General features: G+C 68.0%; 48 protein-coding genes (1 of these 48 cut by a window edge). 20 read left to right on the forward strand and 28 right to left on the reverse strand.

Annotated features, from left to right (window positions below; translation table 11 throughout):
* The 5 genes from BMZ25_RS17170 to BMZ25_RS17190 all read right to left on the reverse strand — a co-directional run.
* Window positions 1-236 carry the 5' portion of a DeoR/GlpR family DNA-binding transcription regulator gene (locus tag BMZ25_RS17170; RefSeq protein WP_092695875.1) on the reverse strand. 616 nt of this gene lie to the left of the window's left edge, so only the first 236 of its 852 coding nucleotides appear in the window; the start codon lies at window positions 234-236; its stop codon lies off the left edge, out of view.
* Window positions 237-360: 124 nt separating this feature from the next.
* Window positions 361-1323, reverse strand: coding sequence for a D-ribose ABC transporter substrate-binding protein (locus BMZ25_RS17175; RefSeq protein ID WP_218142564.1), 963 nt, complete (start codon window positions 1321-1323; stop codon window positions 361-363).
* Window positions 1324-1400: 77 nt separating this feature from the next.
* On the reverse strand, window positions 1401-2504 hold the full coding sequence (locus tag BMZ25_RS17180; RefSeq protein WP_092695877.1) for an ABC transporter permease: 1104 nt from the start codon (window positions 2502-2504) through the stop codon (window positions 1401-1403).
* A 25-nt stretch (window positions 2505-2529) separates the two neighbouring features.
* Complete coding sequence (locus tag BMZ25_RS17185; protein WP_092695878.1) at window positions 2530-4068, reverse strand: sugar ABC transporter ATP-binding protein; 1539 nt, start codon at window positions 4066-4068, stop codon at window positions 2530-2532.
* Window positions 4065-4715 carry a DUF2291 family protein gene (locus tag BMZ25_RS17190; protein ID WP_092695879.1) on the reverse strand — a complete coding sequence of 217 codons (651 nt, stop codon included), beginning with the start codon at window positions 4713-4715 and terminating at the stop codon, window positions 4065-4067. The genes BMZ25_RS17185 and BMZ25_RS17190 overlap by 4 nt, the downstream gene beginning before the upstream one ends.
* A 459-nt stretch (window positions 4716-5174) precedes the next feature.
* Here BMZ25_RS17190 and BMZ25_RS17195 point away from each other — a divergent pair, with 459 nt between their 5' ends.
* The 5 genes from BMZ25_RS17195 (at window position 5175) to BMZ25_RS17215 (ending at window position 11403) form a co-directional block, all read left to right on the forward strand.
* Window positions 5175-6140: a sugar-binding transcriptional regulator gene (locus BMZ25_RS17195; RefSeq protein ID WP_092695880.1), complete on the forward strand. Its 966-nt coding sequence runs from the start codon at window positions 5175-5177 to the stop codon at window positions 6138-6140.
* A 61-nt stretch (window positions 6141-6201) separates the two neighbouring features.
* Entirely contained in the window at window positions 6202-7851 is a 1650-nt protein-coding gene (locus BMZ25_RS17200) for an FGGY-family carbohydrate kinase (protein ID WP_092695881.1), read from the forward strand.
* Window positions 7848-9362, forward strand: coding sequence for a glycerol-3-phosphate dehydrogenase (locus BMZ25_RS17205; RefSeq protein WP_092695882.1), 1515 nt, complete (start codon window positions 7848-7850; stop codon window positions 9360-9362). Before BMZ25_RS17200 ends, BMZ25_RS17205 begins: the two co-directional genes overlap by 4 nt.
* Window positions 9362-10294 (forward strand): TIM barrel protein, encoded by a 933-nt coding sequence (locus BMZ25_RS17210; protein ID WP_092695883.1) that lies wholly within the window; start codon window positions 9362-9364, stop codon window positions 10292-10294. The genes BMZ25_RS17205 and BMZ25_RS17210 overlap by 1 nt, the downstream gene beginning before the upstream one ends.
* 140 nt (window positions 10295-10434) lie before the next feature.
* Window positions 10435-11403, forward strand: coding sequence for a sugar-binding transcriptional regulator (locus BMZ25_RS17215; RefSeq protein WP_218142565.1), 969 nt, complete (start codon window positions 10435-10437; stop codon window positions 11401-11403).
* Between the two features lie 16 nt (window positions 11404-11419).
* Here the strand turns inward: BMZ25_RS17215 and dhaL are convergent, their stop codons facing one another.
* The 4 genes from dhaL to BMZ25_RS17235 all read right to left on the reverse strand — a co-directional run bounded on the left by dhaL (window position 11420) and on the right by BMZ25_RS17235 (window position 16727).
* A complete protein-coding gene (gene dhaL / locus BMZ25_RS17220; protein WP_235859922.1) occupies window positions 11420-13216 on the reverse strand; it encodes a dihydroxyacetone kinase subunit DhaL in 1797 nt (598 codons plus the stop codon).
* Window positions 13217-13221: 5 nt separating this feature from the next.
* Window positions 13222-14214 carry an ABC transporter permease gene (locus tag BMZ25_RS17225; protein ID WP_218142566.1) on the reverse strand — a complete coding sequence of 331 codons (993 nt, stop codon included), beginning with the start codon at window positions 14212-14214 and terminating at the stop codon, window positions 13222-13224.
* A complete protein-coding gene (locus tag BMZ25_RS17230; protein ID WP_092695886.1) occupies window positions 14207-15697 on the reverse strand; it encodes a sugar ABC transporter ATP-binding protein in 1491 nt (496 codons plus the stop codon). Before BMZ25_RS17230 ends, BMZ25_RS17225 begins: the two co-directional genes overlap by 8 nt.
* Before the next feature lie 76 nt (window positions 15698-15773).
* Window positions 15774-16727: a substrate-binding domain-containing protein gene (locus BMZ25_RS17235; protein WP_092695887.1), complete on the reverse strand. Its 954-nt coding sequence runs from the start codon at window positions 16725-16727 to the stop codon at window positions 15774-15776.
* 554 nt (window positions 16728-17281) lie between these two features.
* Between BMZ25_RS17235 and BMZ25_RS17240 the strand changes: the two genes are divergently transcribed.
* The 5 genes from BMZ25_RS17240 to BMZ25_RS17260 all read left to right on the forward strand — a co-directional run bounded on the left by BMZ25_RS17240 (window position 17282) and on the right by BMZ25_RS17260 (window position 24736).
* The gene (locus BMZ25_RS17240) at window positions 17282-19462 is read left to right on the forward strand and encodes a glycoside hydrolase family 9 protein (RefSeq protein ID WP_177190510.1); all 2181 of its coding nucleotides are present in this window, start codon (window positions 17282-17284) and stop codon (window positions 19460-19462) included.
* A gap of 193 nt (window positions 19463-19655) precedes the next feature.
* Window positions 19656-21125, forward strand: a complete 1470-nt coding sequence (gene putP, locus BMZ25_RS17245; RefSeq protein WP_092695889.1) for a sodium/proline symporter PutP — start codon at window positions 19656-19658, stop codon at window positions 21123-21125.
* 170 nt (window positions 21126-21295) lie between these two features.
* Complete coding sequence (locus BMZ25_RS17250) at window positions 21296-22252, forward strand: TAXI family TRAP transporter solute-binding subunit (RefSeq protein WP_092695890.1); 957 nt, start codon at window positions 21296-21298, stop codon at window positions 22250-22252.
* Entirely contained in the window at window positions 22249-22713 is a 465-nt protein-coding gene (locus BMZ25_RS17255) for a DUF1850 domain-containing protein (protein WP_092695891.1), read from the forward strand. The genes BMZ25_RS17250 and BMZ25_RS17255 overlap by 4 nt, the downstream gene beginning before the upstream one ends.
* A gap of 10 nt (window positions 22714-22723) precedes the next feature.
* Window positions 22724-24736 carry a TRAP transporter permease gene (locus BMZ25_RS17260; RefSeq protein WP_092695892.1) on the forward strand — a complete coding sequence of 671 codons (2013 nt, stop codon included), beginning with the start codon at window positions 22724-22726 and terminating at the stop codon, window positions 24734-24736.
* 4 nt (window positions 24737-24740) lie between these two features.
* Here the strand turns inward: BMZ25_RS17260 and BMZ25_RS17265 are convergent, their stop codons facing one another.
* Window positions 24741-25880, reverse strand: a complete 1140-nt coding sequence (locus tag BMZ25_RS17265; protein WP_092695893.1) for an alpha-D-ribose 1-methylphosphonate 5-triphosphate diphosphatase — start codon at window positions 25878-25880, stop codon at window positions 24741-24743.
* Window positions 25881-25960: 80 nt separating this feature from the next.
* Between BMZ25_RS17265 and BMZ25_RS17270 the strand changes: the two genes are divergently transcribed.
* Window positions 25961-26650, forward strand: a complete 690-nt coding sequence (locus BMZ25_RS17270) for a DUF1045 domain-containing protein (RefSeq protein WP_092695894.1) — start codon at window positions 25961-25963, stop codon at window positions 26648-26650.
* On the opposite strand, the gene phnN is transcribed toward BMZ25_RS17270, so the two are convergent.
* The gene (gene phnN / locus BMZ25_RS17275) at window positions 26632-27177 is read right to left on the reverse strand and encodes a phosphonate metabolism protein/1,5-bisphosphokinase (PRPP-forming) PhnN (protein WP_092695895.1); all 546 of its coding nucleotides are present in this window, start codon (window positions 27175-27177) and stop codon (window positions 26632-26634) included. The genes BMZ25_RS17270 and phnN overlap by 19 nt on opposite strands.
* Before the next feature lie 139 nt (window positions 27178-27316).
* Here phnN and phnF point away from each other — a divergent pair, with 139 nt between their 5' ends.
* Window positions 27317-28027 carry a phosphonate metabolism transcriptional regulator PhnF gene (gene phnF, locus BMZ25_RS17280; RefSeq protein ID WP_092695896.1) on the forward strand — a complete coding sequence of 237 codons (711 nt, stop codon included), beginning with the start codon at window positions 27317-27319 and terminating at the stop codon, window positions 28025-28027.
* 12 nt (window positions 28028-28039) lie between these two features.
* Here phnF and BMZ25_RS17285 read toward each other — a convergent pair whose 3' ends face one another.
* Window positions 28040-29422 (reverse strand): enolase C-terminal domain-like protein, encoded by a 1383-nt coding sequence (locus tag BMZ25_RS17285; RefSeq protein WP_092695897.1) that lies wholly within the window; start codon window positions 29420-29422, stop codon window positions 28040-28042.
* Window positions 29423-29593: 171 nt separating this feature from the next.
* Here BMZ25_RS17285 and BMZ25_RS17290 point away from each other — a divergent pair, with 171 nt between their 5' ends.
* From BMZ25_RS17290 to BMZ25_RS17305, 4 genes are all read left to right on the forward strand, one after another.
* A complete protein-coding gene (locus BMZ25_RS17290) occupies window positions 29594-30634 on the forward strand; it encodes an AI-2E family transporter (protein WP_235859923.1) in 1041 nt (346 codons plus the stop codon).
* A 105-nt stretch (window positions 30635-30739) separates the two neighbouring features.
* A complete protein-coding gene (gene ald, locus BMZ25_RS17295) occupies window positions 30740-31861 on the forward strand; it encodes an alanine dehydrogenase (RefSeq protein WP_092695898.1) in 1122 nt (373 codons plus the stop codon).
* A gap of 206 nt (window positions 31862-32067) precedes the next feature.
* Window positions 32068-33069 (forward strand): hypothetical protein, encoded by a 1002-nt coding sequence (locus tag BMZ25_RS17300; protein WP_092695899.1) that lies wholly within the window; start codon window positions 32068-32070, stop codon window positions 33067-33069.
* Between the two features lie 196 nt (window positions 33070-33265).
* The gene (locus BMZ25_RS17305; RefSeq protein ID WP_235859924.1) at window positions 33266-34873 is read left to right on the forward strand and encodes an OpgD/OpgG family glucan biosynthesis protein; all 1608 of its coding nucleotides are present in this window, start codon (window positions 33266-33268) and stop codon (window positions 34871-34873) included.
* A gap of 6 nt (window positions 34874-34879) precedes the next feature.
* On the opposite strand, the gene BMZ25_RS17310 is transcribed toward BMZ25_RS17305, so the two are convergent.
* From BMZ25_RS17310 to BMZ25_RS17335, 6 genes are all read right to left on the reverse strand, one after another.
* The gene (locus BMZ25_RS17310) at window positions 34880-36190 is read right to left on the reverse strand and encodes an arylsulfotransferase family protein (RefSeq protein ID WP_092695901.1); all 1311 of its coding nucleotides are present in this window, start codon (window positions 36188-36190) and stop codon (window positions 34880-34882) included.
* Window positions 36187-37674: a sulfotransferase gene (locus BMZ25_RS17315; protein ID WP_092695902.1), complete on the reverse strand. Its 1488-nt coding sequence runs from the start codon at window positions 37672-37674 to the stop codon at window positions 36187-36189. Before BMZ25_RS17315 ends, BMZ25_RS17310 begins: the two co-directional genes overlap by 4 nt.
* Window positions 37671-37925, reverse strand: a complete 255-nt coding sequence (locus BMZ25_RS17320) for a hypothetical protein (protein ID WP_235859925.1) — start codon at window positions 37923-37925, stop codon at window positions 37671-37673. Before BMZ25_RS17320 ends, BMZ25_RS17315 begins: the two co-directional genes overlap by 4 nt.
* A gap of 189 nt (window positions 37926-38114) precedes the next feature.
* Complete coding sequence (locus BMZ25_RS17325; protein WP_092695903.1) at window positions 38115-38795, reverse strand: aminotransferase class IV family protein; 681 nt, start codon at window positions 38793-38795, stop codon at window positions 38115-38117.
* Window positions 38708-39835: an aminodeoxychorismate synthase component I gene (locus tag BMZ25_RS17330; protein ID WP_092695904.1), complete on the reverse strand. Its 1128-nt coding sequence runs from the start codon at window positions 39833-39835 to the stop codon at window positions 38708-38710. Before BMZ25_RS17330 ends, BMZ25_RS17325 begins: the two co-directional genes overlap by 88 nt.
* Before the next feature lie 139 nt (window positions 39836-39974).
* Entirely contained in the window at window positions 39975-40673 is a 699-nt protein-coding gene (locus BMZ25_RS17335) for a glutathione S-transferase (protein ID WP_092695905.1), read from the reverse strand.
* A gap of 148 nt (window positions 40674-40821) precedes the next feature.
* On the opposite strand from BMZ25_RS17335, the gene BMZ25_RS17340 reads away from it, so the two are divergent.
* Window positions 40822-42099 carry an MFS transporter gene (locus BMZ25_RS17340; RefSeq protein WP_092695906.1) on the forward strand — a complete coding sequence of 426 codons (1278 nt, stop codon included), beginning with the start codon at window positions 40822-40824 and terminating at the stop codon, window positions 42097-42099.
* 13 nt (window positions 42100-42112) lie between these two features.
* Here the strand turns inward: BMZ25_RS17340 and BMZ25_RS17345 are convergent, their stop codons facing one another.
* Both BMZ25_RS17345 and BMZ25_RS17350 read right to left on the reverse strand, forming a co-directional pair.
* Entirely contained in the window at window positions 42113-43594 is a 1482-nt protein-coding gene (locus BMZ25_RS17345; protein WP_235859926.1) for an inorganic phosphate transporter, read from the reverse strand.
* Window positions 43595-43620: 26 nt separating this feature from the next.
* The gene (locus BMZ25_RS17350; RefSeq protein WP_092695908.1) at window positions 43621-44112 is read right to left on the reverse strand and encodes an NUDIX hydrolase; all 492 of its coding nucleotides are present in this window, start codon (window positions 44110-44112) and stop codon (window positions 43621-43623) included.
* A gap of 268 nt (window positions 44113-44380) precedes the next feature.
* Here BMZ25_RS17350 and otsB point away from each other — a divergent pair, with 268 nt between their 5' ends.
* Together otsB and BMZ25_RS17360 are read left to right on the forward strand one after the other, a co-directional pair.
* Window positions 44381-45196, forward strand: a complete 816-nt coding sequence (gene otsB / locus BMZ25_RS17355) for a trehalose-phosphatase (protein ID WP_177190511.1) — start codon at window positions 44381-44383, stop codon at window positions 45194-45196.
* Window positions 45181-46569: an alpha,alpha-trehalose-phosphate synthase (UDP-forming) gene (locus BMZ25_RS17360; RefSeq protein WP_092695910.1), complete on the forward strand. Its 1389-nt coding sequence runs from the start codon at window positions 45181-45183 to the stop codon at window positions 46567-46569. The genes otsB and BMZ25_RS17360 overlap by 16 nt, the downstream gene beginning before the upstream one ends.
* 9 nt (window positions 46570-46578) lie before the next feature.
* On the opposite strand, the gene BMZ25_RS17365 is transcribed toward BMZ25_RS17360, so the two are convergent.
* From BMZ25_RS17365 to BMZ25_RS17400, 8 genes are all read right to left on the reverse strand, one after another.
* Window positions 46579-47319, reverse strand: coding sequence for a Crp/Fnr family transcriptional regulator (locus BMZ25_RS17365; protein WP_177190512.1), 741 nt, complete (start codon window positions 47317-47319; stop codon window positions 46579-46581).
* Window positions 47320-47726: 407 nt separating this feature from the next.
* Window positions 47727-49040 carry a sensor histidine kinase gene (locus tag BMZ25_RS17370; protein ID WP_177190513.1) on the reverse strand — a complete coding sequence of 438 codons (1314 nt, stop codon included), beginning with the start codon at window positions 49038-49040 and terminating at the stop codon, window positions 47727-47729.
* A gap of 267 nt (window positions 49041-49307) precedes the next feature.
* Window positions 49308-49958 carry a 3-oxo-tetronate 4-phosphate decarboxylase gene (gene otnC / locus BMZ25_RS17375; protein WP_092695913.1) on the reverse strand — a complete coding sequence of 217 codons (651 nt, stop codon included), beginning with the start codon at window positions 49956-49958 and terminating at the stop codon, window positions 49308-49310.
* Window positions 49955-51208, reverse strand: coding sequence for a 3-oxo-tetronate kinase (gene otnK, locus BMZ25_RS17380; RefSeq protein WP_092695914.1), 1254 nt, complete (start codon window positions 51206-51208; stop codon window positions 49955-49957). Before otnK ends, otnC begins: the two co-directional genes overlap by 4 nt.
* Window positions 51209-51241: 33 nt before the next feature.
* The gene (locus BMZ25_RS17385) at window positions 51242-52741 is read right to left on the reverse strand and encodes a tripartite tricarboxylate transporter permease (protein ID WP_092695915.1); all 1500 of its coding nucleotides are present in this window, start codon (window positions 52739-52741) and stop codon (window positions 51242-51244) included.
* 33 nt (window positions 52742-52774) lie between these two features.
* Window positions 52775-53269, reverse strand: a complete 495-nt coding sequence (locus tag BMZ25_RS17390) for a tripartite tricarboxylate transporter TctB family protein (RefSeq protein ID WP_092695916.1) — start codon at window positions 53267-53269, stop codon at window positions 52775-52777.
* Window positions 53270-53367: 98 nt separating this feature from the next.
* Window positions 53368-54327 (reverse strand): Bug family tripartite tricarboxylate transporter substrate binding protein, encoded by a 960-nt coding sequence (locus tag BMZ25_RS17395; RefSeq protein ID WP_092695917.1) that lies wholly within the window; start codon window positions 54325-54327, stop codon window positions 53368-53370.
* 81 nt (window positions 54328-54408) lie between these two features.
* On the reverse strand, window positions 54409-55809 hold the full coding sequence (locus tag BMZ25_RS17400) for an NAD(P)H-dependent oxidoreductase (RefSeq protein ID WP_092695918.1): 1401 nt from the start codon (window positions 55807-55809) through the stop codon (window positions 54409-54411).
* Between the two features lie 229 nt (window positions 55810-56038).
* On the opposite strand from BMZ25_RS17400, the gene BMZ25_RS17405 reads away from it, so the two are divergent.
* The gene (locus BMZ25_RS17405) at window positions 56039-56662 is read left to right on the forward strand and encodes a GntR family transcriptional regulator (protein WP_235859927.1); all 624 of its coding nucleotides are present in this window, start codon (window positions 56039-56041) and stop codon (window positions 56660-56662) included.
* Window positions 56663-57064 lie beyond the last annotated feature (402 nt).

Here is a 57064-nt window from a genome sequence, read left to right on the forward strand (position 1 = left end):
CGTGACTTGCGCAGAAGGCCGCGGCTGACCAGCTCGTCCAGGTCGCGGTGCACCGTCATCAGGCTGATGCCAAAGCGTTCGGTGAGATCCTCGATCCGCATAGAGCCCTCGGCCATCACCGCCTCGGTGATCTGCTTGCGGCGGGCTAGCTGCCGGGCCTGCCGGCTGTCGCCGGGCACGGGTTCCTCCATCAGCCGTTCGACGGCGGGATCGGGGAACTGCCTTGCCTCGGTCATTGTCGGTGCCGTCTCCGGTTGGGCCGCTTTCGTGCGGGGCCGGTCCTTCGGGGAAGGCCGCGGCGCGCGGCGCTCGCCGAAGGGCCGATGCGGGGCGCCCGCGACGAGGCGCCCCGCGACAATGTTACGACTGTCCGTCCATGACGAAAGGCGCGGAATACTGATCGACGTTGTCGGGCGTGATCAGGCTGCAGTCAAACAGTTGCTTCTCGGCATCCGCGCCGGTCTCGCCGGTCTGGATGAAGTTGTCGGCCTGGCGCACAGCCTCTTCCGAGAACACCGCGACGGGCTGGAGCACCGAATAGGCCAGCTCGCCGGCCTTGATCGCGTCCACCGCGTCGGGCGACCCGTCGAAGCCGCCGACGACCACGTCGCCCAGCTTGCCGGCTTCCTTCAGCGCCGCGATCGCGCCGAGCGCCATCTCGTCGTTGCCGCTGATGATGCCGTCGACATCGGGGTTCGCCTGCAGCATCGACTGGGTCTTGTTGTAGCCCTGGGTGCGGTCCCAGTTGGCCACGTCCTCGGCCGCCTTGGTCAGGTCGGGATACTGGCTCAGCACCGTCTCGTAGCCGTTCGAGCGGGTCTGCGCGTTGTTGTCCGACGGCGCGCCGAACAGTTCGAGGTAGGAGCCTTCGCTGCCCATCTCCTCGGCCCAGTACTGCGCGCCGAGCGCGGCGCCCTGGGCGTTGTTCGACACGAGCTGTGCCTTGGCGAGGCCGGATTCGTTGATCTCGGCGTTGACGAGGATCACCGGGATGTCGGCGTTGATCGCCTTGCGCACCGCGCCGATCGAGCCTTCGGCGTCGGCGGGGTCGAGGATGATCGCCGCCGCCTGGTTGGTGATGGCGGTGTCGATCAGGTTGCTTTCGGTGTTGGTGTCGCCCTTGTGCGCCGAGACGTTGGCGCTGTAGCCGAGCTCTTCGGCGGTGGCCTTGGCGACCTCGCCCTCGGTGAACCAGTAGGGGTTCGAGGGATCGTTGACGATGATCGTCATCAGACCCTTGTCCTGTGCCAGCGCGCTGCCGGCGAACAGCGAGGTGGCGGCGACAGACGCGGTGAGCGCCATGAGTGTTCTTCTGGTGACCATTGGTGTCCTCCCTTTTGGGTCAGTCAGATGAAGGGAACCGGCGGCGGTGACCTCCGCCGCCGGCCTCGCGGAGTGCGTCAGGCCTGCTTGGCCTTCGGCGTGGAAGAGGGCGGCGTGCCCGTCGTCTTGGGCGAGGACCGCTTGCGGCCGCCGTACTGGATCGAGTTCAGCAGCACGGCCAGCACGATGACGGCGCCGGTGAACACGGTCTGCCAGTAGGACGAGACGCCGATGATGACGAGACCGTCCGACAGGAAGCCGATCACGAACGCGCCCAGCAGCGTGCCGCGCACGTTGCCGCGGCCGCCGGTCAGGGCGGCGCCGCCGATCACGACCGCGGCGATCGCCGTCAGCTCGTAGGTCTGGCCGGCGGTTGGGCCCGCCGAGGTCAGCTGCGACGACAGGACGAGGCCGGCGATGGCCGAGCAGACGCCCGACATCACGTAGACCAGCACCGTCACCCGCTTGACCGGCACACCCGACAGCTCGGCCGCGCGGGCGTTGCCGCCGGTGGAATAGATCCAGCGGCCGAGCGCGGTGCGGTTCAGCATCAGCATCGCCAGGATGGCCACCACCGCCAGGACGATGACGCCGATCGGCACGTTGAAGATTCGGTTGAACCCGAGCCAGTCGAAGCCGGTATTGCCCAGCTCCTCGCGCCCGCCGAGGTTGTTGTAGGTCAGGCCGTTGGTCATCAGCAGCGCCACGCCGCGCGCGACGTAGAGCAGGCCCAGCGTGGCGACGAAGGCCGGCACCTTGAAATAGGCCACGAGCACGCCGTTGATGATCCCGACGAAGGCGCCCGTCGCGCAGGCCAGGATCGCCACCACCCAGACAGGCGGATAAAGCGTGACGCCGAACATCTGCAGCTCGACCCCCTGCATCAGCGCGCCGGCCACGACACCCGAAAGCGCCAGGGTCGAACCGACGGACAGGTCGATGCCGCCGGTCAGGATCACCAGCAGCATGCCGATCGCCAGCAGCCCGAAGATGGCCACGTGGCTGGACATGATGAGAAGGTTGTTCACCGTGAAGTAGAACGGCGACAGCATCGAGAAGACGATGATGATCGCGATCAGCGCGAAGAAGGCCCGGCCTTCGAGCAGCAGCCGCCCGAGGTCGAAGCCGTCGCCGAACAGGCCGCCGCGCGATCCGCTGTTATCTTGGGTGGTATCGGCCATGTGAAGTCTCCGATTCTCGTTCTGCTCAGGCCGCGACGGCCTCGCCCGAGGCCGCCATGATCTGTTCCTTGGTGGCATCCGGCCCGAATTCGGCGGCGATGCGGCCCCGCGCCATCACGATGATGCGGTGCGCGACGCTGAGACATTCGCCGACTTCGGAGGTGGAATAGAGGACGGCCAGGCCGTCGCGGGCGCCCTCGGCCAGAAGGCCGAAGACCTCGGCCTTGGCGCCGACGTCGATGCCGCGGCTGGGTTCGTCCAGCATCACGACCTTGGGCTTCGTCGCCAGCATCTTGCCGATCACGACCTTCTGCTGGTTGCCGCCCGACAGCGACCCGATCGCCGCGCCGCCACCGTCGGTCTTGATGTGCACGTCGCGGATCGAGTCCTGCACGATCCCGCTTTCGCGCCGGTTCGAGGTGAACAGCCCGCGGGTGAACTCGGAGATCGAGGCGAGCGACAGGTTCTGGCCCACCGACATCGTCTGCACCAGCCCGTCGCGCTGCCGGTCCTCGGGCACGAGGACGAGCCCGCGGGCGATGCGCTCGGAGATCCGCAGGCGGGTGACGTCCTCGCCCAGCAGGGTGACGCTGCCGCCGTTCGATCGCAGGCGCCCGGCGACACATTCCATCATCTCGGTGCGGCCGGCGCCCATCAGGCCGTAGATGCACACGATCTCGCCCGCGCGCACGTCGATCGACACGCCGTCCACGGCCAGCCGGTCCTTGCCCGATGCATCCGGCACGTCGAGATCGCGGATCGACAGGGCGACCTCGCCTATGCCGTGGCCCTCGGGCGGGGAGCCGAGATCGAAGTTCTCGCCCACCATGTTGCGGACGATCCATTCCAGGTCGATCTGGTCGCGCGGGGCGTTCGCGGTCATCGCGCCGTCGCGCAGCACGACCGCATGGTCGGTGATCTGCAGCGCCTCTTCGAGGTGGTGCGAGATATAGACGATCGCCACGCCGCGCGCCTTGAGGTCGCGGATCACCTTGAACAGCACCTCGACCTCCGAGGCGGACAGCGCCGAGGTTGGCTCGTCCATGATCAGGATGCGCGAGTTCACCGACAGGGCGCGGGCGATCTCGACCACCTGCTGCTGGCCGAGGCGCAGATCCTCGACCGGCGTGCGCGGGTCGATGTCCTCTTCGAGCTCTTCCATCAGGGCGCGCGACTGGCGCTCTTCCTCGGCGTAGTCGACGCCGCGGGGGCCGGTGATCTCGCGCCCCATGAAGATGTTGTCGCGCACCGAGAGGTTCGGCGCGAGGCTCAGCTCCTGGTGGATGATCGAGATGCCGCGGTCGCGGGCGTCGGTGGAAGAGTGGAAGACCACCGGCGCGCCATCGAGCACGATCTCGCCCGAGCTGGGCGTGATGACGCCCGAGAGGATCTTCATCAGCGTCGACTTGCCGGCGCCGTTCTCGCCGAAGAGCGTCGTCACCTGTCCGTAATGCACATCGAAATTCACGCCCTTGAGCGCGTGGACGTTGCCGAAGGACTTGGCGACGTTGCGCGCCGACAGGACGACGTCGCCGATCGCGGGGGTTCCGTCGTCGCGGGTCATTGCACGCTCATCTCCACCGGCGTGATGAGCCAGTTGTTCGGATTGATCAGCTTGAAGACGCCGGTGACCGTGACCGACTTGCCCGACAGGTTCGCGGTGTCGATATCGGCCAGCACCTGCTCCTTCATCTCGGTGTTCAGGGCGGCGCCGGCGTTCTGATACTCGATCTGGTTGCGGAACTGCCCGAACTCGATGTCGCCGGGCGCGTCGCGCAGGTCGGTGCCGTTGATCGCGGGGCCGGTCTGCACGCGGATCGTCAGCTCTTCGGGCACGTTCGGCACGTCGAAGGTGTAGACGCCGGATTTCGCGTCCTGCGCGGTGCCGGTGAAGGTGACGGGCATGATCGGGCCGATACCGCCGGGGGTGCCGTACTCTTCGCCGGCGGCGGCCTTGTCCTCGGCGATGGCGGCGGCGAGCTGTTCGGCGGGCACGGCGCGGTCGCGGATGCCGGCCTGGATTTCGGGGAAACGCTCCTCTCCGAAGCTTTCGGCGTTGAAACCCTGATCCTGGCTGGCCTGCTCTGACCCGATCTCGACGACCGTGGTGTCGAGCGCCATCGCTACCACCAGGACGACGGCGGCGGCCGAGGCGATCAGCGTGCCCTTGCCTGGTCCGCCGCGCCGGGATGCGGTTGCCTGCGACGTCATGAAGTCACCTCCGGGCTTAAGTCTTGGCCGGCCCGCGCGGTGCGGCGGCCCTCGTGCATGGGGAAGCAGGGGCGAGACGCCGGCCGGGGCCAGTGCGTGTCGGGGCAGGGCGCGCAGCCGGTGCGTCGCATGTCCGTCTCCTCCCTCTGGCGCGACGGGTGCGGACCCTCCATCCGCGACCGTCGCCGGTGTGTCTGCGATCCGGTCCGTTAATGTTAGGACCGTGTTATCGACAGTGTTAAGCTTGTTATCAAACGGTGCGTTCTGTCAATACGTTGCCGCGCGAGAGCCGAAGGTATTTTCCGCAATCTTATCAATATAACCAGAAAACAAATAGTTACGTAATTCTCACAGTTTCGCCGCGCTGCAGAAGAAGTGTGATAAGCTTGACAATGTGCCGCGGGTAGAAATTAATTGCGAAGAACGCGATTTCTTTCATCAGGGTCGGGAGGAGCCGACATGGCGGATGGCACTGTGCGCGCCGAGGGGGACGACAGCCTCGCCATTCGTGCGGCGTGGCTACACTATGCTGGCGGGCTGACGCAGGCGCAGGTCGCCGATCGGCTGAACGTCTCGGCCGCCAAGGCCCACCGGCTGATCGCGGCGGCCAACCGCAGCGGTGCGGTCAAGGTGACCGTCGTGGGCGAGGTCGCCGAGTGCGCCGAGCTCGGATCCGAACTGTCGGCGCGCTTCGCGCTCGGCACCTGCGAGGTCGTGCCCGATCTGGGCGAGCCCGGCCTGCCGCTGCGGGCGCTCGGTGCCGCGGGCGCGAACTTCCTCAAGCGCGAGATCGACGCGGCGCCCGACGGCGTCATCGGCCTGGGACACGGCCGCACGCTGGGCGCCTCGGTCGAGGCGATGGCGCCGTTCGACGCACGCGGGCTGCGCTTCGTGTCGCTGATGGGCGGGCTGGCGCGGAACCTCGCGGCGAACCCGCACGACGTGATGCACCGCATGGCGCAGAAGACCCGCGCTGCGGCTTATGTCATCCCGATCCCGTTCTTCGCCGCCTCGGCCGCCGACCGCGAGGTTCTGCTGTCGCAGCCAGGCGTCAGCGACGTGTTCGACCTGGCCGCCTCGGCCGACCTGATGGCGGTTGGGATCGGCACCACGAAACCCGACGCGCAGCTTGTCGAGTCGGGCATGATCGGGCGGGCCGAGATCGCCGAAATCCAGGAGCGCGGCGGCGTGGGCGAGGTGCTGGGCCACTTCTTCGCGCCCGACGGCGCCCCGATCGAGACGGGACTGACCGCACGCACCGTGTCGCTGGAGCGCCGCCGCCTGGCGGGCCGCCGGATCGTCGCCATCGCCGGCGGACCCGAGAAGGTGCACGCGATTCGCGCCGTGCTTCACGGCGGCTACGTGGGTGGGCTGGTCACCGATGAACGCACGGCCCGGTCGCTGCTGGAGGAAAGCGGCGGCTGATCGGCCGAACCGGGGAGGAACGAAATGCAGATCATGCCGGACGACACAGGCGGGGCACTCCGTGGCTGAGCGCACCGACATCCTGATCGGGATCGACGCGGGCACGTCCGTGGTCAAGGCCGTGGCCTTCGACCTGGACGGGCGGCAACTGGCTGAGGCGTCGGTCCTGAACCGCTACGACACCGGCGCCGACGGTGCCGCGACACAGAGCCTGTCGCAGACCTGGGCCGATTGCGCGGCGGCGCTGCGCAAGCTGGGCGAGTCGGTCGAGGGGCTGGCGGTCCGAACGGCCGGCGTCGCGGTGACCGGGCAGGGCGACGGCACCTGGCTGGTGGGCGCGGACGACGTGCCCGCGGGCGACGCCTGGATCTGGCTCGACGCGCGGGCTGCGCCGGCGGTGCGCCGGCTGAACGCCGCCCCGTCCGAGCGGGCACGGTTCGAGGCGACGGGGACCGGTCTCAACACCTGCCAGCAGGGCGTGCAGCTGGCCCACATGGACGCGACCTGTCCCGAGCTTCTGGACCGGGCCGAGGTCGCGCTGCATTGCAAGGACTGGCTCTATCTCAAGCTCACGGGCGTGCGGGCGACCGACCCATCTGAGTCGAGCTTTACCTTCGGGGATTTCCGCACGCGGGCCTACGACGACACGGTGATCGACGCGCTGGGGCTGGAACATCGCCGGCACCTTCTGCCGCAGATCGTCGACGGCAGCCAGGTGACGCACCCGCTGAGCGACGCGGCAGCGGCCGAGACCGGCCTGACCGCCGGCACGCCTGTGAGCCTCGGCTATGTCGACATGGTGATGACGGCGCTCGGGGCGGGGGTGCATACCGGCGATCCCGGTGCCGCGTGCTCGACCGTGGGCTCCACCGGCGTGCACATGCGGGCGGTGGGGCAGGACGACGTCCTGCTGAACGACGCCGGCACGGGATATGTGATTGCGCTCCCGGTGCCGGGGCTGGTGACGCAGGTCCAGACCAACATGGCGGCGACGCTGAACATCGACTGGCTGTTACGGGTGGGCGGCGATCTTCTGGCCGAGTTCGGCGTCGAGACCTCCCATTCGGACCTCGTCCGCCGCATCGACGGCTGGATGGCGCAGAGCCGTCCCGGCGCGCTGCTCTACCATCCCTACATCTCGGATGCGGGAGAGCGGGGGCCGTTCGTCGAGGCCGACGCCCGCGCCGACTTTATCGGCCTGTCCAGCGCGCACCGCTATCCCGATCTCGTCCGCGCTGTGGTCGAGGGGCTGGGGATGGCCGCGCGGGACTGCTACGCCGCGATGGGCGAGATGCCGGGCGAGGTTCGGCTCACCGGCGGAGCGGCCCGGTCGCGGGCGCTGCGCGGGGTGATCTCGGCGGCGACGGGGGCGCGGGTGCGCGTGTCCTCCCGCGAAGAGGCCGGCGCGGCGGGGGCTGCGATGATGGCGGCGGTCGCCATCGGCGCCTACGACAGCATGGAAGACTGCATCGCCGCCTGGGTCACGCCCCTACTGGGCGAGGCCGAAGCGCCAGAGCCGCAACTGATCGACACCTATGACAGCCTGTACCCGGCGTTCCGCACCGCCCGCGAGGCGCTCGTCCCGGTCTGGGGCGAACTGGCCCGCCACCGCGGCTCGGGCGCGACGACGGATCCCGAAACCCATGCCGGAGAGGAGTCCACCGGACGGACGCTCGAGGCCACAGACGCATCGCGAAGGAGCGCCACATGAGTGACGACAAGGAGACGGTCGATCTGTTCGTGATCGGCGGTGGCATCAACGGCGCTGGCATCGCCCGCGACGCGGCCGGCCGCGGCCTGTCGGTGGTGTTGTGCGAGAAGGACGATCTGGCCGAGGGCACCTCGTCGCGCTCGGGCAAGCTGGTGCATGGCGGGCTGCGCTATCTCGAATACTACGAGTTCCGGTTGGTCCGCGAGGCGCTGATCGAGCGCGAGGTGCTGATGAACGCCGCGCCGCACATCATCTGGCCGCTGCGCTTCGTTCTGCCCCATTCGCCGGACGACCGGCCCGCGTGGCTCGTGCGGCTGGGGCTGTTCCTCTACGACCATCTGGGCGGGCGGAAGAAGCTGCCGGGCACGCGCACGCTGGATCTGCGCCGCGATCCCGAGGGGGCGCCGCTGCTGGACAAGTACACGCGCGGCTTCGAATACTCGGATTGCTGGGTGGACGACGCCCGGCTGGTGGTGCTGAACGCCGTCGACGCGGCCGAGCGGGGCGCGACGGTTCTGACGCGCTCGCCCTGCGCCTCGGCCCGGCGCGAGGACGGCGCCTGGACGGTGACGACGAAGGACCGCCTGACCGGCGAAGAGCGGACGTTCCGCGCGAAGGCGCTGGTGAACGCGGCCGGGCCGTGGGTGTCGGACGTCATCACGCGGGTGGCGGGCGCCAATTCCAGCCGCAACGTGCGGCTGGTGAAGGGCAGCCACATCATCGTGCCGAAGTTCTGGGAGGGGCCGAACAGCTATCTCGTCCAGAACCACGACAAGCGGGTGATCTTCATCAACCCCTACGAGGGCGACAAGGCCCTGATCGGCACCACCGACATCGCCCACGAGGGCGAGGCGAACGACGTCCACATCGACGATTCCGAGATCGAGTACCTGCTCAATGCCGTGAACCGCTACTTCAAGGAGAAGCTGCGCCCCGAGGACATCCTCGAGACGTTCTCGGGCGTGCGGGCGCTGTTCGACGACGGGCAGGGCAACCCCTCGGCGGTGACGCGCGACTACGTGTTCGACCTCGAGGACCGCGACGGGGCACCTCTGCTGAACGTGTTCGGCGGCAAGATCACCACCTTCCGCGAGCTGTCCGAGCACGGGTTGCAGAAGCTCGGCCACTACTTCCCGACGATGGGACGCGACTGGACCCACGACGCGGCGCTGCCGGGCGGCGAGATCAAGAACGCCGATTACGACCTGTTCCGCGAGCAGATGAAGGCCGACTACCCGTGGATGCCGCGGGCGCTGCGCCAGCATTACGGCCGCTGCTACGGCGCGCGGATCGCCATGCTCGTGGGCGACGCCACCTCGGTCGAGGGGCTGGGGCGCCACTTCGGCGGCCAGCTCTACGAGGCCGAGGTGCGCTATCTCGTGGAACACGAATGGGCGCGCACCGCCGAGGACGTTCTCTGGCGGCGCACCAAGCACCGGCTGGACCTGTCCGAGGCCGAGAAGGCCGACTTCGCCGCCTGGTTCGACGCGCAGCAACGGAAAGCCGCCTGATGCCCCTGACACTGTCGCTGAACACCAATCCTCTGGTGAACCGCTTTGCCGAGCCGGCGGACCTGATCGAGACGACGGCGCGGGAACTGCGGCTGCGTGATCTGCAACTGACGCACGAGTTCATCAATCCCTCCTGGCCCGCACCGGTTCTCCGCCGCCTCACGCGCGAGATGGACCGCGCCTGTCATCGGACCGGGGTGCGCTGCACCTCGGGGATGACCGGGCCCTACGGGCGGCTCAACCATTTCGGTCATCCTGACCCGGATGTGCGCCGCTATTACGTCGACTGGTTCAAGACCTTCGCGGACATCTTCGGCGATCTGGGCGGCCGGAGCATCGGCACCCAGTTCGCCATCTTCACCTACCGCGACTTCAACGATCCGGCGCGGCGCGAAGAACTGATCCGTATCGCCATCGATCACTGGGCCGAGGTCGCCGAGCATGCGAAGGCGGCGGGGCTGGACTACGTGTTCTGGGAGCCGATGAGCATCGGGCGCGAGTTCGGCGAGACGATCGCGGCCTGCATGGCCCTTCAGGACCGGCTGAGCGCGGCGGACATGGCGGTGCCGATGTGGATGATGGCCGACATCGACCACGGCGACGTCACCAGCGAGAACCCCGACGACTTCGACCCCTACGCCTGGGCGCGGGCGGTGCCGAAGGTCTCGCCCATCATCCACATCAAGCAGTCGCTGATGGACAAGGGCGGCCACCGGCCCTTCACCGCCGAGTTCAACGCCCGCGGTCGCATCCAGCCTGAGCCGCTGCTCGAGGCGTTCGCCGAAGGCGGGGCCGAGGACAACGAGATCTGCCTGGAGCTGTCGTTCAAGGAGCGCGAGCCGAACGACCGCGAGGTGATCCCGCAGATTGCCGAAAGCGTCGCGTTCTGGGCGCCGCATATCGATACCGGGGCGGCCGACCTGAAGATCTGAGCCGCGCTCATCTCGAAACCGCTTGAGGTGCGGGCGGCCCCGGCGCCATCCTCGTGTAATCTTTGAATTACCTCCATTCGGGCGCGTGGCCTGTTGGGACAAGATGGGATATGCGGGCCCGACATCCGGGCGACAGGGTCATGACCGAAATGCAGCAGCCAGACCACGATTCCTCGGGCTCTCTCGACGAACGGGCGCGCGTGGGCTGGTACTACTTCGTGGCCGGTCTCACCCAGAAGGACATCGCGGACCGGCTTGGCATCACAAGGCTGAAGGTGAACAAGATCATCGGCCAGATCCGCGCCGAGGGGCTGGTGACGGTCGAGCTGGACATGCCGCTGCTGGAATGCCGCGTCATGGCCGAGGAGATCGCCTCGCGCTATGGCCTGCGGGACGTGACGGTGGTGCCGGATGTCGACGATTTCATCACGCAGAAACGGGTGATCGGCGAGGCCGCCGGCGCGATGGCGAGCCCGCTGATCAAGGGCCGCGACGTGGGCATCGGGATCGGCTCGGGGCGGACGCTGTCCTATGTCGCGCGCCGGCTGACGACGCGGCCGTCCGCGGGCAGCTGGGTGGTCGGCCTGATCGGCGGGATCACCCGGATGACGGGGTCGAACTCGTTCGACGTGGCCACCGACACCGCGCGGCGTCTGGGGGTCGAGTGCCACTATCTCACCGCGCCGATCTTCTGCGCTTCGGCCGCGGCGCGCGAGGCGCTGCTGCTGAACGAAGAGGTCACGGACGTCCTGGCGCGGACCGAGATCGCCGATATCGCGATGGTCAGCTGTTCGTCGTCCGAGGAACAGAGCTCGCTGACGCAGGTGCGGGTGATCAAGGACAACCTCGACGAGATCACCGCCGCCGGGGCGGTGGGCGAGATCCTGGGCTGCTTCATCGACGCCGACGGGCGGCCCGTGGATCACTTCATCAACGAGACGGTGATCGCGCTGCCGCCCGACAAGCTGCGGATCAAGCCTGATGCGATCCTGGTTTCGGGCGGGCTGATCAAGTTGCCGGTGATCCGCGCGATCCTGCGGGGCCGCTACATCAATCGGCTGGTCACGAACGAATCCGTCGCGCGGGGGCTGTTGGACGGGCCGGCCTGACCGGCCCGTCGCAGGCTCAGGACAGGGCGTCCTTCGCCGCGTCGTACATCGCGCAGAGGATGACGTGGGTCGAGGCCGCGCCGGGATCGATATGCCCGACCGAGCGTGCGCCCAGCTTGGCGGACCGTCCGCGGCGGCTTTCGATCTCCTTGGTGGCGTTCATCCCGCGCTCGGCGCCCTCGCAGGCCGCCGCGAGGCAGGCCAGCACGTCGCCGTCCTTGCCGAGCGCGGCGCGCGCGGCCTCGGCGCCGGGCACCCAGGCATCGACCATGGTCTTGTCGCCCGGCTCGGCCCGGCCGCGTTCGCGCACGCCCTGCGCCGCCGCCTCGACCCAGGCGACCACGGCCGCGGCATCGAGGTTCAGGCGGTTGCCGACGGCGGTGCCCGCCCTGAGGAACGCCGTGGCGTAGAGCGGCCCGGACGAGGCGCCGACGGCGTCGAGGAACGCCTTGGCCATCCGCTTGCACGAGGTCTCGACCGTCTCGTCTGCGGGGCTCTGTTCCAGGGCCTTGCGCACCGCTTTCCAGCCGATGTCCATCGTGACGCCATGGTCGCCGTCGCCGATCACGCCGTCGAGCTCGGACAGCCGGTCTGCGTCCGCGCTGATGCGCTCGCCGGCGCGGATCATCATGCTGCGGAAGATCGCCGGCGTGACCGGGCCATCGGTGGCCAGATCCTCGCGCCGGACCTCGGTCTCGTCGCGGGCGGCGTGCTGTACGGTGGTGCGGGTGGCGGTCGTCGCGGCGGGCCGGGCCTGCGCGACGGTGCCCACGGTCAGCGCCGGGGTCCGGCAGGGCATGTCGAGCAGCGCCTTGCGATCATCGTCGAGCTTCAGCAGCGTGACCGAGGCGCCCGCCATCTCCAGCGAGGTGGCGTATTCGCCGACCCAGGAATGATGGATCTTCACGCCGCGCTCGCCCAGGATCTGCGCCACGCGGCGGTGCAGGATGTAGAGCTCCAGCAGTCCCGTCGCGCCCAGCCCGTTGACCAGAACCGCGACCTCGCTGCCCTCGGGCAGGTCCATCTCGGCGAGGATGGGCTCCATCAGCTCGTCGGTGATATGGTCGGCCTCGGCCAGCTTGCCGCGGCGCATGCCCGGCTCGCCATGCAGGCCCATGCCGATTTCCATTTCGTCGTGGCCGATCTCGAAATTGGGCTTGCCGGTCTGCGGCATCGAGCAGGCCGACAGGGCGACGCCCATCGACTTGGTGTTGGACAGCGCCGCGGACGCCGCCTCGGTCACGCCGGCCAGGTCGCGGCCTGCCTCGGCCGCGGCACCGGCGATCTTGAAGACGAAGAAGTCGCCCGCGATGCCCCTCCGTTCATCGGCGCGGTCGCTGGGCGCCGAGGCGACGTCGTCGGCAACGGCGACCGACTTGGCGGGGATGCCGAGACCTGCACATTCCTCGGCCGCCATGTCGAAGTTCAGCACGTCGCCGGTGTAATTGCCGTAGAGGAACACCACGCCCGCGCCGCCATCGGCGGCCTTCGCGGCGTCGAGGATCTGCTCGGGGCTGGGCGAGGCGAAGACGTTGCCCACGGCCGCCGCGTCGGCCAGCCCACGCCCGACATATCCGGCGAAGGCGGGCTCGTGGCCCGAACCGCCGCCGATCACGATGCCAACCTTGCCGTCGCGCGGGCCGTCGACGGCGACCACGGCGCGGCCGCTGTCGCCCTCGACCCGCAGAAGATGGGGATGGGCCGAGATCATTCCCTCGATGGCCTGCGAGATGATGTCCTCGGGGGCGTTGATCAGCTTCTTGGTGCGCACGTTCGACTGGTCCGTCATGTCGTCTGTCTTTCTGTCAAGCATGTCCCTCAGCCCTCGCGGCGCAGCCAGCGGCGCGAGATCGCGTCGAACGAGATCGCGATGACCACGATCGCGCCGCTCACGATGCCCTGCCAGTACGGGGAGACGCCGAAGAGGACGATGATGTTCTCGATGATGCCGATGATCGCGGCGCCGAAGATCGCGCCGAGGATGCTGCCGACGCCGCCGGTGGTCGCCACGCCGCCGATCACCGCCGCTGCGATGGGGCCCAGCACCCAGGTGTCGCCGATCGAGGGCTGCGCGGTGCCCAGCCGGGCCACCAGCAACAGCCCCGCGAGCGCCGACAGCGTGCCCGCCATGACGAAGACCAGGACGCGGATCGTGTCGACCTTGATGCCCAGCATGCGGGCGGCGTCGCGGTTGTTGCCGATGGCGTACATGTAGCGGCCGAACGGCGTCTTCATCGTCAGGAACACGGCAAAGGCCAGCACCACGAGCATCACCACGAAGGGCATCGGAAAGCCGAACAGGGTGCCGCGGCCTAGGAACTGCATCTCGCGCGGGATGTCAGTGATCGCCACGCCCCGCGTCAGCACCAGGATCGCGCCGCCGTAGATGCCGGCCGTACCGATTGTCAGCACCAGCGAGTGCAGGCCGAGCGACGTGACGAGCAGCCCGTTCACCAGCCCCAGAGTCGCCCCCATGCACAGCGCCAGCGCCATCGACAGCCACGGGTCGAGCCCGGCATTGACCATCAGCATCCCCGCAATGATGCCGGACAGGCCGCCGATGGTGCCCAGAGACAGGTCCAGTTCCCCGAGGATCATCAGCGACGCCTGGCCGATGGTGACCAGCGCCACGAAGGCGAGGCCGCGGGCAACGACGCTCATGTTGTAGGCGGTCAGGAAGTAGGGCGACAGGATCGCCGATATCGCGAAGATTGCGATGAGGACGGCCAGCACGCCCATGACGGGGTTCTTGGCCCAGGCGAGCAGCGGATTGTGCTTGGCCCTTTGCGCGGTCTCCTGCATGTCAGACATGCTCGGCCTCCGTTCCGAAAATGGCGCCGACCAGGCTCTCTTGGTCCGTGGTGGCGGTGTCGAATTCGCCGGTCACCCGGCCAGAATGCATGGTGATGATCCGCGAGGCGCACTTGCGCAGCTCGTCCATCTCGGACGACACCAGCAGGATGCCGATCCCCTTTTCGGCGAGGCCCTTCATGATCTCGTAGATCTGTGCCTTGGTGCGGACATCGATCCCCTTGGTCGGCTCGTCGAAGATCAGCACCTTCGGCTCCATCGCCATCGCGCGGCCGATGATCGTCTTCTGCTGGTTGCCGCCCGACAGGTTCGAGATCTTCGTGTCCGTCGAGGCGGTGCGGATGTCGTAGTCGTCGACGATGCGGTCGACCTCGCGCCGCTCGCGCCGCGCGTTGATCCCGAGCGGCGAGTTGGTCAGGTCGAAGATCGACAGGCCGATGTTCTCGCGGACCGAGAGCTGTGGGAAGATGCCGTGATGCTTGCGCTCTTCCGAGAGATAGAGCATCCCGTTCTTCACGCTCTTCGTCGTGTCGCCGAGCCGCCAGGGGGCGCCGTTCACCCGGACGGTGCCGCGATGCGCCTTGCGGAAGCCGAAGATCGTCTGCATCAGCTCGGACCGGCCCGAGCCCACGAGGCCGGCAAAGCCCAGGATCTCGCCACGATGAAGGGTGAAGTCCACATCCTCGAACCGGGGCCCGCTCAGGCCCTCGACCTCGATCAGCGGTTCGGCGGGCGCGGTGGCGGGGCGGAACTGGTCGCCCAGCTCGAGCTTCTGGCCCGACATGGCGCGGATCAGGCCGTCCTCGTCGGTGTCAGACAGGTGCCCCGCCTCGACCTTCTTGCCGTTCCGCAGGACGGTGTAGTCGTCGCCGATGTCGAACACCTCGTCCATCTTGTGCGAGATGAACACGACGCCGACGCCCCGGTCGTGAAAGCCGCGGATGACCTTGAACACGCGGTCGACCTCGACGGGGGTGAGCGACGAGGTCGGCTCGTCCAGGATCAGGACCTTCATGTCCTTGTTGGTCGAGGCGCGGGCGATCTGCAGAAGCTGCTGGTCGGGGACCGAGATCGTCTGCACCAAGTCGCCGGGCCGGGCCTCGATGCCGAAGCGGTCGAGGTATTCCTGCGCCTCGCGTTCCAGCGCGGCGCGGCGCACGATGCCCCGGTGGCCGGATTTGTGGAACGGCATCAGCAGGTTCTCGGCCACGCTCATGTGCGGAAAGAGGCTGAGTTCCTGCGGCACGTAGGCGATGTAGCGGAACAGGTCGGGCTTTTCGGCCGGGTCCTCGCCGTCGATGCGGATCGTCCCGCGCGAGGGGCGGTCGGTTCCGGTGACCAGCTTGACCAGCGTGGACTTCCCCGCGCCGTTCTCGCCGACGAGAACGTGGGTGCGTCCGAGTTCGACATCCAGGTCGAGCCCGTCCAGCGCGGTGACGCCCGGAAAGTCGCGGCCGAGACCGCGTGTTTCGAGATAGGCCATGGATCGGCTCCAGGTCGAACGTGTGACGGTTTGCGGGCCGGGCAGGCGGCCCGGCCCGCGCTATCGGGTTGCCCCGTCAGCCGTCGACGTTGTCCTGGGTGATGAAGGCGTTGCCGGTATCGATATAGGTCGGCACCGGGGCACCGGTCGCCTGCTGCCACAGCAGCATCACCGACCAGTAGCCCTGAAGCTCGGGCTGCGAGGCGGACGAGCTGTCGGCGACGCCGTCGCGGATCAGGTCGAGCATCTCGTTGAGGTTGTCGAGCCCGACAAGTTGCACTTCGCCTTCCTTGCCGGCCTCGACGATGGCCTGGCCGATCCCGACCGGGCCGGCGGCGTCCGACGCGACCCAGCCGTCGAGTTCGGGGTTGGCCTGCATGATCGCGGCGGCCTGCTTCTGGGCGGTCTGGATGTCGTCGTTGTCGATGCCTTCGGCGACGACCTCGATGCCGTCGTGCTCGGCAAAGACCTCGCGGTGGCACTCGGCGCGGATCGAGTGGTTCGGCGCCGAGGGCACGCCCATCATGATCGCGACCTGGCCCTCACCGTCGAGCAGTTCGACGAGGCGGCGCGAGGCGATCTTGGCCTGCTCGCAGAAGTCCGAGCCGATATAGGGGATGTCCATCCCCTCGGGCGGGACGCTGTCAAACAGGGTCAGCGGAATTTCCTGATATTGCGCATCCTCGAGCGAGGCGCGGTTGCCGGCCGGGTCGAGCAGGTCGATGGCGATGCCGTCGGGGCGGGTCGCGATCGAGCTTTCGAGGATCTGGTTCTGCTGGACGACGTCGGCGGATTGCGGCGCGGAATAGTCGATCTGCACCGACGAGCCGGACTGCGCCTCGATCGCGGCGGCGGCCATCTGGGCGCCGTCGTTCACCTTGTCGAACCAGGGGTGGACGACCTTCGGAATGATGACGAAGCGATAGCTGTCTTTCTTCTGCGTGCCCGCGTCATCCTGAGCGACGGCCGGAACGGCCGCGGTGGCGACGAGCAGCGCCGAGGCGACGGTGCTCTGAACGAATCGCAACATGCGATGTCCTCCCTAGAAATGTGTGCGCGGGGCGCGTGCCCCGCGTCTCCTCCGGAAGCTCCCGTGAGGCGGAAGCTGCGCGGAACATACAGGTGTATTTTCGTTTTTACAACGGTATTACTTTACGTGCCGTCGCCTACGCCGTTACGCCCGGTTTCGCCGCGGCGCTGCGCATTGCGGCGCTCGCGTGACGCGCAAGTGGCCATGGCGTCTTGAAAAAAGGCACTTTCACACGTTGACGCAGCGTCGGCGCCACATCGGCAAGAAGCCGCACAATCCACAGTTGATCGAAGGGCGTGTCGCCGCCATAGTCCTTCGGCACCCGCCCGCGGACAGCCCAAAGAGCCGTTTCGACATGAACGCAACCCGCCTTGTTCGTTCGATCCATCCTGCGACCGGGAGCCGCGTTCCCGACAGGACGGACGGGCCGGGACCGACGGGCAACGCGAGCCGGAACGCCCCGCCGCATTGGGCGGAATGAAAGGTCGCGGTGCGAGGGATGACGCGCGCGGCACACCTTCTATGGAACTGGAAAGCCCATGTCTGATACGGCAATGACCACAACGAGCGCCGGCACCGGGGATGTGTCGGTCACTCGCACCGAGGCCTGGAATGGCGGCTTCGTGCACGAGTTCGACTTTACCGCGGCGACGACGGCGGACGACTGGACGATCGTGATCTCGCTCGACGCCGAGATCACGAACATCTGGGGCGTGACGATCGACGCGCGTGTCGGCGATCTCTACACCCTGTCGGGATCGAGCTGGCAGGACTCGCTCGATGCCGGGCAGACCGCCGCCTTCGGGTTCCAGGGCGCGGGCGAGCCAGAGTTCGAGATTGTCAGCATCAACGGCGCCGAGCCCGGGACGTCGGCCGAGCCGGAGGCGCCTGCGACCGAGGACGACACCACGCAGGACACTTCGGGCGACGACGGCACGACCGACGAGACCTCCGATCCCGTCGTCGAAGAGCCGGCTGTGACCGGTACGCCCGAGACCGAAGAGGCGGACACGGCGCCGCGCCCGACGCTCGACTACCGGGTGAGCGCGACGTGGAACGGCGGCTACAACGCCGCGCTGACCGTCAAGAACGAAACGCGCGAGGCCATGGACACCTGGTCGCTGATCGTCAGCGCAGACGACCTGGACGTGCGGAACGCCTGGGGCATGACCGTGACCGATCTCGGCGACGGCACCTTCGAGCTGACCGGCGCGGGATACGGCGCGTCGCTGCATCCGGGCCAGAGCGTCGACATCGGTTTCACCGGGGCGGGGATGCCGCCCGAAGATCTGGACGTCGTGTCGGACGATGCGCCTTCGGACGGGGACGACGGCACGACCGAACCGCCCACGGACGACGGCACGACCGACCCGGCGCCCGGCGCGTTCGGCGGGGCCGAGTATGCCGAGGCGCTCGATCTGTCGATGGACTTCTACTATGCCCAGTATTCCGGCGAATTGCCCGACGACCATCCGGTCGCGTGGCGCGGCGACAGCGCGTTGCAGGACGGTGCCGACGTGGGCCGCGACCTGACAGGTGGGTTCTACGACGCGGGTGACCACGTGAAATTCGGGTTGCCGCAGGCCTATACCGCCACGACCCTCGCCTGGGGCGCGATCGACTTCCGCGACGGTTACGATGCGGCGGGCAGCTATGACGATCTGGTCGCCCACGTTGATTGGGTCAGCGACTATCTCCTGCGCTGCTACGACGACAACGGCACGGCGGACCTGTCGGACGACGTGTTCTACGGCCAGGTCGGCAACGGCCAGCTCGACCATGCCTATTGGGGCGCGCCCGAGGACATGACGATGGAGCGGCCGGCCTACGCCATCACCGCCGACACGCCGGGCACCGAGGTGACGGCGCAGACCGCCGCCGCGCTCGCCGCCAGCTCGATGGTGCTGGGCGAGGCCGGGCAGGGCGCGCGCGCGGACCAGCTGCTGGCCAATGCCGAAAAGCTGTTCGCCTTCTCCGAGGCCTACCAGGGCACCTATACCGACGCGATCCCGGATGCGGGCAGTTTCTACGCCTCCCATTCGGGGTATGACGGCGAACTGGCCTGGGCGGCGACATGGCTCTACGAGGCGACGGGAGAGGCGGTCTACCTGCAGAAGGCCGAAAGCTATTACAGCGCTGACAACATCTACTGGGCGATGAGCTGGGACGATCAGTCGATGGGCACGGCGCTGCAACTGGCGAAGGCGACCGGCGATCAGCGATATTTCGACGACCTCGACGCGCATTTCGATCACTGGGAATACAGCGTCGCGCGGACACCGGGCACCGACACCAATGAGGGCCTCGCCTGGCTCGACCAGTGGGGGTCCAACCGCTATGCCGCCAATACGGCGTTCCTGGCGATGGATTATGCCGAGCTGCTGGACGAGCGCGGGGAAAGCGACAAGGCCCAGGCGCTGCGCGAATTCGCATCCGACCAGATCGACTACATGCTGGGCGACAATCCCGACGCCTTCAGCTATCTCGTCGGCTTCGGCGACGACTTCCCGTTGCAGCCGCACCATCGCGCCGCCTCGGGAACCGACCATGTCGGGGAATCCGGCCCGAACGAGCATGTGCTCGACGGGGCGCTGGTCGGCGGACCGGACCGGAACGGCGACTACACCGACCTGCGCAGCGATTACGTCGCCAACGAGGTGGCCATCGACTACAACGCTGGCTTCTCGGGCGCGCTGGCCGGCCTGATCGAACAGGATCAGTTCCTGCTGTCTTGAAGCCACACAATCGGTGTATGCCGGAGGGGCGTCCGTTCACGCGGGCGCCCTTTTTCGTGGGCGCGCGGGACAGGTTTCACGGCTCTGCCGCAGGAATCCCGACGAAAAAACGGTCAATCCGCATGTGGCGCCTATTTCGTAGGCTCACCTCGACGTGACAAGGTGACTCAAATTGCAAGCATAAGGACTTATCATGCAGATCGGCATCTGGATCAGTCTCATACTCTATTTCGTGCTGATGCTCGGCATCGGCTTCTATGCCTGGCGCAAGTCGACGTCGAATGCCGAGGAATACGTTCTCGGCGGGCGGCAATTGCCGCCGGCGGTCGCGGCGCTTTCGGCGGGCGCCTCGGACATGAGCGGGTGGCTCCTGCTGGGCCTTCCCGGCGCGCTCTACGCCACCGGACTTGTCGAGGCCTGGATCGGCATCGGCCTTTTCGTCGGCGCGTTCCTGAACTGGATCATCGTCGCGCCGCGGCTGCGCGAGCAGACCGAGCGTTATGACAACAGCCTGACGATCCCCAGCTTCCTGGCCAACCGCTTTCCCACGCAGGCGCTGACCCTGCGGATGGTGTCTGCGGTCATCATCGTGGTGTTCTTCGCCGTCTACACGGCCTCGGGCCTCGTCGCCGGCGGCAAGCTGTTCACCAGCGCGTTCGAGGGCAACTACCAGGTCGGCGTCTGGCTGACGCTGGGGATCGTGCTGACATATACCGTGGTCGGCGGGTTCCTGGCGGTCAGCCTGACCGACTTCGTGCAGGGCTGCATCATGATGCTGGCGCTGATCATCATGCCGATCATCATCCTCGGTGGCGGCGGCGGGTTCGACCAGGCCTCGCAGACGCTGAACGAGGTCGACACCAACTTCCTCTCGCTGACCGAGGGGCTGACCTTCATCGGCTTCCTGTCGGCGGTGACCTGGGGGCTCGGCTATTTCGGCCAGCCGCACATCATCGTCCGCTTCATGGCGGTGAAAAGCGTCAAGGCCGTGGCGACGGCGCGGAACATCGGCATGACGTGGATGGCGATCTCGCTGATCGGCGCGGTCGGCGTGGGCGTGTTCGGCCGGGCCTACGTGGTGCGCAACGACATGACGATCGACGATCCCGAGACGATCTTCATCGTCCTGTCCGAGCTTCTGTTCCATCCGCTCGTGACCGGCTTCCTCTTCGCTGCGCTGCTCGCGGCGATCATGAGCACGGTGTCGAGCCAGCTGCTCGTCTCCTCGTCGTCGCTGACCGAGGATTTCTACCGCCTGTTCCTGCGTCGCAGCGCCAGCGACCGCGAGGTCGTGAACATCGGACGCCTCGCCGTCCTGCTCGTGGGGATCGCCGCGGCGATCATCGCGCGCGATCCCGAAAGCCAGGTGCTTGGGCTGGTGGCGAACGCCTGGGCCGGGTTCGGTGCCGCGTTCGGGCCGCTCATCATCCTGTCACTCACATGGCAGAGGATGACGGGGATCGGCGCGGTCGCGGGGCTCGTGACCGGGGCCGTGACGGTGATCGTGTGGATCCAGCTTGGCTGGAACGGCAGCTTCCTGGGCGGTCCGGGCGTGTACGAGATCATCCCCGGCTTCCTCTTCGCGTTGCTCGCAATCGTCGGCGTGAGCCTTGCGACAGAGGCGCGCGGCGAATTTCGGCCCTTGCAGGACCGCACGACCTGAGATCACGCATATCGCGTCAGGGGCGGCGACTGCGCCCCGGGGGGTCGGCCATTGTGCCGGCCCTTCGCGTATCCGGCCGGCGGCTAGGCGTTGACATTCCGTGTCCGCTTCTGCGTCCATGTGGTCACCCCCGGCGATGACGCGACCGGGGGAAACTTGGGAGGATACATATGAAACGGTTCACCGCGACTGTCGCGGCGGTTCTGGCCATTGGCTCGGGCGCCGCCGCTCAGGATCTTTCGATCGCCACGGGCGGCACGGGGGGCACCTACTATCCCTATGGCGGCGGCCTGGCCGAGCTGATCGGCCAACACGTCGAGGGCGCATCGGCCACGGCCGAGGTGACGGGCGCCTCGGTCGAGAACATGGCGCTGATCGCGCAGCAGCAGAGCGACCTGGCGATCGGTCTGGCCGATACCGTCTATGCCGCCGTCAACGGCACGGTGGATCCGTTCACCGACCGGCCCGTCGATGCCCGTGCGCTGGCCTCGATCTACCCGAACGCGGTGCATATCGTGACGCTCGCCGACAGCGGCATCGAAAGCCTGTCGGACCTGTCGGGCAAGCGGGTCTCGGTCGGGGCGCCCGGATCGGGCACCGAGGTCAACGCCGAACAGGTGCTGACCGCGAACGGCATCACCTATGACGACATCGACGAACAGCGCCTGAACTTCAACGAGACCGCCGATGCGCTCCGCGACGGTGACATCGATGCCGGGTTCTGGAGCGTCGGTCCGCCGACCAGCTCGATCATCAACCTCGCCGCGACTCGCGACATCTCGATCGTGCCGCTCACCGAGGAAGAGATCGCCGCCGCTACCGAGAAGGAGCCGGTCTTTGCCGCCTACGAGATCAGCGGCGGGCTCTACGAGGGCATCGACGAGCCGGTGCAGACGATCTCGATCCCGAATGTGCTGGTGGTCAACGCGGCGATGGACGAAGAGCTCGCCTACCAGATCACCAAGGCGATGTTCGACCACGTGGACGAGCTGATCGCGGTGCACCCCGCGGCCAACGACACCACGGTCGAGTTCTCGCTCGGGTCGACGCCGATCCCGCTGCATCCCGGCGCGATCCGGTATTACGAAGAGGCCGGCGCAGAGGTGCCGGACGATCTGCGGCCTTGAGCCGGCAGATCGCGGGGCGGCTGGCGACGGCCGCCCTGACGTGCCTTCTGTGGCCGAGCGCCCTGCACGCGGCAACGCTGGAAGTGCAGGCGCCCGACCGCACGCTTCTGTCGGTCGAGGTCGTCGAGGGCGAGGAATGGTGCCTGAAATGGCACCACTCCGTCACCGGCGGCCGCGTGGCCGACTGCTTCGTCAATACGGGCGGACACATGGTTCTCGAGAAATCGTATCTGCATGACTTCGCGGCCGGCCTGGGCGAGGTCCAGGGGCGGGGCACGCTGGTCCCGGCCGAGGGCCGCGGCTACTGGATCACCGGCATCGACGAGCGGATCGCCGGAGACACCCTGGTGCTGCGCGTCGGCCGTCGGTCGGTCGGCCATCATCTGACGATCGGCGGCGCCGATCACCGGCTGAGCGAACAGGCGGCGGGCGAGCGCGTCACGCTTCGCCTGAAACCCTGACGGCCGCCCGATGTCCGACACGCAGGAATCCGCACGAGAGACCGCCGATCCGACAGGCGCCCCGTCGCAGGGACGCACGATCGCCTGGGTGATCGCCGCCGTCGGCGTCGCCCTGTCGCTGTTCCAGCTCTACGGCGCGGGGATCGAGCCGCTGGGGCTGTTCTACCAGCGCTCGATCCACCTCGCCTTCGTCATGGCGCTGACCTTCCTGATGTATCCCGCCTTCGGACAGCGCGGGCGGGGGGCGGTCGGCTGGATCATCGACGGCGCCTTCCTTGTCGGCGCGATCACCAGCGGCGCCTACATCGTCTGGAACCTCGATGCGATCTTCTCTCGTGCCGGATTCTGGAGCGAGACGGATGTCTGGATGGGCATCCTCACCACCGTCACGCTGCTCGAGGCCAGCCGGCGGGCCATCGGGCTGCCGATGACGATCATCGGCCTCGTGGCGATCCTTTATGGCTTTGCCGGACCGCGTGGCGAGCTGCCGTGGCTGGGCGAGTGGCTGCCCGGCATCCTCTCGCACCGCGGCAACACGCTCGACCGGCTGATCGGGCAGCTCTACCTGGGGCAGGAGGGGATCTACGGCCTGCCGCTGGGGGTCGCCTCGACCTACATCTTCGTCTTCGTGCTGTTCGGCGCGTTTCTCGAGGTGACGGGCGCGGGCAAGTTCTTCATCGACCTCGCCTACGCGGCAACGGGGCGCAAGCCGGGCGGTCCGGCCAAGGCGGCGGTGCTGGCCTCGGCCGGCATGGGCTCGATCTCGGGGTCGGCCATCGCCAACGTCGTGACCACCGGCGCCTTCACGATCCCGCTGATGAAGCGGCTGGGATACCGCCCCGCGCAGGCCGGCGGGATCGAGGCCGCCGCCTCGACGGGCGGGCAGATCACGCCGCCGCTGATGGGCGCGGGGGCCTTCCTGATCTCGGAATACACGCGGCTGCCCTATATCGACATCGTGCTCGTCTCGATCTTTCCGGCGTTCCTGTATCTCGGGACCGTCTACCTGTTCGTGCACATCGTCGCGCTCAAGCGCGGCATGCAGGGCGGCGCGACCGAGGACCTGCCGACGGTGCGGGGCACGCTGATGTCCGGCTGGCAGTTCCTGCTGCCGCTGGTGATCCTCGTCGGACTTCTGCTGCAGAACCTCTCGCCCATGCGTGTCGGCTTCTGGGCGATCCTGTCGGTGCTGGGCGTCGCCGCGCTGCGCCGCGGGGTGGAGTTGTTCGTGCTCGACCCGCGCCGGGGGCAGGGCCTGACCCTGGCACGCCTCCGCGACGAAGTGGTCGCGGGGCTGCGGCTGGTGTGGACGGCGCTCGCGCTCGGGGCACGGAACGCGGTCGCTGTGTCCATGGCCTGTGCCATCGCCGGGGTGATCGTCGGGGTCGTCGGTCTGACGGGGCTGGGGCTGAAATTCTCGTCGATGATGATCGCCTTCTCGGGCGGCAATCTGGTGCTGGCGCTGATCCTGGTGCTGATCGCCAGTCTGATCCTCGGGCTCGGGCTGCCGGTGACGGCGTCCTACATCGTGCTGATCGTGCTGGTTGGACCGGCGCTGAGCGACGAGTTCGGCGTGCCGCTGTTGATCGCGCACCTCGTGGTGTTCTGGTACTCGCAGGACAGCAACGTGACGCCGCCCATCGCGCTGGCGGGGTTCGCGGGGGCGGCCATCGCGGGCTCCAAGCCGCTGGAGACGAGCGTGCAGGCGTGGAAGTTCGCCAAGGGCCTCTACCTGATCCCGGTGTTCATGGTCTACAATCCCGAGATCATCCTGGGCGGCCCCTGGGCCTATGTCATCTGGAGCGGGCTGATCGCTATTCTTGCGCTGGCGGCCTTCGCGGCAGCGCTCGAAGGGTATCTCTTCACGCCGATGGACACCGTCTCGCGGCTGCTGGTGGTTCCCGCGACGATCGCCGTATTCCACCCCGCCTTCGCCATCGAGGCGTCCGGCGCGGTGGCGCTGTGCGCGCTGCTGGGGGTGAACTGGCTGAGATCCCGGTCGCAGGCCGCCACGACGGCCTGAGGCGTCAGGCGACGCGACGGCCGCGCACCCAGGTCTCGCGCACCATCGGCGTGCCCGCCCACCGCGACACCCGGATCAGGTCGGCCCGCGCGCCGGCCTCGATCCGGCCGCGATCGGGCAGGTTGGCGGCGTCCGCGGGCGCGCGGGTCACGGTGGCGATGCCGCGCGGAAGGTCGTCCCAGAGATCGCCCAGCATCACCGCGGCCATCAGCAGGGCGGCCGGCACGTAATCGGACGACACGATATCCAGCAGCCCGTCCGCTGCCAGCTCCGACGCGGCGACGTTGCCGGAATGCGATCCGCCCCGCACGAGGTTCGGCGCCCCCATCATCACCGCGATGCCGTGGGTCCGCAGCGCCTCGGCCGCCTCGCGCGTGGTGGGAAACTCGGCCAGACGCACGCCGCGCTCGGCGGATTGATCGGCCTGTTCGGGCGTGGTGTCGTCGTGGCTGGCCAGGATCGCGCCCAGCCGCCGCGCCTCGGCCACGGCGACGTCCTCGTGCGTGGCACCGAAACGCTCGCGCACCGACCGCAGCTGCGCGACGTGTTCGGTGAACTGGTCCTCGGTCATGCCGTTCTTCGACATCGCGTAGGTCTTGAGCTTCGACAGATCGCGGAACTGCCGCTGGCCGGGCGTGTGATCCATCAGGCTGACCAGTCCGACCCGGTCCCCGGCCGAGAAGGACGCAAGCTCGTCCACCAGCGTCTCTGAACAGATCTCGGCCCGCAGGTGCAGGAAGTGGCTGATCCGCAGCCCGTGCGCGTCGCGCATCTGCACCAGCTCTGTCGCCAGATCGCGGGCATAGGCCTTTTCGTGGCGCTGGCCGCCGGGGATCGAGCCCACCCGCAGGGCATCGAACACCGTGGTGATGCCGACCGAGGCAAGCTCGGCGTCATGGGCGACGATGGCGTTGGCGTGGGGCCAGTCGACCTTGGGACGCGGCTGGATGTGCCGTTCGAGGTTGTCGGTGTGCAGCTCGATCAGCCCCGGCATCACCAGGTCGCCGCCGCAATCCACGGTGCCCGCAGGTGCCGCGCTGCCCTCGGCGATGTCGGCGATCCGTCCGTCGCGGAGCGTAACGGCGCCGCGCAACATGCGGTCCGGCAGGACGAGATTGGCGTTGGCGAGGATGGCTTCGGACATCACTGCCCTCCTTGTGTTTGGCGGGGCGAGAGTCGAGGTTCGGGTGGAACCATTGGCAGCCGGACGGTACGCACGCCCCCATGACTGACTGGACCCGTTTCGCCGTGTTCGTTGCCCCGTCTCCGGGGCCGTTCGCAGATTTTACCGCGCGCTGGCTGGGATGGGATCCCGCCGAGGGCACCGAGCGGCCGCATCCCGATCTGCCGGGCCTGCCACGGCCCGCCGAGGAGGTGACCGAGACGCCGCGCAAATACGGTTTCCACGGCACGATCCGCGCGCCCTTCCGGCCGGCCGAGGGATTGGACCTGCCCGCGATCGACGCGCAGCTCGAAGAGATGGCGCGCCGCATCCCGCCCGCCGAGATCCCGGCACTGCGGATGGGGCGGCTCGGCCGGTTCCTGGCGCTGGTGCCCCACGGCGACAGCACTCCGCTGGACGAGATGGCCGCCGCGGTGGTGCGCGAGACCAACGCGCTGCGCGCGCCGCTGACGAAGGAAGAGATCGCGCGCCGCAATCCCGACCAGTTGGACGAGACCCGGCGCGCGCTGCTCGACGCGTGGGGCTATCCTCACGTGATGGAGGCGTTCCGCTTTCACATGACGCTGACCGGGCCGCTGCACCGCGAAGAGCTGTTCAGCGTCGAGACCGCGCTGGCGCCCGCCTTGATGCCAGCGGTGCCGCGTCCCTTCCGCGTCGACCACCTGTGTCTCTTCGGCGAGGCGTCGGACGGGCGGTTCCACCTGCTGCATCGCTACGCCCTCGCCGGCTGAAGCGCGGCGAGAAGGCGCTCGGCACCGTCCTCGACGCCGCCATCGTTGACGATCCGGCGGACCGGCACGCCATCGGGCATCGTCAGGTCGGATCGGTCCAGCCTTGCGCCGATCTCGGCGGCGGATTCGCGGCCCCGCGCGGCAAGCCGCTCCGCCCGCAGCGCGTCGGGCGCGGTGACGTGCAGCACGACGAGGCCCGGAAACTGCCGGCCCGCCGTGGCGAGGATCCTGCGGGAGGCGTTGAACAGCACAGTCCGCCCCGCGCCCAGGTCATCGCGGATCGTGGCGGGGATGCCGTAGCGCAGCCCGTGCGCCTCCCACCAGAGCGCGAAGTCACCGGCGGCGCGGCGGCGGGCGAACTCGGCCTCGCTCACCCCCTCGTGCGGCTCGCCGGTGGCGCCGGATGGGCGGGTGATGACGCGCCGGACGATGACCAGATCGGGACGCCGCCGACGGGCCGCCGCCATCAGCGTGTCCTTTCCGGCGCCCGAGGGGCCCGCCACGGCAAAGAGGTGTCCGGGGCTCATTCTCCGCCTGCCCGGCGGGATCCGGCGTCTTCCTGAAGGGTTGTAAGGACTTTATTCATTGTCCCGCGTCCTAAAGAATCTATACAACTAGACAAATCAATACGCCGCCCACCCACACTCTGCAAGACCTGCAAAGCCGATGACCCGCACTGCCGTCTGGACCACCATCGCACAGACCCTGACCGCCGAGATCGCCGGCGGCCAGTACCGGCCGGGCGACCGGTTGCCGACCGAGGCGGACCTCGCGCTGCGGTTCGGCGTCAACCGCCATACCGTCCGCCGGGCGCTGTCCGAACTGCAGGGGCAGGGGCTGACCCATGCGCGGCGCGGGGCCGGGGTGTTCGTGTCGGCCCGCCCGACGGAGTATCCGCTGGGGCGCCGGGTGCGCTTTCACCAGACGTTGCGGGCGGCGGGACAGATGCCCGACAAGCGCATCCTGCGGCGCGAGACCCGGCGCCCCAACGCGGGCGAGCAGCAGCTTCTTGAACTGGAGGACGGGGACGAGGTGCATGTCTACGAGGGGCTCTCGTCGGCCGACGGCGTGCCGATCGCCCTGTTCCGCAGCGTCTTTCCGGCGGGGCGCCTGCCGGGGCTGCTGGACCGGCTGGACGCGACGGGATCCGTGACCGAGGCGCTCGCCGCCGAGGGGATCGCGGACTACACGCGCGCCTCGACCCGTGTGACGGCCAAGCTCGCGACGGCGACGCAGGCGGGATTGTTGCGGATCTCGCCGGGTGACCCGGTGCTGCGGACCGACAGCGTGAACGTCGATCCCGAGGGCCGGCCGATCGAGATCGGCCGCACCTGGTTCGCGGCGGATCGGGTCAGCCTGACCGTCGCGCCGGACTGACCGACCGCGGGATCAGTCGGCTTTCGCCGCCAGCGACACGGGCCGGTTGGCGCGGGTGTCGATGTGATCGCTCTGGCCGAAACCCGGCTGGGCCAGCGCGCGGATGTCGACGCCGCCGTCCGAGATCGCCAGCGCGGGACGTTCCCCCTGCACGCGGTAGAGACCGGGAAACCGGGTGCAGGCGTCGGAAATCTCGGCCGCCGGTGCACCCTGCATGCCGCCGGCGAAGTGGTGCCCGTTCCGCTCGACATCCGCCACGCCGACGGCGGCCGCCATGGTCGTGTCCTGTTGCCAGCACAGACCCGGCTGACATGTCAGGTCCTCGCCCGACAGCAGGCCGCCCGCTTCGCGGGTGCGGGCGTAGTTCAGAAGCGCGCGCAGGACGCCCTTGCAGCTCTTGATCGAGGTTCCGGCCCAGCCGTTCGCGCGGGCCTCCTCCAGAGCGTCGTCCGAGTCGTCGCTCTCGTCGATCACGAGGGGCAGGTCGTAGGCCCCGGCGTGCGTCTCGCGCGCGGTCTGCCGGTCGAAGGGCTGTTCGACAAAGGCGGTGGCCTCGCGCAGCCGGTGCAGGGCAGCGTCGCCCTTCAGCCCGGCGAGGAAGGCCGTGAAGGCGTCCGGGGCGTATTGCTCGTTCGCGTCGAGCGTGACGCGGTAGGTGCCCAGCGTGTCGATGAGGCCGGCAATGTCGCGCAGGCGCGCGAGGTCACGGTCGGGGTCGCCCTTCAGCTTGATCTTGAACGCCTTGAGACCATTCCGCGCGATCACCTCCTCGACCGAGACGGGAAGCCCGTCTTCCGGCCCGCCGGTCACGTCCGCCGTGAACAGGGGCGCGTCGAAGCCGATCGTGTGGCGCAACTCGATGCGGCCGGGCTCGACCACGCCTCCCAGATGGTGGCGCAGGGCGTCGGCCGCGATGTCGGGCGGGGCCAGGTCGGCCATGCCGAAGAGGTCGCCCTTCGCGGCTTCGGCAAAGGTCCGGCCGGCCGCGCGGCAGGCGGCGTCGATCAGCGCCATCTCGATCAGCGCGGGACCGAAGCCGGCGGCAAGGGCCGGCGTGCCGGCGGGCAGGGCGCCGGGCACCGCCTGCCGCAGCCCGCGCGACAGGGCGGCAACGGTGCCGGATTGCCCGCCGGCCAGACGCGCCGCTTCGATCACCGTGCGGCGCAGGGTGTCGATCGTGTCGTCGTTGGTCTGGTCGTGCCGCTTGTCGAACCAGCGCGGCACCATGAGCTGCGCCGACACGCCGCGAATCTCGGACGATCCGACGACCGCGGTGACCTCGGCATAGGCTTCGGCGGTGCGCCGCACCTCCGTGCTGCCGAACTGAAAGGGCAGCCGCATCTCGACCGGACGTTCGCTGACCTGCACGGACTCGATCCGAAGCTCCACGGGCATTCTCCTCGCCTTGTTACCTTGTGGTAGGTTGTGGCAGAGGAGGAAGGCTGTCAATGCGCCGGGTGATGGAAGTGCGGCGCGGGGCCGTGTAAACAGGCACGCGGCCCAACCCGTAGCAAGGGGATCAAAGATGCCGAGCCGACAGAGAGCCGCGACACTCCGGGCGCGTCGATGATGCGCCTGTCGACCGTCACCTACGGCACGCTTCTGGCGATCATGCTGGGCTGGCTCTTGTGGATCGGGAAGGATCTGCTGGTGCCGGTCATCGCGGCGGTGGTATCTCTCTACGTCCTGTCGGCGGCGGCGACCTTCCTGGGCAGCTTCACGGTGCTGCGGAGGGCGCCGGAATGGCTGTTGCGTGTCATGGTCCTTCTGGCGTTCACGCTGGCGCTGGCGCTGATCTTCGTTCTCATCATCACCAATTTCGCCCGCGTCGCGGCCGCGCTGCCGGGGTACGAGCGCAATCTCGACGTGCTGGTCGGGCAGGTGGCGCAGATGTTCGGCATCGAGGACGAACCGAACTGGGAGATCGTCCGCGACGCGACGCTGGGTCGGTTCGACGCCATGCGCTTCATCGCGCCTCTGGTCAACTCGATCCGCAATTTCGGTGTGACGCTGTTTCTCATCGTGCTCTACGCGTCGTTCTTCTTCGCCGAGCGGCTGCATTTTGCCAAGAAGCTGGGGATTGCGCTTGGCGGCTCCCAACAGGGCGAGCAGGCGGTCGCGCTGATCAACCGGATCAACGTCCGGGTCAGCGACTATCTCCTCGTGAAGACCTTCGTGAACGTCGTCCTCGGCTTGCTGTCCTATGCGCTGATGTGGGCGATCGGGATCGAGTTTGCCCCGTTCTGGGCGGTGTTGATCGCCTTTCTCAATTACATCCCGTATTTCGGCTCGCTCATCGGCGTCGTCTTTCCCGTCGTGCTGAGCCTGGTGCAGTCGGGTTCGATCGGGTTCGCCGTGCTGGCGCTGGTTCTGCTGACCACCGCGCAGGTCTATGTCGGCGCGGTCCTGGAACCACGGCTGATGGGACGGCGCTTTAACCTCAGTCCCGTGGTCGTGCTTCTTGCGCTGGCGTTCTGGGGCGGGCTTTGGGGCATCGCCGGGGCGATCCTGGCGGTCCCGCTGACCGCAAGCCTCATCATCGTGCTGGCCGAGATCGACGAGACCCGGCCCGCGGCGGTGATGCTGTCGGCCAGCGGCGAGGTCTGAGGCCGCCGCGACAGGGCTCGTAACCGGACGCAAACTCGGACACGATGACCGTGCAGGGGCCGACTCCGTCGGCCGGAGGAGACTGTGACAGGAAAGGACCAGAGAATGCGGATCGGCGTTCCGAAGGAGATCAAGAACCACGAATACCGGGTCGGCCTGACCCCCGAAAGCATCGCGGAATGTGTCCGTCACGGCCACGAGGTGATGGTCCAGAGCGGCGCGGGCGCAGGGATCGGCGCGAGCGACGCGGACTACGTCACCGCGGGCGGCGCCATCGCCGACACCGCCGAAGAGGTCTTTGCCGGCGCGGAGATGATCGTGAAGGTGAAGGAGCCTCAGGCGGACGAGCGCAAGTTGCTGCGCGAGGGGCAGATCCTGTTCACCTACCTGCACCTCGCCCCCGATCCGCAGCAGGCGAAGGACCTTATGGCCTCGGGCGCGATCTGTATCGCCTACGAGACTGTGACCGCGCCGGGCGGCGGGCTGCCGCTGCTCAAGCCCATGAGCCAGGTCGCGGGCCGCCTGTCGGTGCAGGCGGGCGCGACGGCGCTGGAGACGCCGCGCGGGGGGCGGGGCATGCTGCTGGGTGGCGTGCCCGGCGTGACGCCAGCGCACGTGACGGTGATCGGCGGCGGCGTCGTGGGGTTCAATGCCGCGCAGATGGCCGTCGGCCTGGGCGCGCGGACCACGATCCTGGATCGCAACCCCGACGTGCTGGAGCGGTTGTCGCACCATTTCGAATCCCGCGCCGGGACACGCTTTGCAAGCGCCATGAACTTGGAGGACGAGATCGAACGCGCGGATCTGGTTATCGGTGCCGTGCTGGTGCCGGGGGCCGCCGCGCCGAAACTCGTGCAGAAGCGGCACCTCGCTACAATGAAGCCCGGGGCGGTGCTGGTCGACGTGGCGATCGACCAAGGCGGCTGCTTCGAGACATCGCAGGCGACGACCCACGATGATCCGACCTACACCGTCGAGGGGATCGTGCATTACTGCGTGGCCAATATGCCCGGCGCGGTCGCGCGGACCAGCACCTATGCGCTGAACAACGTGACCCTGCCGCATGTGCTGGCGATCTCGGACGCCGGGTGGCGGGCGGCGCTGCGCGACAACCCGCATCTCCGGGCCGGGCTCAACGTCGCCGACGGCAAGCTGACCCACGCCGCCGTCGCCGCCTCTGTCGAGGGGCCCACTGCCGAGCCCGAGGCGATCCTGGGCGCGGCCTGACCGGCCAACAGCTGCCCGCACGACCGGCAGGGCGGTGCCCGGATGCCGGATCGTGCGGCATCCGGGTCGGCGGGGCTTCACGATTTTCGGGCACGGCGTGACACGCGGCGGTTGCAGGCATAGGTGGCGCCGTGCGGATCGGTCCGGCGTTGCCCCAGCGGGCCGGCCGGTCCCGGACCCGCCGAGCCACCGCACGGAGTGTCGCCATGACCGCCCTCGCGACCGTCGCATACGCGCCGCTTCTGGCCGCGGCGCTGGCCGGTGTCGGCGTGCCCGAAGGCACGGCGCAGGACCTCGTGCACAACGTCGCGGCGTCCGATCCCACGGCGCCGGTCACCATTGGCGTGCTGCCCGAGGCGGCCCTGTCGCGGGGCGAGGCGCTGCTGGCCGCGCAGCCGGCGCTGCCGCCGTTCCTTGGAAGCGGGGGCGGGCGCTTCGAGGCCGAGGCGGTGTCGGGATCGGGACGCTTCCAGTTCAGCTCCCGCCACGAATGGCCGATCTGGGTACGCGCCGAGGGCGAGTGGTCATCGGGCGAGACCTCGGGCAGCCGCTCGTTCCACACCGAGATCGGCGGGCATTTCTACCGTCAGAAGAACCTCAGGATCGGCGGCATGATACAGTCGGACCGCCGCGCGGGCACGCGCGACTCGGTCCGGCTGAAGCGAGAGGACTGGATGGCCGGGCCCTATGTCGTGATGAAGCACGGCGGCCAACCTCTTGTATTCTCGGGCTCTCTCCTGTTGGGTACGGGGCGGATCAGCGCCGGGGCCAGCGGGACGGCGCAGAGTTATTCCGCGTTCCGCTCGATCCTGACGCTGGGCGTGACGGGCTCGGTCCAGCTGCCGGGGATGACGCTGTTGCCGCATCTGAAGTTCGGCCATCTCAGCGGCTACTCCCCGGTCTACAGCGCCCCCGCCCAAGCGTCCGAAGCGATCAGCGTGATCAAGTCCGAGGTCGGTCTGGATTTCTCGCGTCCGATCGGCGCCGCGGACCGCGGGCTCGAACTCGTCGGCGGCCTCACCGGGCATCTGTCTCGTGCCGAACGCGATCGAGAGCTCGAGGATTTGTCCTATGGCCGGGTCGACCTGGGCCTGCGCCATTCCGACAGCGCGGGCAGCGAGACGCGGATCAGCACCTTCGTCGACGGGCTGGGCGGCGACCGGCAGAGCAATGTCGGTATCGGGCTCTACCTAGATCAGAAATTCTGAGCGTCACCTGCGCCGGCGACCGGTGCCGCTTTTTCAGGCGGCTGCGACGGTGCATCGGCGTAAAACCGTTCGCTTTGCCCGCCTGTTTGGCGGGCGCTTGCCAAAGCGGCCGGTCGCACGGGCGCGTGATTTGTTCCCGGCGGCGCAGGGGCCATCCTCCCGCGCGTGGAGACATACAATGCGAACGAGGTTTGCCGTGACCGAGATCAGTCCCAGCCGCCGGGCGTTCCTGGGTGCCGCGCTGTCGACGGGCGCCTTCTACCTGCTGCCCGAGGCCGCCCGCGCGCAGGCGGAGACGCCGATGGAGATGGCCGGAGAGGCGCATCCCTTTTCCTTCGACCGCCTGATCGAGGACGCCCGCACGCTGTCGACCCATCAGTTCATCCCGATGAAGCCGCGCGAGCCCGATATCCTCGAGCGGATCGACTATGACCGGCACAACCAGATCCAGTACCGCGAGAACGCGACACTGTGGAGCGCGAACGACACCGCGCCGCCGGTACGGTTCTTCTTCCCCGGCCGTTATTTCAAGGAGCCGGTGCATATCTACGCGGTGTCCGACGGCATGGCGCGGGAGATTCCGTTCTCGCCCGACCTGTTCCGCTTTCCCGAAGATCACCCCGCCCGCCAGCTGAGCGACACGCGCGGATTCGCCGGGTTCCGTGTCATGGATCAGGAGATGGACGCCGACTGGCTGGCGTTCCTCGGAGCGTCGTATTTCCGCACCGCCGGTTACAGTGGGCAGTTCGGCCTGTCGGCGCGGGGCCTTGCTCTGGACACCGCGGTTCCGGGTGGGCCGGAGGAGTTTCCGCGCTTCACCCGGTTCTGGCTGGAGCCCGGAGAGGGCAGCGATCTCGTGTCGTACGCGCTTCTGGAAAGCCCCCGCGCCACTGGCGCCTACCGGATCGCCTCGCGCCGGGAGGATGGCGTGATCCAGGACATTGAGGCGAAGGTCTTCCTGCGCGGTGACGTCGAGCGTCTGGGTGTGGCGCCGCTGACCTCGATGTTCTGGTTCGGCAAGCACAACGACGACGTCGCTCCCGACTGGCGGCCCGAGGTGCACGATTCCGACGGACTGGAGGTGCATACCGGGAACGGCGAGCGGATATGGCGCCCGTTGAACAACCCGCCTCGGATCATGACCAACGCCTTCGGCGTCAGCGGGGCGCGCGGTTTCGGTCTGATGCAGCGCGAGCGCGATTTCGATCAGTATCTGGACGACGGCGTCTTCTACGAAAAACGCGCGAGCGCATGGGTCGAGCCGGCCGAGGATTGGGGCGACGGCGAGGTCATGCTGATCGAGCTGCCGACCGACGACGAGATCCACGACAACATCGTCGCCTTCTGGCGGCCCGACAAGCCCGCCACGGCAGGATCCGAGCACGACATCCGCTATCGGCTGCACTGGGTGCGCGACAACCCGGTGCCTCCGGTGGCCGCGCGGTTTCTGGCCACCCGGATCGGGGCCGGCGGCATTCCCGGCCAGCCGCGGCCCGAAGGCGTGGTGAAGATCGTCTGCGATTTCGAGAACCGCGGGCTCGAGGACCTGGCGCGCGACGATGGGGTCAAGGTGAACGTCGAGGCCTCGCGCGGGGAGACCGTCAACACTGCCGCCTATCCCGTCGTCGACGCGGACTACTGGCGTGCGATGTTCGACCTCGACTTCTCGGAGATCCCCGAGGACGACGACGCCCCGATCGACCTGCGGATGTTTGTCTCGCACGAGAACGACGCCAAGACCGAGACGTGGATCATGCAGCTCTTTCCGTCGCAATTGCGGCGGTTGCTGGAGTCGCGCGCCTGACGGGCCTCAGTCGCCCGAGGCGTCCGCGATCTCCTCGGCCTGCTCGCAGGTCGGCGGGCCGTTGCGGAAGAAGTCCGCGGGCACGTTGCGCGCCTCGGTGATGATGAGGTTCTGCGTTTCGTCCCACGGCATGTGCCGCTCCCACACCAGCCGGCCCTCGGGATCGACCTCGAGCGCGCGTCCGTGCTCGGCCTCTGTCAGAAGGATGTTGCCGTTGGGCAGGAACTGGTGCTTGCCGCGCCGCCAAGTGTAGAACGGCAGCGCCTCGCTGCCCGCGAAATCGACGCTCAGGCTGTCGTCTGCGGGGTCGATGCGGCGGATCAGCGACCGCCCGGTATCGGTGCCGTTGTCGAACACGGTGATCGTGCCGTCAGGCTGAAAATCGGGATCGTGCTGCTTGATCCAGGGCCCGTGATGCCACCATTTCAGCGCACCGCTCTCGGGATCGACAACCGCGACGAGGTTCAGCTCGCGCAGGCTGATCAGCACGTCTCCGGCCTCGAACATGGGGAAGGCGTCGGCCATCTCGGCGCGCAGCGGTTCGGCGTCGTTGGGGTGGAAGGGGTCCGCGAGGTATGTCATCTCTTCGTCGGCATCCTCGGGCGTGCGCGTTCGGATGTCGAAATAGGCGCGCTGTTCGCCGTCGCGGGCGGGGATGATGTCGTCGGTAAGCGACAGGGTCCGCAGCTCGTCCCCCGTCTCGGCGTCGATCCAGGCAATCTCGTCGCCCTTCCATGTCAGCAGCTGCCCGGTTCCGTCACGGGTGATCGCGTGGTGATAGCTGCCGTTCGTCACCCACATCGGCGCCCCGCAGGCATCGACGCGGGCGATCGCATTGCCGGCATCGAAGGTCACGGCGAGAGAGCCGTCCTCGAACACCTCCATCCCGTGCAGCATGACGTTCTGCGGCTGGCGGTCGGGGTCGAACTGGCCATAGCGGATGGGCCAGCGGTGTATCTCCTGACCCGCGTCGTCGAACAGCCGCACCACGTGCACCGACTCGTCCTGCCGCTCGCTCAGGCCCGTCACGAGCGTATAGCCTGACGCCGAGGCGTCCTCGATCCGGACGGCGAATCCCCGGTCCGGATCGGGGGGCGTGTCGTTGTCGTCGGGCCTGACCAGGTGGCGCGTCGGTTCGAGCGCGAAGTCGTTCTTCCAGTTCTTCGACAGGTCCGTCAGCGTCCGGTGCGCCAGCCCGATCTGCGGCGCGGGAAACCAGCCGCGCCATGCCGCGAAAGTGCCGTAGACGGTCGCGATGACCACCAGCGAAACGAGGAAGGCCGCCGGGGCCAGCAGGTCGGAGAAGCGTCTGTTCATGAAGCGGTGGCGTCCTTCAGCACCGGGGTGTGGCCGATGGCGCGGCGGCGCAGCTCGGCATAGACGTCGTCGGCCCGCGTCATCAGCGTGGCGGGCACGTCCGAGGGTTCGGGCACCGGCCGCGGGGCGCGCAGGGTGCCGGCCATTCCCGTCAGCGGCCGGGAATCGTCCATCCCGAGCTTATCGGCCAGAAGCGCGAGGTGACGGTCGGGCGCGCGGCACAGCGCGTCGTGATCGACGAAAACCGCGTTCGGCGGCGCGGTGGCCAGGACGTGTTCGTAGGCGTCGACCCAGTAGCGCAGCCAGAACTCGGGCGTGTCCGCGCCGCTCTGGTCATGGGGGCCGCCGGGAAAGGCGATGGGCTTGAGCGCCTCGCCGAACTCGAAATGCCCGATCCCCTGCATGTATTGCCGCGCGAAGGGTTCGCGCGCATGCAGATCGGCAAAGCGGCGGTGCTGGCGCAGCAGGGACTCCGTCTGCGACCAGGGATCACGCACCGGGATCAGCAACGTGGCGTCGGGGAACAGCGTGTGCAGCAGCGGCAGCCGCGCGATGTTGGCGTTGTTCTTCGAGACATAGCGTGTCGCGCCGGGGCGGCTGGCGACGATCTTGGCCATGTGCGTGCGGAAGAACGACTCGAACGCCTCATCGCGCTCGTCGGCGCTCCACGGCTGGATGGTGCAGCCCGCGTAATGACCGGGCCAGAAGGTCATCCACAGCATCTCCTCGAACGCCTCGGGGCTGTCGATGCCAACGTCGATCCCGTCCCCGTGGGCGCGCTCGGCACGCGTGCCGCTCTTGCGGAACACGCGCGAGAAGCCGCCCCAGAGCAGCGGGGCGAGGGTGAAGGGCATGTGCCGGTAGGTGGCCGAGGCGAAGTCCGGCGCGCCGGACAGCGTCTCCAGCAGGATCGTCGTCCCGGCTCGCGGCAGCGAGGTGATGAAGACCGGGCGGGCCGCTGCGTCGGTGTCGATGCGGCGGCGGTAGAGCCGTGTCTCGACCTCTCCGAGCCGCCGCTGCCGGTCGGGAGAGGCGAAGGCGTAGTTGTGCAGCGCCTTGTCGAGCGGGTCGTAGGGCACCTCTTCGCGGTCGCCGGTCTCGGCCGCCCGCGTGCGGCGCGACAGCACCAGCCAGAGCGCCACGGCCACCACGCAAGAGCCCAGGATGAATGGCCAGCCGAGCGCCGTGTCCATCGCCGCGCCGAGGTCGTAGAGGTCGAGCGCTGCCCCACCCCAGACCATTAGGGCGGCCGCCCCGCAGGCGGCGATCCCGGTGCCGGCGATGGCGGCGAAGCTGCCCAGCAGCGACAGCGAGGCGCGGCGCACGCGCGCCTCCTTCTCGTCGTCGCCAAGCTCGGGGTCCGCGATCGTGCCGATGGCGGATTGCGCCGTGCGCACAGCGTTACCGGCGAGTTGCTGCGCGCGCAGGACATGAAGCACTGCCACGAAGGCGACGAGCCCCAGCAGCAGCGCGAGAACCGTCATTGGCGGGGTCCGGTGGTCCTGGCGGCCGGATCGTTCGGCGCCTTGCGGCTGCGCATCAGCCGCTTGATCGGGTACCAGACGAAGCCGACCACGGCGAGCAACAGCGCGGCGATCAGCGCGATCATCGTGCCGATGGCGGTGAGCCCGGCGCCGGGCCCGACATAGGCCTGTGCGGCAACGGGGGCGAGCGGCACGAGGCCGCCGGATACCGCGAGCAGGGCGGTGCGAAATTTGGGGATGCAGTTCCTCATGGCAGTCTCCATAGATTGCTCGACGGAATGTTAGGCACCCGGCGCCGTCTTCATAGGGCGGCCCCCACAGGCGGGCGGCGCGCCGCCAAAGCGAGCGCGGGAGGCGGCGGGATCGTGCCAAGGATAGGCCTGAATCGGCGCAACAGGGCGCCCGGGACCGGCAGCCCTCTTCCGATCGGAGCCGCGTGCTCAGCCGGTCAGCATCGCGGGAACGAGGCCGCGCAGCGCGTTGCCGACGAACAGGCGGTCCGCGTTCCGCAGGTCTTCCGCCGCGAGGACGACCTCGCGGGCGCGGCCCGACTGCAAAAGCTGCGCGCGCAGGACGCCGGGCAGGCACCCGCTCTCCAACGGCGGTGTGATCAGCGCGCCCGCCCGTTCGACGAACACCGAGGTGATCGCACCCTCGGCGACCTCCTGGCGCTCGTTGAGAAAGATCATCTCGTCGATTCCGTCGGGCAGAGCGGCGCGTGCCGCGTCGTAGAGGGCCCGGCGTGAGGTCTTGACCCGCAGCCACGGATCGTCAGAGCGCACCGGCGTGTCCGACAGCGCGAGATGCCAGACGTCCTTTGTCGGAGGCAGGGGGTGCGCGGTGACGGCCACGTCGCCGGCCGTCGTTACCGTCAGCCGCAGGCGGCGGGCCGTGTCATGCCGTTCGGCGCGCAGGGCCGCATGGGCCGCATCGGGGTCGAGCGGGATCTCAAGAAGACGGCATGTCCGGGTCAGTCGCTCGAGGTGGTGGGGCAGCAGGGCGATTCCGTCCGCCGGCTCGAAGCGCAGCGTCTCTATGACGGAGAGGTCGGCGGGACATTCCGCGCGAAGGCGCTCTTCAAGAGAGCTTCCCGGTACTCCTCGCCCGCGTCGCTGTCCCATACGATTCCGCCCCCGACATTGAGCGTCACGCGGCCCGTCCCTTCGACCAGCAGCGTGCGGATGGCCACATTGAAACACATCGCCCCGTCGGGCGCGATCCAACCGATCGAGCCGCAATAGGCGTTGCGCGGCTCGGGCTCCAGTTCCCGGATGATCTCCATCGCGCGGATCTTCGGGGCGCCCGTGACCGAGGCGCAGGGAAAGAGCGCCGCGAAGATGTCGTGCAGGGACAGGCCCTCGCGCAGGGCGCCGGTCACGGTGGAGGTCATCTGGTGGACCGTGTTGTAGGGCTCGATCTCGTACAATCTGGGAACCTTCACGCTGCCGGTCGTGCAGATGCGCGACAGGTCGTTGCGCAACAGGTCCACGATCATCAGGTTCTCGGCCAGGTTCTTTTCGGACGTGGCCAGCCAGCGGGCAAGGCGCGCGTCCTCGTCCGGCGTCGCCCCACGTGGCACGGTACCCTTCATCGGCCGCGTCTCGATCGTGCGGTCGGGCCGGACACGGAAGAACTGCTCGGGCGAGCGTGACAGCACGACCGGCCCGCCCAGATCGACACAGCAGCCATGCGGAACTGGCTGCCGGCGCGACAGCGTTCCGGCCACGGAGGTGACATCGCCCGAAAGATGCCCCTTCAGAGGGAAGGTGAGGTTTACCTGATAAACATCGCCGGTGCCTATATAATCCCTCACACGATCGAAGGCGGTTCGGTACCCCTCCTCGTCCGGCGGCGGCCCCAGATCCAGCGTGCCGGTCGCGCCTGCGTCCGGGGCCGGAGGCATCTCCGGCCCCTCGAACAGGCCGAAGAGCAGAAGCGGAACCGCCCGGTCCGCCGGCAGAAGGGGCGCCAGCCGCGGCTCGAAGCAATAGCCGGCCTCGTAGCTGAGATACCCCGCGCTCCACAGGCCGCGCCGGCGCGCGTCGTCCAACCGCTCGAGGGCGGCGAACAGCTCGTCGGGGGTGTCGGCGCGCACGATCTCGACCGGCCGCAGGAAGGCGGCGGGGTTGCCGTTCGGACCGTGGTCGAAGGTGACGGACATGGGGCGAAGCTCCGGCGGCTGTTCCGCGTCCCAGTATAGGCCCGCCCCGCAACGTCAACCGGGAACTCGCTGTGCGGCGGGGCGGATCGGCGGATCCGGCTTGGTCGGATCGAGACCGTGGACCCGCCCGCCGCCATGCTCAGGACAGCACGTCTCGCAGGGACGCCTCGATCTGGCCGCCACAGTAGATGTCGCCGAACTCTGCGTCACTCCATTCGCGCAGCCGGGTGAGCGCCTCGCTCGCGGAGAGGCGCCGGCAGAGCGCGGCCACCGAGGGGGCGTGCTGTTCAAGCTGCTCGGCGAGAGGTGGCAGCTTGTCGGTCATCGTGTACCACAGCGAATAGGTCACGAGATCGGCGAGGCCGGGCGCGTCTGTGCCCAGCATGTGCCCGGCGTCCGCGGTCAGCCCGTGACGCCGGCCGGTCTCTTCGAAGATCTGCATCCACCGGGCGAGGCGCGGCTCGTACTCCGCCCACTTGTCCGCCGTCCACATCTCGCGCCCGCCGTCGCAGGTAATCTCGTCGAGGATGTCGTTGCTGTCGGCGATGATCTTGTGCGTCAGCGCGGCATGATGGCCGTTGGCGGGCAGCAGGCCGAAACGATCTCCGAGATAGGCGAGAATTGCAGGCATCTCAGAGATGTAGACGCCATGCTTCGAGTCGTGGATCAAGGGTGGTGCCATGAAGGGCACGGGCTGGTCGGCCACCTCGCGGCCCATCATGTCGGCCGTGGCGTCGGTGCCGGCCTCGGTCCAGTCGGCCCCGGCATGAGCCAGGACCGCGCGCGGAAACTCTCCGCGAAAGGGCGCGGGCCAGTAATAGACGGTGAAATCGGACATTCGGGGCACTCCTTGCTCGGGCTCGGAATGGCCGCTGCACTTTCGGCGCGGCCTCACTTGGACTAACACGTTCACATCCCCCGACGTTTCCGCCCGTCGACCGGTCGGACGTCACGCCCGCGTGACGCGCGCAGCAGGAGCGAGATGCATGCTTCAGGTTCTCGGCACCATCTGGGCGCTGCTCTTCGGGGTCGTCCTGATCATGCTCGGCAACGGCATGCAGTCCACGCTGATGGGGGTCCGGGGCGGCATCGAAGGGTTCAGCACGTTCGAGCTGTCAGTCGTGACCTCGGCCTATTTCGCGGGTTTCCTCGTGGGGTCGCGCACAGCATCGGTGATGATCCGCAAGGTCGGGCATGTCCGGGTGTTCGCGGCGCTGGGGTCGTTCATGTCCGCCGGGCTGATTGCCTTTCCCCTGATCGCCGAGCCGTGGGCCTGGACGCTGTTGCGCGTAATGCTGGGGTTCTGCCTGTCGGGCGTCTACGTCTCGGCGGAAAGCTGGCTGAACAACGCCGCGACCAACCGCACGCGCGGAACGGTGCTGTCGGCCTACATGGTGGCGCAGACCCTGGGGCTGGTCGCGGCGCAGGGGCTGGTGAACGTGACCGACGCGGCGGGCTTTGCGCCCTTCGCGCTGGCGTCGATCCTGGTGTCGCTGTCCTTTGCGCCGATCCTTCTGTCGGCGCAGCCGATCCCTGTGGCCGAGCGCATCAAGCCGCTGACCCTGCGCCAGCTCTACGACCAGTCGCCGCTGGGGACGGTGGGCATCCTGCTGCTGGGGGGCGTCTTTGCCGCGCAGCTTGGCATGGCCTCGGTCTATGGCAGCACGCTGGGGCTGAGCGTCGCGCGGGTGACGACGTTCGTCGCCGCGATCTTCACCGGCTCGCTGCTGTTCCAGGTGCCGGTCGGCTGGCTGTCGGACATGATCGACCGGCGCAAGCTGATCCTCGGCGTGGCGGCGATCGGCGCGGTGGCTTGCGCGACTCCCTGGATGCTGGGACCGGCCTATCCGATCCTGCTGGCGTCCGGCTTCGTCATGGGCGGCATGGCGAGCCCGCTCTACTCGCTTCTGGTGGCCTACACGAACGACTATCTCGACGTCGACGATATGCCCGCGGCGTCGGGCGGGCTGATCTTCATCTACGGCCTCGGCGCGATCGTCGGGCCGCTGGCGACCGGGCAGCTGATGGAGATCGCCGGGCCCGAGGGCTTCTGGGCCTTTCTCGGACTGCTGTTCGCGGCCATCGCCGTCTACTGCGCCTGGCGCATGACCCGCCGCGAGGCGCCGTCGGTCGAGGAAAGCGGCAGCTACGTCAACCTGTCGCCCACCGCCTCGCAGGTGGCCGTCGGCGCGGCGCAGGAATGGGGATACGAACAGGCGGCCGAGGACACGGCGGACGACGATCCCGACGCCGAGCGCAAGTGAGCCCCGCCCGACTTCAGACGAGGAACGCGTCGAGCGCCATGAAGATGCCGGCCGAGAGGAAGCCCGCCGCGGGAACGGTGATGACCCAGGCGGCGACGATGGTCAGCAGGTGCGAGCGGCGCACCAGCTTGCGCCGCTGCCGCTCTTCCCGCGCGATGGCCTTGGCGGGGGGTCGGTTCGCCGCGACCCGTCGTGCGCGGCGCTCGGCCTCCCACTCGCGGTAGAAGCCGACGCCGAACACGCCCCCCACCGCGATATGGGTGGAACTGACCGGCAGCCCCAACCACGACGCGGCGATCACGGTGGTCGCGGCGGACAGCGCCACGCAATAGGCGCGCATCGGGTTCAGCTTGGTGATCTGGCTGCCGACGATGCGGATCAGGCGGGGGCCGAACAGCACGAGCCCGAACGAGATGCCAAACGCCCCGATCGCCATGACCCAGGGCGGAATCGCCACGATGTTCGAGAAGCTGCCCATCTGCTGCGCGTGGACGATGGCAGCGAGCGGGCCCACGGCGTTCGCCACGTCGTTGGCCCCGTGGGCGAAGGACAGCAGCGCCGCCGAGATCACGAGCGGCAGGCCGAAGAGCTTCTTGAGCGACTTGTTGCGGTTCTCCAGCCCGATCGACTGCCGCCGCACGACCGGGACCGATACCGCATAAGCCGCGGCGCCGAGCGCCAGCCCGGTCCCCAGGATCATCGGCGTGGTGAGCGAGACGACCTGCTTGAGCCCCTTGAGCGCGAGATAGACGGCAAAGGTCCCGGCCATCAGCCCGATCAGGATGGGCACCCAGCGCCGCGCGGCGGCCAGCTTGTCGTCGCGGTTGACGACCCGCGCGTTGACGAAGGCCAGAAGAAGTGCGGCGATGATGCCGCCGAGGGCAGGGGAGATGATCCAGCTCGCCGCGATGGCCCCGACCGTGTGCCAGTCGACGGAGGCAAAGCTTGCCGCGGCGATCCCCGCGCCCATCACGCCGCCGACGACCGAATGGGTGGTCGAGACCGGGGCGCCGATCCAGGTCGCCGTGTTCACCCAGACCGCGGCCGATAGAAGCGCTGCGATCATTGCCCAAGTGAAGACGCGGGCGTCGGCGACGCTGGCGGGGTCGATAATTCCGCTTGATATCGTGGCGACCACGTCACCGCCGGCCAGCAGCGCTCCCGCGCTTTCGAACACCGCGGCGATGGCGATGGCGCCGGCCATCGACAGGGCGTTCGCCCCCACGGCGGGGCCGACATTGTTGGCCACGTCGTTCGCACCGATGTTCAGCGCCATGTACGCGCCGATGCCGGCGGCCACGATGACGAACAGCGCACCCGGTTCCTGTCCGACGGTCAGCGCCGCCCCGAGCGCGGCGAGGACCACGAAGGCCAGCGACACACCGATCCCGACCATCGGCCGCGAGACATAGATCGTCGCATACTCGACCCGGCTGATCCGATTGAGATCCTTGTCCAGCGTCTTCCACTGGTAGTCGTTCGTCTCGTCGGTCACGAGGCTGTCTCCTCCGGGGCGGGGGGTCAGGCGCGTCGGTGATCGGGGCGCCGCGTCGCGCCGAAGCGTTTGAGTATCGTGCGCAGCTCGGGCTCGTCCACCATCTCGGCGGCTTCGGCGGGGCGCACCCATTTGCGCGAGCGCTCGTCGCGCTGCGGGAAGTCGTCGGTGAGGCGCGCGACCTCGATGGCGAAGACCTTGGTGACAGTGGGAACGGGAACCCCGCCCTCGAGCCGCTTGTCGTAGCGATAGGTGCCAAGCGCCTTGCGGTCGACGCGGCGCGGCTTCACGCCTGCTTCTTCCCACGCCTCGATCGTGGCGGCGCCGGCGGCATCCTGGCCGTCCATCGGCCAGCCCTTGGGCAGCAGCCAGCGGCCGGTATCCCGCGACGAGATCACCAGCACCTCGGGTCCGTCCTTTCTCTGGCGATAGCACAGGGCCGCCACCTGGAACCGCTCGGGGCGGCGCAGGAGCGGACGGAGGAACTCGGTCCAGGTTTTTTGCAGAAGTCCGGACATCGCACTTGCCTTGGTTCGTGGAGGCGAGGGTTTAGCGGCTGAATCCGGCGGGAACAAGCGCTGTGACCGGGCCGACCGGGCCCTGCGTCATGGCTGCATCGGTGCCCCGTGACCGGAACCCGGGCCGGTCCTTGCCCGTTTCCTGTGTTGGATGAGCCGGTTCCCGCTCGGACGAGCGTGTAACATCGCGAAACCTAAACTGGTTAATCCGAGGCACCGGAACGTCGCTTATCTCTTCCGTGTTCTCCATGCATGAATGGAGGATGAGATGCCGAACCAAGTAAACTACTATGAAATGATCGGGTTTCAGTCCGCGACTCCGTGTCCCAGCAGTGACCTGCCGGAGACGCCCGATCTATCCCATACAGCCATTTTCCTGGATTTCGACGGCACGCTGACAGAGATCGCGCCGCGCCCGGACGAGATCAGTATCGACCCGGCGCTGCCGCGCATCCTGAACGACCTTGCGCGCGCCACCGACGGCGCGCTCGCGGTGGTCTCGGGGCGCCGCCTGGCCGACCTCGAGCATTACTTGCCTGGGTTCCGCGGCGTGCTCGTCGGGTGCCACGGCGCCGAGCGCAGGATCGGGGGCACATACGAACGGATCGACGAGTGCGATTGCGAGACGCTCGAAGGGTTTCGCGACGTCGTGCGCGCCTGGGTCCGCCACAAGGAGAAGGTTCTTCTCGAAGAGAAACCCGCCTCGGTCGTGCTGCACTTCCGCCAGGCCCCCGAAGCGATGACCGAGGGGGAGCATTTCCTCAACAGCCTCGTCGAAGGCCTCGACGGCTGGACCGTGCACCACGCCAAGATGGCGCTCGAACTGATCCCCTCGCGCGTCTCCAAGGGTGGGGCGGTGACCGAGCTGTTGTCGCACATGCCCGACCGGACGCCGATTGCCATCGGTGACGACACCACGGACGAGACGATGTTCGCCGTGGCGACGCAGAACGGCGGATACGGCATCCGCGTCGGCGATGGAGACACTCATGCCAAGCACTGCATCGCGTCGGTCGAGACCCTGCGCCGGATGCTGGAGAGTTGGGTGCGAGACCCTAGGGGGGTAAAATGTCCGAACGCGTGATCGTCGTCTCGAACCGGGTGCCGACAGAAGAGGTGCCTTCGGGCGGTCTCGTCGTCGCGCTGCACGATTGCCTGTCGGCGCGCGGCGGCCTGTGGCTGGGCGCCCATCCCGAGCCGTCGGAGGATGCCGATGGCGGCTTGGTCGAGCTTCCGGGCGGTGACGGCTACGAGAAGGCCGCGTTCCGCCTGACGCCCGAGGAATACGAAGATTACTATCTCGGTTATGCGAACTCGGTGCTCTGGCCGTTGTGCCACCGCAGGACGGACCTGATCGCGCTGGATCGCCGCTATGCCGAGGCGTACGAGCGGGTGAACCGCCGGGTCGCGCGGCATCTGGCAGAGATGCTGACCCCCGACGACCTGATCTGGATCCATGACTATCACTTCCTGCCGCTGGCGCGGTACCTGCGCGAGCTGGGCGTGACGAACCGGATCGGGTTCTTCCTGCACATCCCGTTCCCCGCGCTCGGCGACGTCACCGCCTTGCCCGAGCGCGAGGCGCTGCACGACTGGGTCGTGGCGTTCGACGTGTTCGGCGTGCAGACCCGTGCCGATGTGGCGCGCGGGCTCGAAATGTTCCGCGCGCACCAGGCTGGCGAGCTGATGCTGGACGGCCGGGTGAAGTTCCGGGGCGACACGGTCGACATCCGGTCCTTCCCGATCGGGATCGACGTCGAGGCGTTCGCCGGCGCGGCACAAGCAGGCGGCGGACGCCGGCTGGCGGGGCTGGGCGAGTACGAGGACCTCGTCATCGGCGTCGACCGGCTGGACTATTCCAAGGGCATCCCGAACCGCGTCACGGCCTTCGGGCAATACCTCGACCGGCTCGGCCCCGACAGCCGCCGGGCCACGCTGTTGCAGATCGCGCCGCCGTCGCGCAGTTCGGTCACGGCCTACCAGGAGATCACGCGTCAGCTCGAATATCTAGCCGGGTCGCTCAACGGCGACCACGCCGAGCTGGACTGGACCCCGATCCGCTATATCCACCGGGGCGTGCCACGGGACACGCTGGCGCGGCTTTATCGCGCGGCGCGGGTCGGCATGGTGACGCCGCTGGCGGATGGCATGAACCTGGTGGCGAAGGAATACGTCGCCGCGCAGGACCCCGAGGATCCGGGCGTTCTGATCCTGTCGGCCACGGCGGGCGCGGCCGAGTCCATGACCGACGCGCTGATCGTCAACGCCTACGACACGCTCGAGATGGCCGAGGCGCTGGAACGGGCCCTGTCCATGCCGCTGGCAGAGCGGCAGGACCGACACAGGCGATTGCTTACCACGGTGCGCGAGACGCATATCGCGGGTTGGAGCCAGAACTTCCTGTCGTGCTTGCGACAGGCCGAGCCGGCCATGCCAAGGGTCGCGATGGCCGGGTGAAGCGGCCGGTCAGCCGGCGGGGAACCAGGAGGTGTCGAGCGTCTCGTAGCGGTTCACGAAGCCGACCTGACGCTCCATCTCTTCCCGCGCGAGCAGACGATAATAGGGGCGGTCGATCTCGATCCAGTCCCTGTCGCGCAGCGTGCGGCACAGCTTGTTGACGGTCACGCTGGTCGTGCCGATGGCCATGCCGATCTCGTCCTGCGTGAAGGGCACGCGAAAGCGGTTGCCGCTGCCGACCGAGGCGACGGCGAGGCGGGCGCGCAGATCCAGCAGGAAATGCAGGAACCTGTCCTCGGCCGACCACGCGGCCAGCGCGACGAGCCGGTCGCGAAGCGTCAGCTGATCCACACCCGCCAGCGCCAGGAACAGCGACGCCAGGCGCGGAAGCTCGGCAATCGCCTGTCCGATGCGCGCGCGCGGGAACGGGCAGAGCGAGCCGTCGGTCTGCATCGTGATCCGGTTGCCCGATTGCTCGGCCCCCAGTTCGCCCAGGCCGATGATCTCACCCGGAAGGTAGATGCGGGTGATCTGCCGGCGGTCGCCGACGGGCACCCACGAGACCGCCCAGCCGCCGTTCAGGACATGAAGCGGGTTCTGCGCGTCCGATGTACCGTCGGCGATGAGCGTGCCGGCGCGCACGTCCTGACGCCCCTCTTCGATGCTGGCGATGTAGTGGGTCTCGGCCTCGTTGAGTTCGATGAAGCGACGCAGGCGTCGTACGAGGCAAGTACGATCATCCTTTTCCATTATCGTTGACCCTCTGTCGATCATGTTTTCACAGGTGTCCCTGCCAAGCCAACGAGGGGGGCCGGGGCCGGTTCCGGCCGGTATCTGGGCTGCACGTGCGGTCGATGGGCCCCGGCTGACCCGAAGGCGTACACACCCTGCGCATTGTCACATGACACGCCGCGCAGGACGGCGCGGCGATCGGCGAAGTGCCGCCGCACGCGGAATATGCGGCTGTGGACACAATTTTTCCTTAAAAGAATCATTGAACTATCCGGCTTCAACTTGCCGGTGTGAAAGATTGCTTAATAATTCAGCAATCTAACCAACTGCCTCGTCACAAAACTGTTTTCTTCCTGAGGGCCCGGATGTCCGCAGAGTTATCCCCAGATTCGGTGAATAGTGTCGACGCCTGACTCGTCTCGCGCTCAGGTCAGTTCGGCGACTGTTTCCGCAGGGGGCTCGCGCGTGGCATCGCGCGGTGACGTGCCGCCCGCCGGCATTGCCGGGGCGGGCGCGGGAAAGAATACCTCGAAGGTGCTGCCGGCGCCGATCGCGCTGCGGAGCGTGATCGTCCCGCCGTGCAACTCGACGAGGCTCTTGGTCAGCGCGAGCCCCAGCCCCGATCCCTTCTGCCGGCGGGCATCCGAGGCGTCGACCTGGTGGAAGCTCTCGAAGATGCTCTTGTGGTCGTCATCGGCGATCCCGCAGCCGGTATCGGCGACGCTCAGCCACGTCCCGTCGCCATGCGTTTCGGCCGTGAGGGTGATCGTCCCGTGGTCGGTGAACTTGATGGCGTTGCCCAGCAGGTTGTGGGCGATCTGCTTGAGCCGCATCGGGTCGGCGTAGATCGTGGCGTCCGTCGGCAGGCGGTGCAGCGCGATGCCCTTGGTTTTAGCCCAGCCCCGGAACTCCGCGAGCGTCTCGTCGAGCATTGTGTCCGCCGGGATGAGGTCGGGCTTGATCTCCATGTGGCCGCCCTCGATCCGGGCGAGGTCCAGGATCTCGTTCACGAGGTCCAGCAGATGCTGCGACGAGTTCCGGATCCGCTCACCCTGTCCGACGATCGTGTCCGTGTAGGCGCTGAACTGCCGGTCCAGGTCGCCCGCGTCGAGCGCCCCGAGAGCTGCGCGGAAGGATCGCGTCGCCGGCAGGGCTTCGGCGTGGCTCAGGATGGAGGAATGGCCGAACACGACGGTAAGCGGCGTGCGCAGCTCGTGCGATATGTTGCGCAGCATGTCCGACTTGGCCTTGTTGCTGGCCTCGGCGGCCTGTTGGGCCATCTTCAGGCTGGTCACGTCGAGGATCAGGCTCACGAGGTATCCTTCGGGCGTGCGATCCTTGGTGATCCGGATGTAGCGCCCGTTGGAAAGCCGCTCCTCCTCGATCCCGCAGGCTGTGCGGTGGCCCTCCAGCCGCTGCTGGACCCAGGCCTCCTCGTCGTCTTTGGCATCGAGGAAGTGCCCGTCCGCGACCTCGAGCCTGAGGATCGTCTCGAAATCCGTGCCGAGCCCGACTTTCTGCGCGCTGGGAGAGTGCATCAGGCGGCCGCGCTCGTTCCACATCACGAGCCGATCCTTGCTGTCGTAGAGGATGAATCCCTCGTCCATCGCCTCGATCGACAGCCTCAGCACCTCGCGCAGCCGGCGCCGTTGCCGAAAGAAGTAGTAGGCGACCCCCTTGGAGATCAGCCCACCCACGAGGAGAAAGGCGATGATCGCGGTCGGGTCCGTCACAGCCACGTCTTGAGTCCTTCCCTGTCGCTCGGCCAGGCCGCGGGTCGCGGGCCGGTCAAATGCGGCCGCGCACACGCGTGGCCATCGCGGACGCGAGGAGTGACGCCGACAAGTATGGCGGTTTTCAGACGCTGGCGGGGCCTGCATGTGAAGGTCGCGCGGGGCGACGGCCCGCCGGCGCAGTGCGACCGAGGATCGTGAAGAGGCAGGAGTCCTGGGGGAGCGGCGGGGCGGCTTGCGCAGCCGTCACGCACCGTCTGCGGTAGCGCGGGGTCAGTCGTCCCATTCGACGTCGAACTTCGAGACGAGCGCCGCCACGTCCCCGTCCGAAAGGCCAGCGGGCGACAGGCCCCGCGTCATCATCGCCAGCCGCGCGCCGGCCTCGAGTTCCTCGATGGCATAGACGGCGGCTTCGAGCGATTTTCCGGCCACGACAGGACCGTGGTTGGCCAGCATGACGGCCGAGCGCTTGCCGGCGAGGCCGCGGATCGCATCGCCGATGGCGGCGTCGCCCGGCATGAAGTAGGGCAGCAGCTTGACCCGGCCGAGTTGCATGATCGGGTAGGGTGTGAGGTGCGGCAGGAAGTCGTTTGGATCGACGTCGGGCATCATCGACAGGGCCACCGAGTGACACGAATGAAGGTGCACGATCGCGCCGGCGGTGCCGCGGGTGTCGTAGAACGCGCGATGCAGCGGCATCTCCTTGGTCGGCTTGTCGCCCTCGACATGGGCAAGCTCGGCGTCGAACCGGCTGAGCCGCGCGGGGTCGAGCGTCAGGAAGGACGACCCCGTGGGCGTGACCAGAAGCCCGCCATCCGGCGTCCGGACCGAGATGTTGCCCGTCGATCCGTGGGTCAGGCCACGCTCGTGCAGGGCGCGGGCAAAGCGGCAGATGTCCTCGCGCAGCTTGGTGATGTCGGTCATGTCCGTCCCTCCAACGTTGCGAGTGCCTTGGCGAAGAAATCCTCGTCCCCGAAATTGCCGGACTTCAGGGCCAGAACAAGCTCCCGTCCTTCCGCCGCGACAGCCGGCACGCCAGGCGCGATCTCGGGGCCGATGCGCAGGGTGGTGATGTCCAGCCCCTCGACGACGGCGCCCGAAGTCTCGCCCCCTGCCGTCACGAGGCGCGTCACGCCGCCCTCGACCAGCTTGCGGGCCGTGGCCGCGAAGAAGGCCTCGAGCCGACCGGCAACGACCTCGCGCCCGTACCTGTCCTGCGCATCCTTCACCGTCTCGGGATCGGCAGAGGAATAGAGCAGCATCGTGCCCTCGCAGGACAGCGCCTCCGCTGCGGCCGTATCCGGGGTGACGCGATCCTGCATGACGTCGTCCGCCGTGATCTCGCGGGCCGGGTTGCCGTCGGCCCACCGGGCGATCTGGGCGCGGGTCATCCGCGAGGCCGAGCCGGCGAGCAGGGCGGCGGGGCCGGAAAGCCCTGTCCAGCTTTCGGACGGCGGAACGGCGCGATCCGTCCCGAGGTGGTTCGCCGGAAGACCCAGCGCCACGCCGGACCCGCCCGTGACCAGCGACAGATCGCGGGCGGCGCGGCCGATCTGGCGCAGGTCCGCGTCACGGATCGCGTCGACCACCACCAGCGGCCGGCCCGCGCCGGCTTCGGCCGCCACGGCATCGCCGATCGCTTCGGCGCCCTCGAACACGGTGGACGCCGGCACGTGACCCACACCCCGGCGGGTCTGCCGGGCCAGAACGCGGCGGATATCGGCGTCGGTCATCGGGGTCAGCGGATGGTTTTCCATCCCCGAGTCCGACAGGAGCCGGTCGTTGACGAAGAGATGCCCCTGGTAGACCGAGCGCCCGGTGGCGGGGAAGGCCGGGCAAACGATCGCCGTCTCGGTCCCGAGCCGATCGAGCAACGCGTCGATCACCGGGCCGATATTGCCCTCGGGCGTGGAATCGAAGGTCGAGCAGTACTTGAAGAAGATCTGCTCGCAGCCCTGGGCGCGCAGCCAGTCGAGCGCCTCGAGGGACAGTTGCACCGCCTCGTCGGCCGGGATGGTCCGAGACTTGAGCGCGACGACGCCGGCGTCGATGTCGGCGGGCGCGGGGCCCCGGGGGACGCCGGTGAATTGTGTGACCCGCATCCCCTCCTTGGCGAGAACGTTGGCGAGATCGGAAGAGCCGGTGAAATCGTCGCCGATGCAGCCGAGCTTCATGCGGGGCCTCTCAAATTGTCTGTCTCTTGCGTCTCAGGCATCGCGCAGCTCGTCCTTGTCGGTCTTGCGACGGCGCACCAGCGGCATCACCACGGTCATCACGACCAGGGCGATGGCGATCGCCAGGAGGATGGCGCTGATGGGCCGTGTCCAGAAGACCGACAGGTCGCCCTGGGTCATGGCGAGCGAACGGCGCAATTCGCTCTCCGCGATCGGGCCAAGGACGACGCCCAGAATGATCGAGACCAGCGGAAAGCCGATCTTTTCCAGCAGGAAGCCCGCGACCCCGAAGCCCAGCATCAGCCAGACGTCCATCATCGAGTTCTGGACCGAGTAGGTGCCGACGATGCAGCAGATCACGATGATCGGGCCCAGCACCGAATACGGCACGTCCAGCAGCCTGGACAGGATCGCGATGAACGGCCGCGAAAAGACCAGGATCAGCACGTTGACGATCAAGAGCCCGACGAACACCGCGTAGATCAGGTCATTGTTGCCCGACATGAAGGTCGGTCCCGGCGTCAGGCCATGCACGATGAAGGCGCCGAGGATGATCGCCGTCGTGCCCGATCCGGGGATGCCGAGCGCGAAGAGCGGCACGAGGGCGCCCATCGCGGCGGCGTTGTTGGCCGCCTCGGGCGCGGCCACGCCCTCGGGCGCACCCTTGCCGAAGCGCTTGCGATCCTTCGACCAGCGGACGGTCTCGCTGTAGGCGACCATTGCCGCGGTCGAGGCGCCGATGCCGGGCAGGATGCCGATCGCGGTGCCGAGAATTGACGACCGCATGACGGTGCTTCGGATCTGTCGGATGATCGGCCAGTCGAAGATGCGGATGGTGAACTTCTTGGTGGCGAGGTGGATGTCGCCCTCCTGGCTGCGCTTGAGTACCTCGGACACAGCGAACAGACCGATGATCACGGGGATCAGGTTGATCCCGCTCATCAAGTGCAGGCTGCCGAAGGTGAAGCGGGTCGCGCCGGTCAGCGGATCGAGCCCGACCGAGGCGATCACCAGCCCGATGCACACGCCGATGAGGCCCAGCAACAGGTTGCCGCCGAGCGAGGCAACGACGGTCAGGCCCAGCACGGCCAACGCGAAGAACTCGGGCGACGAGAATTGCAGTGCGATGTCCGCCAGCAACGGGGTCGCGACGATCAGGACGACGGTGCCGACCATGCCGCCCACGGCCGAGGACAGGATGCCGACGCCGAGCGCCTTGCCGGCTTCACCCTTCTGGGTCATCGGGTAGCCGTCGAGCGCGGTCATCACCGCCTCGGGCGTGCCCGGCGCGCGGTAGAGGATGGCGGTGATCAGGCCCGAGAACACGCTCGAGGCGTAGATCGCCGTCAAGAGCATGAACGCCCCAGTAGGCTCCATCGTGTAGGTGACGGGCAGCAGGATCACCACGAGGATGACGCCGCTGATGCCGGGCAGGGCGCCGCCGACGAACCCGATCAGCACCGCCGATGCGAGGATCAGCAGGTTGACCGGTTGCAGCACGACGCCGAAACCGCCGATGAGATCTTCAATCATTGCGCGTCCTTTCGGGGCCGCCCGCGATGTGCGTCAGGGCAGCGGAATGTTCAGCAGTTGGTCAAAGACCACGGCCACGAGCGCGACGGCGACGCCGGTGGTCAGCACGATCCGGAGCGGCTTGCGCTCACCGAGGATCATGGTCGCAACGGCGGCGAAAATGGCCGTGGCGACGAGATATCCGGTGTATTCCATCGCGACGGAATAGGCGACGGTTGCGGCAAGAACGCCGAGGTGGCGGAAGGTGAAGCCGCTCGCGTCATCGCGCTGAACGGCCTCGTCCACGACCTCGTCCTGCGGTGCGTCGGGTTCGTCGGTGCCGACGAACTGCTCGGGCCCGCGCGCCGCGAGCAGCACCACCATCACCACCACGAGCGCCAGCAGGATCACCAGGATCAGCAGCGGCCAGGTGCGCGGTCCGATCAGCGTGGTGACCTCTTCGCCGCCCGGCAGTTGCAGGGCGAGCCAGAGGAACAGCGACCCGGCCAGCGCCGTGGCCGCAACGAATGAATAGAGTCGTGCCGTCATGTCGAAGGCCGCCTTTCCGGTCCTTGGGCTGGCTGCGTCTGGTCCATGGGACAGCCGCCCGGAGTGGCGTCGCGCTCCGGGCGGCTTGCAAGTCTGGATTACTCGTCGGCCAGCAGGTTCTCGAAGAACGCCAGGTTCTCTTCGAGAACCTTGCGGTATTCCTCGCTGCCGAGCCAGCCGGAGCGGACGTCGAGGCTCACCTTCTCGGCATAGGCCTGGTACTCGTCCGAGTTGAAGACCTCTTCGAAGGCGCTTTCGATGGCCGCGATGATCTCGGGGTCGGTCTCGGCATTGATGAACACGCCCCGCTCGTTGCCGAAGGTGAAGTCCCAGCCGTTCTCCACGGTGGTCGGCATGTCGGGATAGTCCTCGAGACGCTCGTCGGCAAGCGCGAGAACCGGCTTCATCTCGCCCGATTCCATGTAGCCCTGGATCGCGCTGATCTCGTTGAACATCCCGTCGATGTTGCCGCTCAGCAGGTTGGCCGAGGCGGCGCCCTCGTTGTCATAGGGGATGAAGTTGAGATCGAAGCCCGTCGCCTCGTTCAGCGCGAGGAACGCCATCCGGTCGACGCTGGCTGCGTGGGTGCCGCCGATCACGACCTTGCCGGGGTTTTCCTCGGCATAGGCGCGGAACTCTTCGAACGTCTCGTACTTCTCGGGGTTCACGACGAGCGTCATCACGTCCGACTGCATCCGCGCCACCGGCGTCAGCTGGTCCAGACCGATCGGGTTCTGGCCGGCGGCCCGGCTGGTGATGAAGGTCGAGGAGGCAAAGTCCAGCGCCTCGCCGTTCGGTTCGCTCTGGGCGGTGCGCTGGTGGGCCAGGGCACCCGAGGCCGAGGGCAGGTTGATGACTGTTATGTTGGTGTCCAGCCGCTCTTCAAGCATCGGTTGCACCGTCCGCGTGAAGTTGTCGGTGCCGCCGCCGGCGCCGGCCGCGACGAAGGCGGTGATGCTGGACGGATTGTACTCGGCCTCCTGCGCGATGGCCGGGGCCGCGATGGTGAGCGCGACGAGCGCCGGGGCCATGCTGAGGTGGCGAAGGGTCGTATGCATGTTTGTCCTCCCTTGGGTGTGATGCATGTGGGTGACGTGAACCGGGGCCTCTTCCGTACCCCGATCCGAGGACGGCCGTGTTCAGGCCGTCATCTTGCTGTCGGCAAGGCGCCGGTCCTGTTCGCGCCGCAGGCGCAGCAGCTCGCTGTCGTCGTCGAGGACGAGGTCGCTCATCCGGATCGGGTCGCCCGCCTTGACGTCGCTGGCGAGAACGCGGTTCGACGCGATGTAGAACGGGGCGGGGTTCTGCGGCGCAAGGCGCGCGCCTGGCACCATCCGGGCCGAGACGCCGTCGATCGAGTGATGGTGTCCGCCCATGTCGAGCCGGGTGCCGGCGGGGAAGTCGCGGTCGGCCACGGCGACGAGGTCGACATGGTGGCCGGGACGCTCGGCGCCCGAGGACACGCCGCGCAGGGCGATCTCGAAGACGGTGGTCGCCGCTTCCATGCCCAGCAGGTGCCGCGGGATAAAGATCATGGCCGTCCGTCCGTTGCGGCTGAGGACATGGCCCTTGTCCCGCAGCAGATCCCAGGTCTCTTCGTGGCGGCAGCGCACGACGACGAACACGCCGCCGGCAAAGCTGATCTCGCCCGGTTCCCGCAGGCAGTGAAAGACGTCGAGGACCCCGGTATTCTTTAGGATGCCGCCGTCCGCCGCCTCGCACAGGATCGAGGGCACCTCGTCGATGCGGGCGATGGGGCAGTGCAGTTCGGCGCGGTCCGGCTGCATGCCGCAGGCATTGGCGACGATGGTCATCTCGCACAGGTCTGGGACAGCGCGCTGGGGCAGGGCGGCCGTGGCTGCAGAGCGGCGGGCGACCATGTCGGGGGACGCCGCGTCGCCCAGCCGGGCGAGGCCGGCAAAGTCTGGCACGTCGTGGACCGTTCCGTTGCACTCGATCGTGCCGGCTTCGCGGTCGTAGACAAAATCGTATTCGCTGGACTTGCCGGCACAGACGATCTCGAGCCCCAGGATTTCGGCCCAGGTCACTAGGCCAATCAGCAGGCTCGGCTGGTCGCCGTCCACGGGCGAGACGATGACGCCTGCCTCGCGGGCCATGTCGGCCAGCCCCGGACCGGCGACGCTGTCGACCTCCTTGGAAACAAGTGCAACGTGGCAACCGGCCTCGATCGCCCTGGCGGCATGGTGGGCGCCGACCTCGGGATTTCCGGTCGCCTCGACTACGACCGAGACCGGCAGCGCTGCCACGGTCTCGTAGTGGCCGGCCGCGATGAAGGCGCCGGCGTCCCAGGCGCTTCGGGCCTCATCGGGCGTGTGGCATTCACGGATGTCGGCCTCGGCGATCCCGACCGAGCGGAGGCATTCGGCCGCGATGGCCGACGTCCTGTCCACGGCGACACGCACCGAGAGACCCGGCACCACAAGACCTTGCGCCAGGAAGCTGCGCCCGAAGCCGCCGGTGCCGATGATGCAGCACTCGACGGTCCTGTCGCCTCGGCCGAAGTACCCGTGATAGTTCATGTGCTCTCCCGTGACGTCGTAGCGGACCTGCTTGCATGCAATCGGCGGCGTATCCCGCCATCATGCCAGACGATCGCCTGATTTCGAGGAACATTGCATGCAATATTGACGCCTGTCAAACCCATCCGGACGATTTTTGTTGCTGCGGAGTCGCGTTGCATGCAATCCCGAGGGCATGACGGCCGGCAGCAAGCATCTAGAGGCGCCGCGCGGCACACGATCCGCCTTCGTGACCGAGCGCGTGCGCGACATGATCACCAGCGGACAGCTCGAACCGGGCAGTCGCATCAACGAGCGCGTTCTTGTCGAACAGCTCAACATTTCGCGCACGCCGCTGCGCGAGGCGTTCAAGCTCCTCGAGCGGGAAGGGCTGATCTCGATCCGGCCCAATGTCGGCGCGACGGTCGTGGTCTTCACGATGGACGACGTCGAGGCCTCCATCGAAGTGCTGATCGGCCTCGAGAGCATCGGGGCCGAGCGGGCGGCCGAGCGCGCGACCGAGGCGGAGATCGCCGAAGTGTCGGAGCTGCACGACCGCATGGTCGCCGCCTATGGGGCGGGCGAGTTGATGGATTACTTCCATCTCAACCAGGACATTCACCAGAAGATCGTGGATGCCGCGAAGAACCCGGCGCTGTCGCGGGTCTATGCCGAGGAATGTGCCCGCATCCGGCGCTTCCGCTTTGCCGGCAACCGCGATCAGGCCCGCTGGTCTCGCGCGGTGCACGAGCACGAGCAGATCCGCGATGCCTTCGCCCGCCGCGAGGGCGCGCTGCTGCGCGAACTTCTCCGCGCCCATCACGTCGCCGGCTGGAAGGCGGCCCGCCACGCATTCGAAGCGGCTGAGTCGTAGGCGCTCGTCGCATTGGACGTCCCTTGCTGCCCTTCTGGCTCGGTGCTGCGTTCGGTGACTCGCGCGTACTGCCGCGGGGTCATGTCGTGGCGGCGTGTTTGGCGGGGCAGGGGGTGTTGGTGTTCGGGGTCGTGGACTGCCTGATTTTTCGTCAGAAAACCGTTACAACTCAGTGGGATGGTGGTTGTCTTGGCGAAAAATTCGGGGTGCTTTTAGAAAAGGGGTTGCGGATGTTTGGCGACATCCGTAGATAGCCCTTCACCGGCGGCGCTGAGGCGCTGGCGGGCGCCAGACGGGGCGGCGGACGGGGAAGCGGTTGACGTTTTTCGGTTCGTGCGGCAGACGAGGCGGGAGATAACATCGGGGTCATGCAGGCGGGGCGCGCCGGGTAAGTTAGGGCGC

Source organism: Tranquillimonas rosea (genome assembly GCF_900111315.1).
Classification (GTDB): Bacteria; Pseudomonadota; Alphaproteobacteria; order Rhodobacterales; family Rhodobacteraceae; genus Tranquillimonas; species Tranquillimonas rosea.

What these genes read in the sequence shown, in the direction of transcription:
- BMZ25_RS17175 (WP_218142564.1), bottom strand. Translation starts at nt 1,323, where the DNA reads ATGGTCACCAGAAGAACACTCATGGCGCTCACCGCGTCTGTCGCCGCC.
- BMZ25_RS17180 (WP_092695877.1), bottom strand. Translation starts at nt 2,504, where the DNA reads ATGGCCGATACCACCCAAGATAACAGCGGATCGCGCGGCGGCCTGTTC.
- BMZ25_RS17185 (WP_092695878.1), bottom strand. Translation starts at nt 4,068, where the DNA reads ATGACCCGCGACGACGGAACCCCCGCGATCGGCGACGTCGTCCTGTCG.
- BMZ25_RS17190 (WP_092695879.1), bottom strand. Translation starts at nt 4,715, where the DNA reads ATGACGTCGCAGGCAACCGCATCCCGGCGCGGCGGACCAGGCAAGGGC.
- BMZ25_RS17195 (WP_092695880.1), top strand. Translation starts at nt 5,175, where the DNA reads ATGGCGGATGGCACTGTGCGCGCCGAGGGGGACGACAGCCTCGCCATT.
- BMZ25_RS17205 (WP_092695882.1), top strand. Translation starts at nt 7,848, where the DNA reads ATGAGTGACGACAAGGAGACGGTCGATCTGTTCGTGATCGGCGGTGGC.
- BMZ25_RS17210 (WP_092695883.1), top strand. Translation starts at nt 9,362, where the DNA reads ATGCCCCTGACACTGTCGCTGAACACCAATCCTCTGGTGAACCGCTTT.
- BMZ25_RS17215 (WP_218142565.1), top strand. Translation starts at nt 10,435, where the DNA reads ATGACCGAAATGCAGCAGCCAGACCACGATTCCTCGGGCTCTCTCGAC.
- dhaL (WP_235859922.1), bottom strand. Translation starts at nt 13,216, where the DNA reads ATGCTTGACAGAAAGACAGACGACATGACGGACCAGTCGAACGTGCGC.
- BMZ25_RS17225 (WP_218142566.1), bottom strand. Translation starts at nt 14,214, where the DNA reads ATGTCTGACATGCAGGAGACCGCGCAAAGGGCCAAGCACAATCCGCTG.
- BMZ25_RS17230 (WP_092695886.1), bottom strand. Translation starts at nt 15,697, where the DNA reads ATGGCCTATCTCGAAACACGCGGTCTCGGCCGCGACTTTCCGGGCGTC.
- BMZ25_RS17235 (WP_092695887.1), bottom strand. Translation starts at nt 16,727, where the DNA reads ATGTTGCGATTCGTTCAGAGCACCGTCGCCTCGGCGCTGCTCGTCGCC.
- BMZ25_RS17240 (WP_177190510.1), top strand. Translation starts at nt 17,282, where the DNA reads ATGACCACAACGAGCGCCGGCACCGGGGATGTGTCGGTCACTCGCACC.
- putP (WP_092695889.1), top strand. Translation starts at nt 19,656, where the DNA reads ATGCAGATCGGCATCTGGATCAGTCTCATACTCTATTTCGTGCTGATG.
- BMZ25_RS17250 (WP_092695890.1), top strand. Translation starts at nt 21,296, where the DNA reads ATGAAACGGTTCACCGCGACTGTCGCGGCGGTTCTGGCCATTGGCTCG.
- BMZ25_RS17260 (WP_092695892.1), top strand. Translation starts at nt 22,724, where the DNA reads ATGTCCGACACGCAGGAATCCGCACGAGAGACCGCCGATCCGACAGGC.
- BMZ25_RS17265 (WP_092695893.1), bottom strand. Translation starts at nt 25,880, where the DNA reads ATGTCCGAAGCCATCCTCGCCAACGCCAATCTCGTCCTGCCGGACCGC.
- BMZ25_RS17270 (WP_092695894.1), top strand. Translation starts at nt 25,961, where the DNA reads ATGACTGACTGGACCCGTTTCGCCGTGTTCGTTGCCCCGTCTCCGGGG.
- phnN (WP_092695895.1), bottom strand. Translation starts at nt 27,177, where the DNA reads ATGAGCCCCGGACACCTCTTTGCCGTGGCGGGCCCCTCGGGCGCCGGA.
- phnF (WP_092695896.1), top strand. Translation starts at nt 27,317, where the DNA reads ATGACCCGCACTGCCGTCTGGACCACCATCGCACAGACCCTGACCGCC.
- BMZ25_RS17285 (WP_092695897.1), bottom strand. Translation starts at nt 29,422, where the DNA reads ATGCCCGTGGAGCTTCGGATCGAGTCCGTGCAGGTCAGCGAACGTCCG.
- BMZ25_RS17290 (WP_235859923.1), top strand. Translation starts at nt 29,594, where the DNA reads ATGATGCGCCTGTCGACCGTCACCTACGGCACGCTTCTGGCGATCATG.
- ald (WP_092695898.1), top strand. Translation starts at nt 30,740, where the DNA reads ATGCGGATCGGCGTTCCGAAGGAGATCAAGAACCACGAATACCGGGTC.
- BMZ25_RS17300 (WP_092695899.1), top strand. Translation starts at nt 32,068, where the DNA reads ATGACCGCCCTCGCGACCGTCGCATACGCGCCGCTTCTGGCCGCGGCG.
- BMZ25_RS17310 (WP_092695901.1), bottom strand. Translation starts at nt 36,190, where the DNA reads ATGAACAGACGCTTCTCCGACCTGCTGGCCCCGGCGGCCTTCCTCGTT.
- BMZ25_RS17315 (WP_092695902.1), bottom strand. Translation starts at nt 37,674, where the DNA reads ATGACGGTTCTCGCGCTGCTGCTGGGGCTCGTCGCCTTCGTGGCAGTG.
- BMZ25_RS17320 (WP_235859925.1), bottom strand. Translation starts at nt 37,925, where the DNA reads ATGAGGAACTGCATCCCCAAATTTCGCACCGCCCTGCTCGCGGTATCC.
- BMZ25_RS17325 (WP_092695903.1), bottom strand. Translation starts at nt 38,795, where the DNA reads ATGGGACAGCGACGCGGGCGAGGAGTACCGGGAAGCTCTCTTGAAGAG.
- BMZ25_RS17330 (WP_092695904.1), bottom strand. Translation starts at nt 39,835, where the DNA reads ATGTCCGTCACCTTCGACCACGGTCCGAACGGCAACCCCGCCGCCTTC.
- BMZ25_RS17335 (WP_092695905.1), bottom strand. Translation starts at nt 40,673, where the DNA reads ATGTCCGATTTCACCGTCTATTACTGGCCCGCGCCCTTTCGCGGAGAG.
- BMZ25_RS17340 (WP_092695906.1), top strand. Translation starts at nt 40,822, where the DNA reads ATGCTTCAGGTTCTCGGCACCATCTGGGCGCTGCTCTTCGGGGTCGTC.
- BMZ25_RS17350 (WP_092695908.1), bottom strand. Translation starts at nt 44,112, where the DNA reads ATGTCCGGACTTCTGCAAAAAACCTGGACCGAGTTCCTCCGTCCGCTC.
- otsB (WP_177190511.1), top strand. Translation starts at nt 44,381, where the DNA reads ATGCCGAACCAAGTAAACTACTATGAAATGATCGGGTTTCAGTCCGCG.
- BMZ25_RS17360 (WP_092695910.1), top strand. Translation starts at nt 45,181, where the DNA reads ATGTCCGAACGCGTGATCGTCGTCTCGAACCGGGTGCCGACAGAAGAG.
- BMZ25_RS17365 (WP_177190512.1), bottom strand. Translation starts at nt 47,319, where the DNA reads ATGGAAAAGGATGATCGTACTTGCCTCGTACGACGCCTGCGTCGCTTC.
- otnC (WP_092695913.1), bottom strand. Translation starts at nt 49,958, where the DNA reads ATGACCGACATCACCAAGCTGCGCGAGGACATCTGCCGCTTTGCCCGC.
- otnK (WP_092695914.1), bottom strand. Translation starts at nt 51,208, where the DNA reads ATGAAGCTCGGCTGCATCGGCGACGATTTCACCGGCTCTTCCGATCTC.
- BMZ25_RS17385 (WP_092695915.1), bottom strand. Translation starts at nt 52,741, where the DNA reads ATGATTGAAGATCTCATCGGCGGTTTCGGCGTCGTGCTGCAACCGGTC.
- BMZ25_RS17390 (WP_092695916.1), bottom strand. Translation starts at nt 53,269, where the DNA reads ATGACGGCACGACTCTATTCATTCGTTGCGGCCACGGCGCTGGCCGGG.
- BMZ25_RS17395 (WP_092695917.1), bottom strand. Translation starts at nt 54,327, where the DNA reads ATGCATACGACCCTTCGCCACCTCAGCATGGCCCCGGCGCTCGTCGCG.
- BMZ25_RS17400 (WP_092695918.1), bottom strand. Translation starts at nt 55,809, where the DNA reads ATGAACTATCACGGGTACTTCGGCCGAGGCGACAGGACCGTCGAGTGC.